The sequence below is a fragment of the Planctomicrobium aquicomposti genome (assembly GCF_051466325.1).
Classification (GTDB): Bacteria; Planctomycetota; Planctomycetia; order Planctomycetales; family Planctomycetaceae; genus Planctomicrobium.
In genome coordinates, this window is sequence record NZ_CP195792.1 from 519,043 (window position 1) to 576,713 (window position 57,671).

The window sequence follows — 57,671 nt, forward strand, 5'->3', positions numbered from 1 at the left end:
CAGTCGAATCTGTTCTTTGACCGACTCCATCCCGCCGACAGCGGCGAAGTCGATCTTCGGACGTTCAATCTCATGCTCGTCCGGATCGACGGGAGCCTCCCAGGCTGCGCGGGCGAGCCCATCCGCTTCGTCCGCTTCCTGAAAAACAGCCGGAGTCAGATCGACCCCCAGACGTTCGGCGAGGCTCGTATCGGCTGCTTCGGGCGACTGTTCCACACCGCGCCGATACATGCTGGCTCCCTTCGTCACGTCCCCGGTGTCGGCGAGGAGCCGTGCATAAAGGATGAAGACTCGCCCATCGGAAGGTGCCGCTTTGACCAGATCCTCGACGACCACGAGCGCGTGCGACGTTCGTCCCTGCTGGGCGTAGACCTCTGCCAGTCCCAGCTTCAGTTCCGCATTCTGGGGATGACTGGCGAGCGCGGACCGGTATTCGGTTTCCGCTTCCTGATAGCGGCCGAGACTGGCGAGTGTCGCCGCGAGATGCTGTCGCAGAGGAAGATTGTCGGGCGAGATTATGATGGCTGCCCGCAGTGCATTGACGGTTTCATTGCCGTTCATGTGACCCTCTTGAGATAAGCAATCGCAGCCCAGGCAGAAGGCCCTCAAGAGCGAGTCTAACCGATTTTATTCCGCGGGCCATCGATTGCTTCGGCAAACTTCCGTTTGACATTTGCGACTTCAATGCGTCAAACTTTTCGGGCTGCACGCGGTTCAGCGCGCGGTCGTTTATCGTTGATCCGGTGCTGCCGGATCTTCAGGGACTTGATTCTACACGCTATGGGTAGCAGAAGGGCTTGGAATGTTGCAGTTTGATCGGCGGCAGTTTCTGAAAACAGGTATGGCTCTGACGATCGGCGGCGGGTTGCCACTGACCCTGTGGAAGCCGCTCGCAGCCGCGCCGGCGGACCCGTACGCCGAGGCGGTCTTCGTTGACGGTGAACCCCCTCCCATCGCACACGGTGCGTCGACCATTGTGGTCCTGCCCGATACGCAGAAATATGAAAAATTCCCCGAGGGCTTTCTGTCGCAGACGGACTGGATCGCCCGCAACGCCAAGGATCGGAATATCGCCTGTGTGCTCCATCTGGGAGATATCACCGATAACAACCGGAAAGAGCAGTGGGAACTGGCGGTCAAGGCGATGGGGACGCTGGATGGGAAGGTCCCCTACTTCTTTGTGAACGGCAACCACGACTATAGTGAAGACGGCAACTGTGTCGATCGGACAACGCAGCTGAACACGTACTTCCCGGTTTCCAAGTTCTCCGGTTTGCCGACTTTCGGTGGGGTTTATGACAAAGAACCCGATCGCATGGAAAACAGTTATCACCTCTTTTCGGCCGGAGGTCGCGATTATCTGGTGCTCGCGCTGGAGTTCGGCCCCCGCAAGGACGTTGTCCGCTGGGCCAACGAGGTTGTTGCCAGGTACCCGCAGCGGGGAGTGATTCTGATCACTCACGCCTACATGTTTCATGACGACACCCGTTACGGCTGGGAACGGTACGGGACAAAGCAGCGCTGGAACCCCCATTCCTACGGAGTGGCCAAAGCCAGCGGCGACGATGTCTGCGACGGCGACGAGTTGTGGGACCAGCTGCTTTCGAAGCACGAAAACTTTCTGTTCACCCTGAACGGTCATGTTCTGGGGGATGGACTGGGACGACTCTCTTCGGTCACTCCGGGGGGGCGGGCGGTCGAACAGATGCTTGTGAACTTTCAACACCTTCCGAGCGGAGGAGATGGCTGGTTGCGGCTGATCGAAATCAGTCCCGATGGAAAGCAGGCCAAGGTGCTGGACTATTCACCTACCCGTCAGCAGCGGAATGAAAGCGCGCAGAACAAGTTCGAGTTCGAGCTCGCACCTGTTGGCGGCAAGTCGTAAGGGGAGGGGGCTTGATCCCCGGACGATCTCTGCTCTCATGGAGTGATGTCCCGCATCAGCCGAGATCATGTGCATCGTCCGGACGATCAGTCCTGTGTGGCGCTCCTGTTAATCGATGTGATTAATGATCTGGAGTTTCCGGAAGGGGAGCAGCTGTTGCGGTCGGCATTGCCGATGGCCAAACGCATTGCGGAGTTGAAACGCCGCGCCGTGGCCGCCGACGTCCCGGTGATTTACTGCAATGATAACTTCGGGCAGTGGCGATCGGATTTTCAGGCACAGGTGGATCACTGCCTGCATGATGGGGTGCGGGGTGAGCCGATCACAAAACAGCTCCAGCCGCAGTCCTCGGATTACTTCATTCTGAAGCCGAAACATTCCGGCTTTCATTGCACTCCTCTCAGTCTGCTGCTGGAATCGCTGCAGGCGGAGACGCTGGTGCTGACGGGGCTGGCAGGGAATATCTGTGTCCTGTTTACAGCGCACGATGCTTACATGAGAAACTTCCGGATTTATGTTCCGGCGGACTGCGTGGCATCGAATACTCCGGAAGAAAATGAGGCCGCCCTGCAGCAGATGCAGAAGATTGTGAAGGCGGATATCCGGAACTCGACGGAGATCGATTTCGACAAGCTGCTCTTGGGGTCCGAGCCGTCACGCTGAGGCTGTGTAATCGGGCTTTCAGTCCCCGCTGTCGGGTTCTGCCAGCCCATGCTTTCGCAGGCGCTTGCGGAGTGTCTCGCGATGCAGCCCCAGCAGATCAGCCGCCGCTTTTCGACTCCCACCGGCAGCTTCAAGTGCAGCGGTGAGAATCGGGGGTTCGAAAGCGTCGAGGAAACGCTCGTAGAGGGTGCTGCTGACGTCGGAGGGGTTCACGAGCGGCAACTGCTGATGGGCCCATGTTTTCAGCTGGGGAAGAATAGAGGCGGCATTGCCCATCCGGTCGTCGGGGCGAGGTGTCCCCGTCGCGGGGAAACAGTCCGGAGTAATCAGCCCCCCTCGGCAGACAATCGCTGCGTGCTGCACGGCACTTCGTAACTCCCGCACATTGCCGGGCCATGGACGGGATGTCAGGGCCTGCAGGGCTTCGCTGGAGAACTCCAGCTCCCGATCTCCGGAAGACTGCTTCAGAAAGCGTTCCGCCAGCGCCCGGATGTCTTCAGGTCGTTCACGTAATGGGGGAATGCGGATCTGGAAGACGCTGAGTCGATAATACAGGTCTTCCCGGAAGCGACCGACGCTGACCAAATCGGGGAGTGAACGGTGTGTGGCGGCGATCAGGCGAAACTGCGATGCCTCCGCCTCGTTACTGCCAACCGGCACGACTTTGCGGTCGTCCAGCACGCGGAGGAGTTTGACCTGCTGCAGCAGCGGAATATCACCAATTTCATCGAAGAAGGCCGTGCCTCCATCAGCTTCCACCAGCAGTCCCTGCCGGCTGCGCTCGGCTCCGGTAAACGCCCCTTTGACGTGGCCGAACAGTTCGCTTTCCAGCACCGTTTCGTTGAGGGCCGGAACGCAGATCGGCACAAACTTGCCTGCCTCGCGACCGCTGTAACGGTGAATCGCACGGGCGATCAATTCTTTGCCGACCCCGCTTTCCCCGGTGATCAGGACCGGCACGTCAAGTTGGGCCACGAGGGCCACCTGCCGGAAGACTTCCTGCATGCCGCGTGACACACCGACGATCTCACCAGTGGGTGACTCGGATTGTGCAGTCGGTGCCACCTTTGCTGTGCGGCTGGCGAGTGCCCGACTGACCAGCTGGACGGCGTCCTCCAGATCGAATGGCTTCGGCAGATAGTCGAACGCTCCTTCACCCAGGGCATCGACTGCCAGATCCAGACTTCCAAACGCTGTCATCAGCACGACGGGAGTCTGCCGCCGGGTTTCCCGCAGCTGCTTGAGTGCCGAGAGGCCATTCATTCCGGGCAGGCGATAGTCGAGCAGAATGGCGTCGGGCTCGAAGCGTTCGATCTCCGAGAGAGCAGATTCGGCAGTGGAGGCGATACAGACCTCGTGCCCCTGGTCACTGAGTGCCTGGTCAAAGGCCCAGCAGATGGCTGGTTCATCATCAATCACCAGAATGCGACTCATGACTTTTTCAGATCTTGCAAAGACTCGCCGGAGGGGGCCGACGCTTCGGGTCGCGGACTGTCATTCCGACAGGTCAGGCGAAACAGGGAATAACCCTGCCTTCGTTCGTACTCAATCTTTCCATGATGATCATCGGCCGCCTGCTTCACCAGTGCCAGCCCCAGTCCCATGCCGTCATGCTTCGTCGTGTAGAAAGGATCAAAGATCGCGGAGCGAATTTCCTCCGGCACTCCAGGACCATCGTCACTGACTTCGATGATCACCGCTTCCCCTGTGCGGCTGAGAATGAATTGGACGGTCCCACCGGTGCCGGTGGCCTCAATGCCGTTCAAACCGAGATTCAGAAGGGCAGCCCGCATCTGATCGGAATCTTCGACGACCGCACCTTCCGTACTGCCGCTTAACTGCAACCGGATCTGACGATGGTCACAGACCGGTCGGAGCAGCAGCAGCACCTCATTCGCCAATGAGTCGAGTACTCCCGGATTTCTCGGACGATGCTCATCGCGAATCAGCGCCACCAGCCCCCGGATCTGCTCTTCCGTCAAGGTCAACTGCCGCAGCGCGACGTCAAGGCTCTCGTCGTCGGGGAGGTGACAGCGGCGACGATGCAATTGCACAGCCAGGCGGGCTCCGGTTAACGCATTCCTCAGCTGGTGGGCGATCCCTCCAGCCAACTGGCGGACCAGATGACCCCGCTCGGTATTTCGGATCTGTTCGGCCATGCGGGTGAGGTCGAGGCTCATCCGATTGACGGAGGTCGTCAGATCACGCAGCTCGTCATCCCGCCGCGGCAACGGGATTTCTCCGAACTGGCCGGCGGCGACCTGCGCCACGTGTCGTTCGATCGCCTGGATTCGTTGTCCCATGCGCTGGGCGACGTAGATGACCGCCAGCGCAGTCAGCAGCAACGATGTTGAGCCGACCACAAAGGGGCGAAGCAGGGCGCTGCGGCGGTCCGCTTCCACTCGTTCCGCCGGAGAGAGAATCAGGATGAGCGAGGTGGGGGCATGCTGAAGGCGGGAGACTGACCGTACCAGAAATTGACGATCCTGCAGATCGACCAGTGGTGATTCGGGCCCGGCCGGCAAGGTCGGGATCTGCGCGAGCTGTTCGGCCAGGGCTGGCTCCGAAGTCGTGCTCAGAGTGCTGAACTCCAGTTGCCGGGAATCGTTGAGCATCACGAACTCGGCGCCGGAAAGTCCCCGCAGTTGCTCCAGAACCGGTTGGGTCAAGGGGAACTGCGCAGCCTGAATCGTTTGTGCCAGTTCATCGATCCGGCGTTGGACGTCCCGTTCGTGCAGGCGGAGCGACCACCATGCTGACAGCGACGACAGCCCCAGCACGACCGTCAGCTGAATGGCGATCAACGGCAGCAGGATCTGATTGCGAATCGGCCAGCGCATGAACAGTCATCGTGCAGGGGACCGGGGCGATAAAATCGACGGCTTGCCGAAACCTTCGTCGCCGGTGAGGGCACAAGTCTCAGGGCATCGGGCAGAGACGAAGGGGGTCAAGTCACGCACGGGCCGGTGAATTTCTTGTTGAAGTGCGGCCGAAACCGGGTTCCGCACAAAAACGGGAGAGGAACACTGCTCGTGGTATGCCAATTGCCTTTCTGCCCCGAGAAGGGTGAAATCCCCTCCATCGTGACGCAAAGCCCTGGCCGGGGCAACCAGTCGCAGCGATCTCCCAACACGTTGTGCGGACCCCGGCCATCTTCTTTATCTACGGGTTTGTGGACGATTGCCCGCCGCGGGCCCAATCCCCGTGGTGTCTGTTCAACGGCAGGGGAGAGGGCAGGGACTTTGCTTTTGAATGGCGCAGACTTCTGGCGATCGTGGGAGCCCCGGACGACCTTTCGGACCGGCCTGCGGAAGGAACAGTTGATCGTCTCTGCCGACGCTGACGTTCACGCCGACGGATCGAGAGCGGTCGCGGAAACGGGCTGGGGCTGCGGACTCGCCAATTGATTCCTCGTGCGAGCGGTTCTAGACTGGAGTCTGCGAATTCCCGCCTGGCCCCGGCCGGGAAGGGATCGTTTTCCACCTCGATTGAAGTAAGGGCCCGCTATGCGTCTGCGAACCTGCCAGTCTCTTGCGATTTGCTGGATGGTCTGCTGCTCGACCACCCTCTTGGCTCAGCAGGAGTCGCGGCATGAGGTGCTTCGCTCGGCAACGGATGGAACTCCGATTCATATCACCTATTACCCGGTGAATCCGACGGACACGGTGGCGGGGGCGAATGGTGCTCCGGTGGTGATTCTGCTCCATTCCCGGGATGAGCAGCGGCTCAACTGGGATAAAAGTTCGTCGAGTGGGGCGAATCCCCCGTTTCCCGAGAAGCTGGCCCAATCGGGCTACGCGGTCATCACTGTCGACCTGCGAAAGCATGGCGAGAGTGTCATTAAAGGACGCGAGGAACCGCCGGGACCGCTCGATTACGAACAGATGGTGCTCGGAGATCTGGTGGCGGTCAAGAAGTTCATTTACGACGAGCATCAGGCCCAGCGGCTGAACATGAACAAGATCGGGATTATCGGCGTAGGGATGAGCGTCCCGGTCGCGACCGCATTTGCCGAGTTCGACTGGAAGCAGGTTCCCTTCGACGATGCCCCGACTCCCGAGGGCCGTACGCCCCGGGGCCAGGATGTGCGGGCGCTGGTGCTGATTTCACCGGAAGCAAATGTTGCCAAAGTGAATGCGTCGAAGTCGCTGATCTATCTGCGCAATCCCAACTTCCGCATCGCCCTGATGATTGTGGCCGGATCTGGTGATTCTGCGAGTCAAAAGACTGCCGAGCAGTTGAACAAGGTTTTTACCGCCACGAACCGGGGGGCGACCCGAATTGAACTGCTGACTCCGGATTCCAAAGATCGCGGGATTGCCCTGATGCGGAAAGACTCTCGCTTTGCGTACTCACCGATCCTCAAATTCCTGGACACGAACCTGAAGGCTGTGGACAGTCCCTGGCGCGACCGGAAAAGTCGGTTGGAGGATTAAGCTGCCTGGCGGATGTCGCTTCGGTAACCGTGGTCGTTTTCCGGCGACAGTGACATTTTAGAGCGTCTTCCGTGCGGAGTGCCGCCTCTGATCCGGTTGGAGTGAAGGGATTGCGTCCGGGCGAGCCGAGCCCCGGAGGAAGGGGCTGGCGGACAGACCTGGCACGCTGCGGGTTGATGAAATCGGCCTCAGTGGTGCTCCTTCCCTGGCCAGGAGCATCAGCAGGAAGAGAGCAACGCGTTTTCGCATCACGGTTTTCGGATGGATATTCCCCCGTCCTTCTGAGAAAATCGATACAGTCGGGCAGATCGACCGGCGAGGAGCGCGGCGAATTCCGATGAACGAGAACATTTCAGGCTGTGGTGGCATGCTCCCGCGGCAATTTTCTATTGGAAATCTTTCCAACCCCTGAACGTTTTGTCGCCGGTCTCTGATGAGGTCAGCCGCCAGCACCCATGGCAGGCAGTGTGCGGCCCTTGAACGGAAAGTATTTGAGATGGGCAAGTCCTGTTACCCCTATCCTGCAGCGTTGATTTTCGGTGTGCCCGGCGCCGGGAAAGGGACCCAGGGAGACATCCTCACGAAGATTCCCGGATTCTTTCACCTCTCCAGCGGCATGATTTTCCGTAAACTCGATCCGCATACTCCGGAAGGGCGGACGGTGAAAGAATTTAGTGTGCGAGGGGAACTGGCTCCGGACGATGTCACGATCCGGGTGTTTCTGAACTGGCTGGAAGCCCACCGGGCTGTTGGTAACTTCCGTCCCCGCGAAGACTTGCTGCTGCTGGACGGAATTCCCCGGAACGTGCAGCAGTGTAAAATGCTCGAACCTTACATCGACGTGAAGGCGTTGCTGCATCTCGTATGCCACGACGAAGAAGCGATGATCGAGCGGATTCGTCGGCGGGCAGCGTTAGAAAATAGGATCGATGACGCCAGTGAGACGGTGACTCGTCGTCGCTTCGAGGTCTATCATCGTGAAACGGCTCCGGTGCTCAATTATTATTCGTCGACCGTTGTGCATGAAATTGAGTCGACGGGGATTCACGCAGAAGTTTTAATCGAGTGTCTGAAATATCTCGTTCCGGTGTTAAAGGAAAACTTTCCCCGAGTGAACTGCTGAGAGGGCTCTTCATCGGTTCACCGAGCTGAGGGGCTCGCTCTCCCTTGATCGGTGGCGCCTATGATTCTGATCCCTTATAACACCGATGCGCCGATCTATTATCGACCCTTCGGGACGATCGGACTGATCCTCGCCAATATCGCCGTTTATGTGCTCACGATTTGTCGCCCGGAGGCGTTCGATTCGTGGGCATTATTTTATGGTGAGGGCTTGACGCCCGTTGCGTGGGTGACTTCGAATTTTGTCCATGCGGACCTGTGGCACCTGGTGGGGAATATGGTGTTCCTGTGGGGCTTCGGGCTCATTGTTGAAGGCAAGGTGGGCTGGTTCCGCTTTCTGGTGATTTATCTGCTGATCGGGGCTGGTGAGTGCTTCACGGAGCAGTTGCTCTTTCTGAACGGCGAGGGAGCTTCGTTCGGCGCCTCGGCGATTATCTTCGGATTAATGGTGATCTCTCTGCTCTGGGCTCCCAAGAACGAACTGTCGATGATTTACCAGTTCCTCGTTTGGGCCGGCTCAGTGGATCTCTCCGTGGTGCTCTATTCGGGATTAATGCTGGCCTACTCCGCTGTGATCGTCTGTCTGACCTGGGACATTGGGAGTGAATTGCTGCACCTGTTTGGGGCGGCCATCGGACTGGCGATTGGTCTGGTGATGCTGCGCCGGAACTGGGTCGATTGCGAGGGCTGGGACCTGCTGTCGATCATGGCGGGAAAACCGCCGGGGACTCGGCAGGTGCAACCGGTCGTCCGTGCGAAGTCGCGCCGTAAAGTAAAACCGATTTCGGCTGAAGTCAGTGTGCCCAAGCTGGCGCCCGGCGCCCGATTCTCAGAACTTCTTCGCGCTGGCAAGTCGCGGGCAGCGCTGGCGGAACTGACGCAGATTCGGCACCTCCTCCCGCAGTGGAACCCGAGCGAGGATGAGCTTTTCACGCTGGCGCGCGGGCTGCGGAAGCTGAGGGAGTGGACCGGTGCCGTTCAGATTTATCGCGAACTCCTGCAACGGAAGCCGGGTCTGAGCCCTGCGCGGCTCGACGCTGCCGAGATCTTGGCGGTCGTGTTGAAGCGTCCGGCAGCCGCACGCAAGCTGCTCGTCGGATGCCGGGCAGAGGACCTGAATCAGAAGCAGGTCGACCGGCTGGGGGAGGTCGAGAAACGAATCCAGTTTCTGCTCGACAGTGGCGTCATTGAACTCGAAGCCAATTAGGGGAGTTTGACTTTGATTGCCCCGGCCTCGCCACGCGGATGTCTGGAATTCACCCATCAGGACGCTCGCTGCGCGGGCACTGGAAAGGGCGCCCTGCTCGAGAGCATTCCGGGATTGTTGAATCTCGCAACATAAGGAGCCGGACCTCGTGAATCTGTCTCATTTCTGCTGGTCGAAGTTGAGCTCCTGCAGATAGGCTGCGGCGGCGTCACACAGCACGTCCCGAAACATGCGTTCCGGATCGTTGAAGATAGCGATCGCAATTTTCTGATCGACTGCCCGCGTCGCGAGAAGATTCAGCAGCGGCTCCTCCGGTGTGTAGCGTTCCATATAGACGAGTCGATTTCCTTCCCCCTTCACGTGCAGCAGACGTTCGAAATACTGCAGGGCGAGACTTTGATCGCGGGCCAGGACGGCGCCCTGGACAGCGACCCGCAGCTGCTTCCATTCTGCGGGAGACAGCTCCTGCTTCCAGATCATCGTCTGACGATGGAGAGCATTGATCTGGCTGCGGGCCGCCGCTTCGAGATTCAGTTCGATCAAGGGGGTGAGGCTGCGCGTGTACGTCAATAGTTCCTTCTCGCTGACGGAATGCTGGGCCATCACTTTTTCCAGAAACAGCTGTGAGGCATGGAGCAGCCGTTGTTGCCGCTTGAGGGCATCTCCCTTCAGGCCAATCTCAGCCAGCTGCTGATGAACGTCGTCAAGCTGGCTGAGATAAGCCTGGACGGTTTGGCTCACTTCAGGAGACAGCGGAGCGCCGGTGTGCGCATCGAGCAGCATAAAGACTGCGACCGGGATGTGAGCGAAGGTTTTGTAGGTGTCAAACTCCGGCGTGCCGATTGATGCAGCGGTATGAATGCCGTTGTGGACCAGTATCAGCTGGCCGTCGCGCAGCAGGATGATGGGACCGCCGGTCTGCAGATCGTGTGCGTTAGCCGTCGCATGGGCTGTCATGAACGAGCGGTTCAGGTCGACCATGGCGGAGCGGGCGGCGTCGGTTGGTTCGCCTCCGCAGGCGTTGGCGGCAACACTCAGAAGCAAAACCCAGGTGATGGCGTGACGCTGCATGATCCTGACTCCTCAGGGGAACACAACCGCGGGAGGACTCCGTGAAATGCGAGGAATGCCTCGGGCTCCGGAGGGAGATGCTAGCATTCTTCGCCTCTGTCGGTGAGAGAAAAACCTCGCTCCGGGCCGACTTGTTTCTCGGGAACAATGCGGGGGAAGCCGGAATATTGCGGTGCCTTGATTTCAGGTGCAACCTCCAGTGCTTAGAGGACTTGTGGCAGAGAACCGGGATTCGTCTGGACAGGATCTGCCGAACGGGGTCAAATTCCGCCACAAATCATTCCTGGCGTGAGCATTTCGGAGCGGAATGCCCACGCGGAGAGATGTGTGCGTGGCCCCGCCGGGGAGGCACGTGCCGTCCGCCAGACGGGATGACCGCACGACTTCTGGAATCGCTCTCAACGTCACGGATCGACTGATGGACAGCTTTCACAGGCTTATCCCCTATATCTGGCCTTACCGGAAACGGCTGGTTCTCTCCACCGTGATCGGGGTGCTGATTGCCGTGCTGTGGGGAGCGAACATCACGGTCGCCTTTCCCATCGTCAAACTGTTGCTGGAAGGTCAGAACCTCCACGCTTATGTGGATCAGACCATTTCCGATGCGACCGCCAAGGAACAGGAACTGACCGAGCGTCTGCAGCGGATCGACTCCGAGCTGGAAGCGATGGATCGGGCCGGTATTGCCCATACGGACCCCAAGTACGTGAAAGAGCTGCGGGATCGGGCGGTCTGCAACGGCAAGATCACCGCGCAGCAGAACACACAGTCCCAGTTCGGCTGGCTGCGCGCCTATGTCATGCCGCTGGTGCCTCACAACGAATTCCAGGCGTTCTCGTGGCTGCTGGTGCTGGTGCTGGCTGCGACGGCGCTCAAAGGGGCTTTCATCTTCCTGCAGGATGTCCTGATCGGCTACGTGGCGGAATCCACCGTGATGGGACTCCGCAAGGATATGCTGCGACACACGCTCGAACTGGATTACCAGTCGTTGTCGCTGGAGGGGCCGAGTGCGTTGCTCTCGCGCTTCACCTATGATGCCGAACAGCTGTCGGAAGGGATTTCGATGCTGGGGGGCCGGCTGATTCGCGAGCCGCTCAAGTGCATCGCCTGTATGATCGGCGCGTTGATGGTGAACTGGCGGCTGACACTCCTCTCGCTGGTCTTTATCCCTTTGCTGGGGCTGTTTCTGGCCTACATGGGAAAGATGCTGAAGCGTGCCAGCCGTCGCATGATGGACAGCATGTCCCAGATCTATAAGGTGCTCGAAGAAACCTTCCACAGCCTCAAAGTGGTCGTTGGCTTCCACACCAGTGAACATCATCGTCGTCTGTTTGATGACCAGTACCGCAGCTACTTCAACAAGGCAATGCGGGTGGTGCGTGTCGACGGGGCGGCCAAGCCGCTGCTCGAACTCCTCGGGCTGCTGGCCATGTTCGTGGCACTGATCCCGGGCGCGTATCTCGTGCTGCAGGCGAAGACGGAAATCTGGGGGATTCGGCTGACAGCCGATCCGATGAGCGCTGCCGAGCTGGCATTGGTGTACGCGATGCTCGCGGGGATGCTCGATCCCTGCCGTCGGCTCTCTTCCGGGTTTTCCCGGTTGAAGAAATCAGCCGCCGCCATTGATCGCATCTTCCAGTTGATGGATCAGGAAAGCCTGATTACCGATCCTCCGGAATCGAAGCCGTTCCCGCGTCATGCCGAGTCCATCGAACTCCGCGATATTTCGTTCCGCTATGCCAGCCGTGACCCGCGCGCCCAGCGTGGTCTGGCGCTCGAGCATGTCGACCTCACGTTCCAGCATGGTGATGTGGTCGCCATCGTCGGCCAGAACGGCTGCGGCAAATCGACGCTGGTCAATCTGCTCCCCCGGTATTACGACCCGGATGCCGGTGAGATTCTCATCGATGGCCGCTCGCTGAAGGAGATTCCGCTCGCCGAGCTGCGCAAACAGGTCGGCATCGTGGGCCAGGAGACGATCCTGTTCGACGGCACGATTCTCGACAACGTGCGCTACGGTTCCGAGCACGCCACCCGTGAAGAGGTGATGGATGCCTGCCGCCAGGCCCACATCGACGGACTGCTCCAGTCCCTGCCCCAAGGGCTCGATACCCCCATTGGCGACAAAGGGAAGGACCTCTCCGGCGGGCAGCGTCAGCGCATCGCCCTGGCGCGGGTGATCCTCCGAAACCCCTCGATTCTGATTCTGGACGAGGCGACTTCCGCAGCCGATGCCGAGAGCGAAAACCTCATCCATCAGACCCTGAAGGGTTTTGTGAAAGGCCGGACCACGTTCCTGATCTCACACACAATTTCCCAGAGCCTGCTCGACTTCATCACCCGGATCGTGGTGATGGAACAGGGCCGGGTGGTGGCGATGGGGAACCATGACGAGCTGCTGCGGACCTGTCCGCTGTACCACCGTCTGTATACATCCCCGTCGCGCACCCTCAGCACCGTGAAAGCCCGCGCGGCCTGAAGGGATCTGTCCGCGGAAGAATCCCCGCCGACTGAAGCCGAGTAGGTGCACCTGTCAGCTGCGAAATTGCCCACGCGACGCGCGTCGGCGGCGCTACTTCTTGTCGGGATACTCGACGATCACCGTCGTCCGGATTCCGCCGCGGGGAGTGAAGGCGGCTTCAATCTTCATCCAGCGGGGCTGTGTGGCGGCGACCAGATCATCGAGGATGGTGTTCGTTACACGCTCGTAGAAGGCGCCGTGATTGCGGTATTGCTGCAGGTACAGCTTCAAGGATTTCAGCTCGAAGCAGAGCTGATCCGGGATATAGGAAATCGTCAGCGTACCAAAGTCGGGCTGGCCGGTTTTGGGGCACAGCGAGGTGAATTCGGGACAGACGGTATCAATGGTGTAGTTGCGGGCTGGAAACGGGTTCTCAAAGGTTTCCAGCAACTCGCGGGTCGGTTCTGACATCGCTCTGATCGGATCTTTACGCAATAAGTGGGTTCAGCAACGGTCCAGTCTTCTGGACACCGGGGAAATTGTAGCCGATCGCTCGCTGCTGCGCAGTCGGCTGCGGGAAGTTTCTGTGCCGCGTCAGGACAGGCCGCGCAAGATCGTTCCTGCTGCGTGCCCGAACTGCGGTTACTGCTTCGGGATTCTCTGCAGGGGGCTTCTTCGGGAGGGGAGGAGAAAGACCTTGGCCTTGAGGATCTGGGACGGGTCTTGTTCCGCTGCGGAGGGGGGCGGCAGGGTTCGGCCCAGCGGGGCGGCCTGCGTTTTCAGTGCTGCGTCCCCGTGAGAGGGGGACGATGGTCCTCTGAACTGGGAACCGGAAGCTCCAAAGCTCGAAATGCTGGGGGTCTCTCTCTCCTGAGAGGGGGGCGCGAACTTCTGCTGCTGTTGCTTCTGTTGCTCAAGGGCTCCCCGCTTGCGTTGCTGCACACGCTCGTCGGCGACGTTGAAGCTGAAATTCCGCTGCTGGCTGACCAGCGCGCCCGGAATCAATGACTGATCATCTGGGCTTGTTTCAGTGGCTCGGGACTGGGCCTGCAGGGCGGGGGGCAGGCCGGGATCGAGTTCGGCCAGAATGGGAGCTTCCGGAGAGAGCTGCGGCGGGTGGGCTTCGGGAACCTCCTCGACATACATCCGGGCGGCGAGAGCCGGAATCTGATGGAGGACGTCGGCCAGTTCGGCATTGGTCCCTTCCAGATCAATACAGACCGTCCGCATGGTCGAGGCGAAGGGCGCACCCCCGTCCAGCTCCGGACGGACCTCGTCCAACGAGCGCACCTGCTTCTGCTTCAACAGGACCTTGAGCTGATTGTAGGCCTCGTTGACATCGACAACCGTGAACTCCACCACGACGTCAGCGTCGACGACCCGAATGGAATTCCCGGGTTGGGGACGGTGCTCCAGTTCCATCAACTTGCGGACGATCTCCTGCCGGTTGAGTTCGATAATGGGAGCAGAATCGACAGCGACCGCCTCCGGAAGGGGCACAGCCGCCGGCTGCGCCATCATGGAAATTTCGGCATTCGGAATCGAGGAGGGGGGCAGGGTCGCAATCGTGCGGTCCGGCCCGGCCGGTTCTTCCCGGCGATTGACCAGCATGATGGTGAGGGTCAGCAGCAGTGCGGCGACGGTCAGCGAGCTCAGGCGGGTCCAGACCGCCCGTCGGGTCGGAGCCTGTCCTCCCGCCAGGGCCGATGCGGTCGAACTCACCTGCGACAGCTTGCCGAGCACCAGATCCCGCAATTCATTGGGAGCGGAGCAGCAGGGAAGACCCCGCAACGTCTGGCTCAGCTCGATCAGTTCTTCCATGCAGTCGCGATGCAGCGTGCAGTCCCGCAACAGACGTTCGGCTTCCGCGCGCTCTTCCGGACTCAACTCACCGTCGAGATAGGCGGATAACAGTTCTTCTGCAATCGGTTTGGACATGGCTGCTATGACTTCTGCTCGCGTTCGACGACGCGGGCCAATCGTTCCCGGAGAAGTTGCCGGGCACGATGGATGCGACTGCGGACCGTTCCGATGGGGCAATCCTGAATTTCCGCAATTTCCTCGTATCGAAGCCCCTCAATCTCCTTCAGAATTATTGCATCGCGATACTCGGGGCCTAGGGTCTCCAGCGCCAATCGGACCTGATGCTGGTGTTCTTCCACCTGCATCCGGTTGGCAGGATCGTTCGTCAGGCTGGGATCGGAGGGTTCGGCAGGGCGTTGACTGTGGTTGGAATTCAGCGACTGGCTCTTGTGCCCTTTGCGACGACGATTGGAAATCGCCGCGTTGTAGGCAATCCGAAACAGCCACGAATAGAACGAGGCCTCCTGGCGAAACGATCCCAGTTTCTCGTAGGCGAGCAGAAAAGCTTCCTGAGAAACATCGCGGGCGTCGTGCTGCGAACCGAGCAAATGGACAAGTGTTCCGTAGATGCGGTCCTGGTATTTCAGCACCAGCTCGCCGAAAGCGTTTCTGTTTCCGGCCAGGGTCGATTCGATCAGTCGTTGGTCGTCAGACTTCACGATCACCACATTGTGACGGGACGGGTCGGCTGAAAGTTCCCGGAAACCGCCTGTTTTCGGTTCCTCAGCCGGGGAAAGGGCCATTCTCTGCAGACTAACCGATGGGCGATCCGGTTGCGAGGTCGGCAGCGCCAGACGAGAGCGGCCCGCAGCGGGCCACTCCGCCCTCGTGCGGACTGCTTACAGCTCTCCGGACTTGGCCAGTTCGTGATACAGGTGCGGCACCTTGTGCTGATTCTTGAGCAGCCAGTCGATGGTCGGCTCGTTGTGCATCGCTTTGTGAATCGCCTTGGTGATCGCTTCCCGATGGTTCCGGAACAGCAGGTCGTGATCGATCTGCTCCTTCGTCACATCGGGATCGAGCCAGACCGCCACGATGATTCCCAGGTCGTTCGCCTTTTCCTTGGGAATGTCCCCCGCGCGGACGGCGTCGAGCACTCCGTGGGCGATGGCCGCCTGCACGGTTCCCATCAGAATGTTGGTATAGGCCGAGCTTTCCACCGTCACCTTGCTGACCATGATGGTGGCGGGCCGCACCTGCACATCGCAGTTCAGAATCGCAAAGACCTTGGAATGACCTTTGACTTGTGAACCGATCAGATTGGCCATCGCGAAGCCGACCGGTCCGTCGAGTTCCCCGATGATGACCTCCGGTTCCGCCGCGGCCCAGCCCGGTTCCATGCCGACGAGCGCTTCGCCTGTGCGGAGAACGATCCGTTCCGATTTTTTCGAGGCCCGACGCGTTGCCTTCTTCTTGGCCATCCTCTTGTTCCTGTAGTTCGCGACCGTCGTTGACGAAGACATGTCGCTGTTGATGTTCCCCGCAGTTCACGAGCATCCCGGCAGCTGCGGAGAACCGATCCGGCCCCGGGAGGTGGAGGGTGATCTTACTGCTTTGACTGCACCTCCGGCAGCGTCAGACCGGGGCGTTGCCTTGTGATCTGTTCCGTGCGCGACGGGAGGCACCACGGAGGAGGAAGTCGCCGTTAGTGACTGCTGGCTGTCGGACGGATGATGATCTCGTTGACGTCGACTTCATCCGGCTGCTCGATGGCATACGCGATTCCCCGGGCGATGGAATCGGCAGGCAGGATGTTCTTACGGAAAGCCTCGACGAAGGCCTTCGCTCCCGGTTCGGTGATGGTATTGGCCAGTTCCGAATCGGTCGCGCCGGGTGAAATCACAGTCACCCGCAGGTTGTTGACCTCCTGTCGCAAGCCTTCGGAAATCGCGAGGACGGCAAACTTCGTCGCGGAGTACACCGACGATGTCGGAAAAACGCGATGGCCAGCCACGGAGGACACGTTAATGACATGTCCGTGTCCCTGTTGCTGCAGCAGGGGAAGTGCAGCGGCGATGCCGTTCAGAACACCGCGGATGTTGACGTCGATCATGCGGTTCCACTCGTCGACTTTCAGCGAGTCGAGTCGTGACAGGGGCATCAGGCCTGCATTGTTAACCAGCACGTCGACTTTGCCGAACTTGGTGGCGGCAAACTCCACAAACGAACGGACACTCGCGAGGTCGGTGACATCCAGCTTCTGGGCGGCCGCCGTGTGGCCCTGTTCGCACAGCTCTTTGGTGATCGCGGCCAACCGGTCTTTGCGACGGGCGCCGAGAACCACGCGGGCTCCCCGCTCGGCCAGAAGTCGGGCGGTCGCCTCGCCGATGCCGCTGCTGGCCCCTGTGATCAAGACCACTTTGTCCCGGATTCTGGACATGAGAACAATCCTTAGCGAGAGATGGAGACAGCGAGTCCGCCGATCGTAAACGTTTCGACTCCGGATGCACCAGAAAGAATGCCGACTTTCTCTGAGGGCTATCAATTTTTAGAGCAGGTTGCCCTTCCAGTCTCCTCGCAGCAAGCGTCTCGTGGAGTAGAATGCCGACAACCGCGTGGCGAGGACGGCGCAATCAAAAAGTTAAAATGACCCACAGAAAAGTGAATGCGGGAAAGGCGTCGTCGCCCGTTGCGGATCAACTTCCAAGGCAGAAGTCCGTGAGAGAAATTCGTTCGGGAGTGGCGCTGCCGTGGGACTGATTTTGTGTGTGCGGGCAACGAATGGCATTGCGGGAGACATCTGCGGAGAGCATGATGTGTGCTCATCCAGGGGGAAGCTGACGATCCCGCGCCACCTCGGGTGCAGCAGTCGGTGGGAGAGGTTTTTGAATCTCGTCACCGCCAGCGCTCGGATCAGCCCTCTTCCCGGACTCTCGAGAGGATGGAGATGCCGATCGACTCCGCACTGGTTTCCCGATTAATGCAGCATGTCGATTGTCTGGCCGGTGTGATCGGGCCTCGGCATCTGGGAAAGCCCGCTGCGTTTCAGGCGGCTGCCGGATTTGTCGAGAAAGAACTGACAGCCGGCGGGTGGACGACCTCGCGGCAACGCTACCCCGCCTCGGGGCATGAAGTGGCCAACATCGTCGCGGAGCAGGGGGGAACGAGTCGTCCTCATGAGATCCTGGTTGTGGGGGCCCACTATGACACGGTCCCGACGACCCCCGGCGCCGATGACAACGCTTCGGCCGTGGCGGTGATGATCGAAGTGGCCCGACGGCTGAAGGAGATTCCGACCAGGCGAACCGTTCGGCTGATCGGCTTCGCCTGTGAAGAGCCGCCGCACTATCACCTGTCGGAAATGGGGAGCCAGTATTCCGCGCGACAAAGCCGCAGCGCCAAAGAAAAGATCGTGGGGATGCTGTCGTTGGAGATGCTCGGATTTTTCTCTTCGCTCCCCGGCAGCCAGCAGATTCCGAACTCGATCCCCCGACTGATTCGGCCCTGGATTTCGACGCGGGCCGACTTTGTGGCCGCTGTGGGAAATCTGCGGTCGTGGCGGCTGGCGTGGAAGTTTCGGCGCGGCTTCCGGAAGTCGACGAAACTGCCGCTGCTGACATTGGCCCTGCCGGAGAAGGTGGAAGAGATCCGGCGCTCCGACAACAGTTCGTTCTGGGATCAGGGGTTCCCGGCACTCATGGTGACCGATACCAGCTTCTTGCGGAATCCGCATTACCATCAGCCGAGCGACACCCCCGACACATTGAACTATGAGTGCATGGCCCAGGTCGTCGACGGTGTCCTGGGGGGAATTCTGCAAATCGCCGGGACAGCGCGCCGCAGGTGAATCGGCCCACCGGGGTCGACACCGACACCGTCAGGGCATTTTGTTTTTTGATCGACCCGTTCTTGTCGCGAGGAATTGAGCATTTCATCACACGAAACGCTGGCTGCGCGGCCCTGGCAAAAGCAACCTGCTCTAGAAAACGATCTTGCGGCCTTTGTGTTCCCGCAGTTGATGCAACCGGTCCCGCATCTGAATCGACAGCTGATCCCGATCGAAGATTCCCGCGCACTCGCAGGCCGATTTGCGGCAGACGTCCCGGATGGTCACCAGTTCTTCTCCCTGAAGGACCAGTGGAAAGTGTCCATTGGCGGTACTGAGAATCGCCACGACTTCGCTGTGGTGAAACAGATTTTCAGTCAGTGCGGCCTGGGGGAGTTTCCAGAGGTCTTCGATCCGTGGCTGAAACAGCGCCAGCTTGTCCCTGCCGGCAAACGGAGTGACCTGAAAGTTCATAGGGCGTGCCTCCTCAACGTGGACTGTCACGTCATCGGCAGGGGACGCCCATGCACCGCAATCCAAATTTCAATGCAGGAGGTTCCACTCGCAGTGAGAGTTATTACCGTTCCGACACTGCGAGCAGCTGAACTCCGTCCGGCTACAACGTCGCCTGCATCAAGAGTGACTGCGGACGGTTGATGGAGTGATGCCCGGCCGGAGCCGCCCCGGTCGGATCGCTCGAAAACTCCCGGGCGAGTCCTTCCAGTGTCAGGTCGGCAATCGAATCGACGATCTTGTCGGGGCAATAGGCATAGTCGTCGAGATCTTCGAACCGTGTTCCGCCGCTGAGGACGAGAATCGTTTTGTAGCCCATCTGCACGCCCCCCAGAATGTCGGTCGACATCGTATCGCCGATGACGATGGTCTGTTCGGTCGACAGCCCCAGCTGTTTGCGCGCTGAACGCAGCATGACGGGACTCGGCTTGCCGACACTGAAGGCCTTCACTCCCGCCGCTGCTTCCAGCATGGCGACGATCGCACCGCAGCCCGGCCGGGTTCCGGTCTGCGTGGGGCAACTGGGATCGAGGTTGGTGGCGACCAGTTTCGCTCCGCCGAGAATCATTTCCAGCGCTGCCTCCACCATCTCGAAGTTGAGCGTCCTTCCTTCGCCCACGACGACATAGTCCGCATCCTTGTCAACCAGAGAGTAGCCATGCTCATGCAGCGAGGTCATCAGTCCACTCTCACCGATGACGAAGGCGGTCCCATTCGGTTTCTGACGAGCCAAAAAACGGGCGGTTGCCATGGCACAGGTGAAAACGTGTTGATCTTCCACGTCAATTCCCATGCGCCGCAGCTTGGTGGCGACATCCCGACGGGTCCGCTGGCTGTTGTTCGTCAGAAACAGAAACGGAATGTTTTGTGAGCGAAGAGAGTGGATGAATTTCTCGGCGCCTGGAACCAGCTGGCTGCCACGATAGATCACGCCGTCCATATCAATCAGATAACCAAACATCGTCTTCCTGCTGTGTTCGTCCCTGAGCAAGTCATCCGCTCTGCCCGCAGCGTCTGTTCGAAGTGAAACTTTCTCGTGGCTTTGCAAGCCGGATGCCAACAACGCATGTCGACCCGTTCCGATGTGCGCAACGGTATTTCCCTTCTTTCGAACGAAACGATCCCACCTGGGGGGAAGAATCGGACGTGGCTTGCCTATCCGTCGTGCAGCTGAGCGGAAAGAACCGGCCCCGCAGTCTCCGGGAAAGAAGTACGGCTGTTCCCACTGGACTCGAGAAGGTTCCTGCCTGTTGAGCCGATGGGTCTCGACGCCTAAACTGGTTTGTCTCTGTTCTGTGTGCGAGTGTCCGTGCAGAGGGAGCGGGATGAGGAACGACTCACTTCCGCAAGGCGAAGCGAGTTAATCAAAAGTCAAATGTTCGAAGGTGACAGGTCGATGTCTGTACGATTGTGGCGGCTTTCGCTGGTGTTTGTGATGGGCGTGTGGGCGGGAAACCTGGCGGTGGCCGCCGAGCGTCAGACCGAGAACGCAGCTGCTCCACAGGAGCTGCACCTGTTTCTGCTGGTCGGACAGTCCAATATGGCAGGCCGGGGACATGTCAGCGAGGAAGACCGGGTGCCGCATCCCCGGGTGCTGATGTTGAACCGCGAAAAGCAATGGGTCCCGGCCGTCGATCCGATTCACTTTGACAAGCCGGCCGCGGGGACCGGCCTCGCAAAAACCTTCGCCATTGCCTATGCCGAAGCGCATCCGGGAGTGGTTGTCGGACTGATCCCCTGTGCCAAGGGGGGCTCGCCTATTTCGTATTGGAACCCCGGCGTCTGGCACGAACAGACAAAAAGCTATCCCTGGGATGAATGCCTGGAACGTGCCCGGTTTGCGCAGCAGTCCGGAACGTTGAAGGGCATCCTCTGGCATCAGGGGGAAGGAGATTCGGGACCGGGATCGTCGCAGGTCTATGCAGACCGTCTGAAAGATCTGGTTCATCGCCTGCGGGCAGAACTGAATGCGGAAGATGTCCCCTTTGTTCTGGGTGAGCTGGGGCGTTTCGAAGGACGACCCTGGGATGAATTCCGCACGAAGGTCAACGACATCATTCGCGACCTCCCCAATCAGGTTTCGAACTGTGCCTGCGCCAGTGCCGATGGACTCACCGCGAACAAGGATCTCGTCCACTTTGATGCGGAGTCTTGTCGCGAATTCGGTCGCCGCTACTACGCAGCGTATGAACAGCTGACCGGCAAGCCTGCTGTTGGTAAGTCAGTTCCGGCCGGGAAGAATTAGCCCCGATCCCGGGGAAGTGTGGCGGCGTTTGTGCGGAAAATCTTTGTAGAACGCTTGGTTTCCCGCCGCCAGGACGCCACACGTCAGTGAGATTCGCTCTTGAGTCTTGTGGCGTTTGATGGCCTCGTCCTCGCCACGCGGAAGTCAGCATTTGTTTCGACCAAATGCTGGCTGCGGGGGCAGGGGAGGAGCAACCTGCCCTACGAGCCGATGACAAGCGTTTCGGCTGGAAAGACCGGGCCTTCCACGCAAGTGCGGCGGTAATCCCAGTCATCGTCTCCCATACGGACCTTGGTGACGCAGCTGAAGCAGGCACCGAAGCCGCAGGCCATCGGGGTTTCGAGCGACAGCCAGCAGGGAACACTCGCTGCTGCGCACAGGCGTGCGACCGCATGCATCATCGGTTCAGGACCGCAGCAATAGACCCCGTCCGGCCGGTCGTCGCCGGTTTTGCTGAACAGGTCGCTCACCAGCTGGGTGACGAACCCGGCGCGGCCTTCTGTGCCGTCGTCGGTCGAAATCTGAATGTCCAGCCCTGACAGCGGACTGAAATCGCTGAGGTCCGCGCGGTGTTTCCGCGACTGCACGCCGTAACACAGCGTGACACGGCGGGGAGTCGGGTCGAGTCGCGAAGGCCCCGTGCCGTACTGCCGCAGACCGAGAGTCTCGCGGGCGACGGCCAGAAAGGGGGTGTACCCGATCCCGCCGCCGACACAGAGGAGGTGCTTCCCCTGAAATGCGGGGAAGCCGTTTCCGAGGGGGCCCCAACCCTCGACTACGGTTCCTGCCTCCCAGGTGCTGATCAGGGAAGTCACCTTTCCTACCACGTGGTAGGCGAATTCAAAGGCGACCGGGTTTCCGTTGTCTTCCAGAATGGTGTCGTACAGGGCGAAGGGGCGGCCCAGCAGCGGATCGGTCCCCTGAGTCGGACGGATCATGAAAAACTGCCCCGGGAGGAACTTGGCTGCGATTGCGGGTGCCCCGATTCGGACGGCATAGGTCCCCTCCGCCAGTTGCCGCTGAGAGAGGATGGGGGCACGAAACTGGCCGGCGTGCGGCATCAGGCCGCACAGTTCGGACGGGGAGTGAGACAGGGACACGGGCTGACATCCAGGCTATGGAGCGGGCAAAACGGGATCTGCCTCCGAGTGTACGCCAGTCCGGCCCGATTGCGAATCGAAACCGTCACCTCACCTGGTCGACGCAAGCAGGCGGAAACCCCGCCTTCGCCCGGCGAACCCCCCATCGGGGCTGCCGGTGACGGCTGAGGAGTGGCGCGGCCGGAAAAAGCGGGCCCGTTCGGTTTCTGAAAATCGGAAAACGTTATGCTTTTACGGGGAAAAAGGAGCGGGTCGGTTCGATTTGAGCGGGGGGAGAGATATGCTGCCGGACCGTGGGAACGCGGTCGAATCCCGCTGCTTGAAAGCATGTCTGCCCTCTGATACGGTCAGACCCCCACGAACTGCATTACTGCGTCCTGCGCGGATTTCTCAAAAGGCTGTTTGTATGTATCACGTTACGCTGATTCCTGGTGATGGTGTTGGTCCCGAAATCGCAGATGCGACCCGGAAATGTGTGGAAGCAACCGGGGTCAAGATTGACTGGGACGTTCAGGACTGCGGCATCGAAGTCATCCAGAAGGAAGGCAAAGTTCCGGATCGGGTGCTGGCCTCGATCAAGAAGAACGGCGTGGCCCTCAAGGCCCCGATCACCACTCCGATCGGAAAAGGCTTCCGGAGCGTCAATGTCTATCTGCGGCAGGAACTGAACCTGTTCGCCTGCGTCCGCCCCTGTAAGACCTATCCCGGCGTTCGCACCTATTTCGCCGATTCCAACGTCGACCTCGTGCTGGTGCGTGAGAACTCCGAAGACCTGTACGCCGGCGTCGAGTTTCAGGCAGGTGCCGAGAAGACGGCGCAGCTGATCCAGACCATCAATCAGTTTGCGACCGGCAAGAAGATCACTACCCGCGAAGACCGGACCGGAATCAGCATCAAGCCGATTTCCTATGAAGGAACTCGCCGCATTGTCGACTTCGCCTTCGACTACGCCGTGAAGAACCGCCGCAAGGCGATCACGTCGGTCTGTAAGGCGAACATCATGAAGTTCACCGACGGACTGTGGTACGACGAATCCCGTGCTGTGGCTCTCGTCTATGGTGCCAAGTTCGAATGGCCGGAACTCGCGGACGGCGTCTCCCCCGAGCCGGAACTCGTCGGCAAGGTCGCCGATACCAACGGCAAGATCGAGTACAACGAGCGGCTCATCGACAACATGTGCATGCAGCTGGTGCAGAAGCCGGAACTGTATGACGTGATCGTCACTTCCAACCTGTACGGCGACATCCTCAGCGACCTGTGCGCCGGACTGGTCGGCGGACTCGGTGTGGCGCCGGGTGCGAACATCGGAACCGAAGGGGCCATCTTCGAAGCGACTCACGGCAGTGCTCCGAAGTACAAGGGACAGAACAAGGTCAATCCGACCGCGCTGATTCTCTCCGCCAAGCTGATGCTCGAGCACCTCGGTGAACATGCCGCTGCGGAGAAGCTGGAACGGGCCGTGGCTGCCGTCATCGCCGAAGGGAAAGACGTGACCTACGACATGAAGGCCAATCGTAACGACCCGACCGCCGTCGGCACGCTGCAGATGGCTGAAGCGATCTGTCGCAAGATGGAATAGTCGAGAAGTCGGAATGCCACAAACGGCGGCCCTGTTCACGACAAGGCCGCCGTTTTTCTTTGGCGTGAGGGAGCTTTCCGTTCAGCCTGTCGTCGCCGGCCGTTACTCCGATCAGGGGAGAAACCGGGCCCGCTCCTCCGGCGTGGGGAGCCGACAGGCCTCATGCTTCCCGAACAGCCGATACCGCATCCGGGCAAACATCCGGTAACCGAAATCCCGCAGCGGAGCCGGGATCAGCCACAGCACCCCCGCGGGAATTCGCCAGACTCCCCCCAATTCCCTCAGCAGCTGCACCACAGCGGCCGACTTGCGGAACGTTCTGCCGTTGACCTCCACGACCACGCTCTCCACGTTTTCATAGTCGGCGGGGGCGAGACGGGCTCTGGCGGTTTCCCCCTGCAGGGGGGCGAAGCGCAGCGTTCCCCGGGTGTCGCGGGTCAGCAGAAAATTGACAAAATGATTGCAGAAGCCGCAGACTCCGTCGAAATAAACGACGACGCCCCGGGCATGGCCCGTGGGCGCCGTGGAGGGGGCTTCCGGAGTCGGGGATTCGTTCATGATCTTTCTCCCGGGGAGGGCCAGCTCCGACTTGCGGGAGTCGGTCTCCTCCTCTGAGGCGCAACCGCTGAATCTTGCCTCAATTCACTCCCCATTTCTGAATCGTCGGTGGAATTCCCTTTTGCAACACCGTTTCCGCAAGGTTACTGTAATTGGAAGCAAGGATGGGAAACATCCGTGCCGATGCATTCTCTGTCTCTGCTGACTGATTCGAATCGCATTCCTGACGGAGATGGAAATCGGGATTGTGCCCCCCACGGGAGTTCGTCCGTCGCGCAACGGATGACGCCGGGACTGTCGGGGCAACAATCTGTGTCGGTTTCCTCAGTTTCATGAGTTCATTCTCCCAGCTCTGCCGGCGATTGTTTCCCCGGGAGCAACTGCTCTCGCTGGGGGGCTCGTTTCTTGTGCACCTGACTTGTCTGGTTGTGCTGGCGGGACTTGCTCTCCCGATCGCCTCGGCCCGCGTCGATTCAACGGTGATTAATCACCTGATTGATACAACCGTTACTTCTGAGCTGGCAGCCTCCCTGGGAGGAGGCGACGCGGTGCTCTCCGTGAGTCCCTCCGAAGCTTCTGGGCCAGCAGGTCGAGAAGAGTCGTTCCTGGCCGCACTCGCCCTGGCAGAAGCCGACTCGTTGCCTTTCGCGGACACGACGCAGCCCCTGCTCGCCAGCCGGAGTGCGCTCGCCACGGGAGCACTGACCCAGAAAGTCGGTCCGGGAACCAGTCGCGGCAATGGACAGGGGACCGCCGATTTTGGGCGGGGAGACGGCAAAGAAGGGAACGGCTTCGGCAATGGAAGCGGCAGCGACTTTTTCGGCGTGAAAGGGGTGGGGAACAATGTCGTGTTTGTGGTCGATGCGTCGCGCAGCATGTACTACCCGCACCCGGGACCGGCGGTCAATCGCTTCGGACGTGTGAAGCTGGAGCTGCTGCGGACGATTTCACAGATGACCGAATCACAGCGGTTCTTCATTATTTTCTTCAACGATCAGCCGCTGCCCATGCCGGCCGAGCGGCTGATGGAAGCGACGCTCTCCTCCAAGAAGCGTTATCTGGAATGGATGGTGAATGTTCCCGCAGCCAAGGGAACCATCCCGGATGGTGCGCTGCTGCTGGCTCTGCGTCTGCGTCCGGATGTGATCTACTTTCTGACCGACGGAAATTTTGAGAAGCGGGTCGTCCGGTCGATCACGGAAGCGAATCTGGGGCGGGTCCCGATTCACACCATTGGCTTTGGCGATGACGTCGGGGAAGAGCATCTGCGGGAAATAGCCACGTTGAATTCCGGACGCTACAAATTCATCTCCGCGGAGGAGGAGCAGGCAGAGGCCGACGGGCCAGGCGAATCGAAATCACCTCCAGACCCGGGCCAGAAACGTGCCCGGTCGAAAGCAGTCGAGTCCCCCTGAACTGTTGAGCCCCATCAGGATTTCGTTGAGATGACGCACGAGAGTTTTCGCTGTTATCTGGTCAACAGGCAGAGTTCGGGATCCTGTTCCGCATCAATTGAAAAACGGAATCTTGATGACCTGGCCCCGGGTGACGTACTGGTGCGGGTGCACTATTCCTCTTTGAATTTCAAAGATGCTCTGGCAGCAACGGGTCAGTCTGGAATTGCCCGGCGATTTCCGCATGTTCCCGGAATCGATGCTGCGGGTGTCGTGGCGGCGAGCACCAACCCACGCTTCAAGCCGGGCGACCCGGTCTTCACGACGGGGCATGAACTGGGGGTTGAACGCTGGGGGGGCTGGGCGGAACTGGTCCGTGTCCCGGGAGAGTGGCTGCTCCCGCTGCCGACGGGACTGACTCTGGAAGAGACCATGATTCTCGGCACGGCGGGGTTCACCGCTGCGCAGTCGGTGCAGGCGCTGCTCCATCATGGGGTGAAACCTGAGAAGGGTAAAATTCTGGTGACAGGGGCCACCGGCGGGGTCGCGAGTCTGGCGATCATGATTCTCGCGCGGCTCGGCTTTCGAGTCGTGGCCCTGACCGGAAAACAAGAACAGCAGGGGTGGCTGGAATCGATCGGAGCAGCGGAGGTGGCGGGGCGGGAACTCCTGCAGACGAACGAACAGAAGCCACTCCTGGCGGCACGTTTCGCGGGGGCGATCGACACCATCGGAGGCCCGCCGCTGGCGTCGCTGCTCAAGATGGTTTCCCAGCGTGGCTGCGTCGCCTGCTGCGGACTGACTGCCGGAACAGAATTGCAGACGACCGTGTTTCCCTTCATTCTGCGTGGCGTGACGCTGGCCGGGATCGATTCGGTCTGGTGTCCGGATGAAGAACGGCCAGCATTGTGGCGGCATCTGGCCACCGACTGGAAACCAAAGCAGCTGCATGACGTCAAACGTCTGATCAGTCTGGAGCGAGTGGAAGCGGCCGTCCAGTCGATGCTGAGAGGGGATCACATGGGCCGTTCGATCATTGACCCCCGGCACTGAATGGGGGATGGTAATCGGAAGTGCCTTTGAAAGGGAGTCGCTTCCATGTCAGCTCTCTTCCGGCGAGTGATCGCCTTCCCGCTCCTGTTTCTGTCTGTGGCGTCGGTTCAGGCGCAGAACAACGGCAACAATAACGACAACACGTTCAGCGGCATCACGATTGATGCGGACGGCGTGTTGAAGACTCGCGCTCCGAAGCCGTTCAATGTCGCTGCGCAGAAGAAGCTGCAGCAGAAGTTTGTCAGCGAACAGCTCTCGCCGGAGATGATTCGTGCTGCCGCGCAGCGGGTCATCTCCCTCAAAGCCCTGGAACAGGCGGTGCTTACCGGGCTGGAGGCCGAGCCCTTTCCACTCGCGGTCCGCTACCTGTGCGGGCTTCAGCGGATTGACGCGGTGGTGTTTGATCCTGAGGGGCGGGACGTGTTGCTGGTCGGACCGGCAGAGGGGTTTGCTCCTGACGCGCAGGGTCGGATGCTGGGACTGACCAGTGGTCGGCCCCCCATGCAGCTCGACGATCTGGTCGTCGCTTTACGTGCCGCTTCGACGGGGGTGAGAACCGTCGGCTGCTCCATTGATCCGACACAGGAGAACATGGCCCGCCTGCAGCAGTTTTTGCGGTCGAACTCGACTCCCTCGGGAACGGGGACCATTCAGCGACGCTTCCGGACAATGGCCAATCTGCTCGGGCAGCAGCAGATCACGCTATGGGGTGTGCCGGAGGACTCGCATTTTGCGCTCGCGCTGGTCGATGCCGACTATCGCATGAAACGGATTTCGCTCGGACTGGATCCTTCAGGAGTGCCGGGGATCACGAGCCAACTCTCGCTGCGGAGGCCCCATGGCAACAGCCTGCAGCGCTGGTGGTTTGTCCCGATGTATGAGCCGATCGAAGTCAACTCGCAACAATCGGTTTATCGGCTGAAGGGGCCACGGGCCAGGCTGCTCGCGCAGGAGGAGTTAACCGATTCCAGCGGTCGACGGGTCGACGCCAGCACCACACGCGAGAGTACACAGGAGTTCGCCCGTCGTTTCTCGGAGCATCTTCCGGAACTGGCGGCGAAGTCTCCCCCCTTCGCGGAGCTGCAAAATCTGTATGACCTCTTCATGGCAGCAGCCATCATCCGGAAAGATCCGGGGGAGCATCTGCGGGGATGGGAAATGGCAACGCTGCTCTCAGATTCCCGGCTGCCGCTGGAACACTATCCCGTGCCGAAGCGCATCGGTTCCGAGTCCACCTACCGCATGGCTCACGACGGCCTGATCATTGGCCTGGTCGGCGGAGTGACGATGGACTCCGCTCCCGTGCTCAAGGAAACGACCGTAGTCCCGCAGCTTCCGGGCGAACGTTTCCGTGAGTCACTCCCCGCTCAGAGTTGGTGGGGGGACGCCGGATTGTGAGTGAGGGAAGACCTGATCGCGGAGTCGCCGCCTGTCCTCTTCACCGAAAGTCGAAACATGAACCGCATTGTTCAAGTGTCCGGATTGTGGTGCCTGCTGGCGACATGCCTGCAGGCTGCGGACGAGCCGGGCAAAATTAAAATTGTCCTGGTGGGGGACTCGACCGTCGCCAACCACACCAATAGCGATCCGAAGGTTCCTCCGCTGGCGGGTTGGGGACAGGTCTTCCATGCCTGCATGACCGATCAGGTGCAGATCGTCAATCTCGCGGCCAGCGGCCGCAGCTCGAAAAGCTACATCAAGGAGAATCGCTGGGACAAAGCACTGGCCGAAAAGCCTGACTATGTGCTGATTCAATTCGGGCACAATGACTGTCCCGGCAAAGGAAAGGGGACGACCGATCCCAACGGCGATTTTCGTGATTACATTCGCCAGTATATTCGTGACTCACGCGGGATCGGCGCCCGACCGATTCTCATTACCCCGGTGGCCCGCCGAACATTTCGCGATGGTGAGGTGACATCGACGCTGACACCTTACGCCGATGCCATGATCGCCATCGGTGAGGAAGAAAAGGTCCCCGTGGTCGATCTGCACGCTTCAAGCATGACCCTGTACAAGCAGCTGGGGGATTCCGGAAGCACCTATCTCAATTGCACTCCTCAGGACCGGACACATTTTTCACCGCCAGGGGCTTTGATCATCGCAGCCTTGGTGGCACATCGGCTTCCGGACGTTGAGCCGTCGCTGAAGCCCTATGTGATCAAGCAGGATGAGCCGGGCGTCTTCAGGGTGATCGGCAAGCCCGCTTCCAACTGAGTCGATACTCGCGGGCTGTTGAATCAGCGTCCGCCAGTTGTGGGTGGCAGCCGGGTGGCTTTGGGAGGAGCCCCCTGTTCCATGGCTCCCATCAGATCTTTGACCGCGGCGTCGAGCAGTCCGATGCGGGGTTGAATGACCGGAGAGGGATTCTGCACCGTGCCGGTCACCTGCACCCAGATCCAGTCGCGGCTGAGATAATTGATCAGCGGCTTCAGCAGCGGAGTCTGGTTGTTCGCCTTGGAATAGAAGTCGAAACGCAACTGGGATTGATTCGGACCGGCGTAGAAGACCTCTCCCTTGCCAACCAGTCCCAGCAGGTCACCCCACAGCTGAATCTTCGAGAAGTCGAATTTCCCGTCCCGGAGTGTGAACTCACCATCGGCATAGGTGAAGGCGGTATTCGAGGCACCGCGGAAGGTCGGCATCGCGAACATTTGCGCGAAGACCGGGAGCTCATAGAGGGCGGCCGGCATGATCTGCACCCAGCCGGTTCCCGATGTGGCGGTGCCGGAGTCCCCGCGGCCACTCGCTTCGACATGGGCGGCCACCTTCCCCATCACGGACCGGATCGGAGGGTTCTGCAGCGCTGCCCACTCGGCGAGTTCGACATTCGAAGCATTCAGCTCCAGCCGATAGACGGGCGGGAGGCTGCCAGCCGGCAGCACCACTTCGAGATCGAGCTGCACTCCCCCCCCATACAGTTCAGCCTTCATCGTCTTCTGGCGGTGGGGATTGTTCTCCTGATGGATGACGACATCCTTGGAGAACCGGGGCGTCCCGATCAGCACCCGGTCTCCCGAGATCTGCAGGGGACCTTCGACCCGCTGTAAGGGCTGTCCGAGAACGTTCAGGGAATCGAGCTCGACAAAGCCTTCCATCTGCACTTGTTTGCCGTTCCAGGAGCCGTTGAGCACTTCGAACCGACCGTTGATACCGGTCATTTCGATGCCCGGATTCATCGTGTTGTTCCGCAGTGTTGTCCGCGCGGCCCAGGCGGCGGTGATCGGCTGTTGATCATCCTTCCCCCGCCAGCCAATCACATCGAGTCGAAGTTGCAGCAACTCCAGGGAACTCCGCAGATCGATCGCCTTCAGGGCGTCGGTGATTTCGACCGGCAGCGCCCGCTTCAGATCATCATCGAGATTGAGTTTGGCGATGTTGAGGTTGTCGAAATGCAGTTGCCAGACTTTGGGATCACTCGCTGCCGGCAGATGCACAAAAGCACTGCCGGGTTGGACTCCCTTGATGTCGAAATACGTTTCTCCGTGCCAGCCATTCAGCGAGCGGATGTTGAGCCGGTTGTTCTCCCAGTCGAGCACTCCGACAATGTTCTCCCAGAGAAACGGGAAATGCTTCGGATGGAGTGCGCCGTCTTTCCACTGGATGTTCCGGACAGCGACCTGAGTTCCGGTCGCGTGACTCCAGTCGATTTCCAGCTGCTGGGCATCGGCAATCCCCCGGATGCCGAAGTCTTTCCAGATCGCCTCGAGTGGGGGACAGGCTTTGCTGGCGGCCCGTTCCAGATCGCTGTCGAGCGGAATGTGAGTGAGCGACAGATCGAGCATCAGCTGCCCGGGACCATCTTCCAGATCAAAGGCGCCCTGTCCGGTGAAGCGGGCCTCACCGTGACGACCCTGCAGACCGTCGAAGATCCAGGTGTCCCGGCTGGTTCCATCATAAACCAGATGGGCCTGCAGATCCGTGACTTCATACGGAAAGAGTGTGTAATTGAGCGTGCCGTTTTCGAGGTGGCCTTCGACAGACAGCTTGACCTTGTTCATTGTGCGCGGGCTGCGCTGCACCGTGACGACTGTGTTTTTTGCCATGCCGGTCAGGCGGAGCTGCTGCAGCGTCTCGCGGATCGCTTTCTGGTCGTCCCGTTGCAGCCCGGGAACCAGCACCGGTTCGATCGGTAATTGAGGGATATCGACTTTCACCAGGACCGTCGGGGCACCCTCTTCCAGTTGGATGACTCCGCCGAAGGTGATCGGATAGCCCGTGACCTCGGCCTGCATGTCGAGATGAAACGTCTTTCCTTCCTGACGCACATCTCCCCGAATATGTTCCACGGGAACCCGGAAGTAGTCACACACAGCGCGGCAATCGAGGGCTGAGAACTTCTGCAGCTTGACCTGCAGCGCTTCCCCCGGCTCCTGCTTCAGGCTCACATCCACTTCGAATGTACCCGAGGGATTGAGCATGTCGACGACACTCGCGATGTCCGGTGGCAGGCAACCGCGCATCCGCTGGTCGAGTTGCAGTTCTGTGGCCCGCAGCGCGAAGTTCGGCATCCAGCTTTGTTCCGTCCGCGCGAGTTTGCCGTCGACGAACAGCGTGCTGGCTCCGTTGGAGGCTTTCAGCTGCTGAATCTGAATCTGCCCCGGGGTGACATCGAAGTGGCCTTCGAGGTTGTACAGGGGAATCGGCAGCAGGGCGTCGGAGATTTTTCCGTTCTGGATATCGGCGGTCACATGGTAGGTGAAGGGCGCCGATTCGCTGCTCCGTTCCAGATGAAAGGTGACAGCGGCATCGGCCCGGATCAATTGGGAATCGGGTGCGTCACTGTTCGGCAGCGACATGTCGAGGGTTTCGGATGTCGAAGCGGTCCGGATGGGGACCGCCCGCTGCATCTGGGTCCGGAGTGCCAGATTGGTCGCCCGGACTTTGGCCAGTTCGTGTCGCAGCCGCGGGACAAACTGGCTGACCAGATCGAACAGCGGTTCACCCAGATGAAGTTCGTTTGCCTGTCCCGTCAGCCGCAGCTCTCCCTGCTCGTTGTCGACCAGTCCGGCCACGTGGACCGGGCCGACCCCTTCTGCTTTCAGATTCAGGTCCATCTGAAAACGCTGATGAGCTTCTGGATCAAGAACCAGGTTGATCTGGCTGCACTGGGCGGTCTGAAATTCTCCCCCCCGCTCGCTCTGCAGGCCGATTTCAACAGAGCCGTTTCGGAGCACGAAGCGTGGTGAGGCATCTTCCGGTGGGGGGATCACGCGGAAGGAACTCCAGTTCCAGACATTGTCCGCTGTGCGTGTGACAGTGATTGCGGGATTGTGCAGCGTCACTTCGCTAATGGTGATGCGATGGAAGTTTTGCAGGATCGGTCCATCGATTTCGATGACCGCACGGGGAATGTGCAGCAACTGCTGGCGGGTCCCCTTTGCGAGAAATCGCAACTGGTTGAACTGGAGATGTGTGGAGTCCGTGAATCCGACGGATTCGAACTCGATGTCGCTGTCCGGAAAGACCTTCGAGAGATGTTCGTGAGCTCCCTGTGCGATCAGGGCGTCCTTCGCGGACCAGCCACGGAATACCGCCGCCACGACGGCAACTGTGCCGACGATGAAGAGCAGCAGCATCCACTGCAGCGTCCCGCGGATTCCATCCCACGACATTGATCGACGACTCCATTCGAAGCACTCCGCTCGCGGCGACGCCATTTGCCTGCCGAGGAGTGCCCGCTTCAGGCTCCACTCAGAGCCGCGTTCCCGTACCCGGACGGGTCGGACTGCACAGCCACTTCAGCCCCGCGGCGGACAGGATCAGCAGGGGATACTCTGCCGGCAGCCGGTATCGCAGGGAACTGACGAAAAACAGATGCAACGCGGCGAAATACAGTATAGGACCGGCAAAAACCGCGATAGACCAAATCCCGGCCCGGCCACTCCAGATGGCACAGCCCGCCAGACAAAGCATCGGGATGTAAAATCCACCCACCAAAAGACTTATCCACAGACTCCCAAACTCTGACGCATTCGGCCACGGCTTCAGATAGCGCCACAGCTTCACAACCGCCAGTTCCGCGGTCCGTCGCGGATTTTCCCGGGCAAAGTCGATTGCCCGCTGTTTGTAATGCTGGTCGACGTCGAATTCGCTCATCTGCCGTCCCAGCCCTTCGCGATCGAAGAACCGCATGTCGCTGTCTCCCGTCGCCTCCGGATTGAGGCCATCGTACAGACTCGGACCCATCCAGAACGTGGTCAGTTTGAAATGTCCCGTGACCCGTTGATTGCGGATTCCCCAGGGGAGGAGCGCCAGCACCATCGAGCCAATGACCAGCCCCCCTGCCGCCGCTCCTGCCAGTCGACGTGGCGAGAACAGCGTCAGCAGCACAGCAAAAATCGGAGCCGCCATGATCCAGCTGGGACGCATATAACATCCTGCAGCGATGGCAATTCCGGTCAGAGCTGCCTGCAGGATGACCGGTCCGGGGCCCGCCCGGCGTTGCAGCAGATCGTACAGCCGCTGTCCGGCCATGAGCCCCAGCAGAAGCGTCACGGCAAAGCTGGTTTCACTCAACACAATGACGGAAAACATCACGAACACCGGGCAGATCGCCGTCAACGCGGCGGCGATGACTCCCACTTTTTCTCCGAATGCCTGTCGGCCGAGGAGAAACGCCAGCCAGCAGGCACTCGCCCCCAGAAGCGCCAAAACGAGACGGGCCGCAAACAGACTCTCCCCAAACAGACGTATGGAGAGTGCCAGGATCGCCGGAAACCCCGGCATCCGTAGTACAAACCTGGGAGGGGAGTAGATGGAAAAATCTTCCCCACGGGCGATCCGCTGGCCGAGTTCCCAGTAACCTTCGGCATCCCCCGGAATGAGAAAATCCCGGTGCCAGTGTGTCTCGAGCAGGTATTGCAGGCCGCAGGCAGCGAGCAGACGAAGTCCCAGTCCCACTCCCAGGATCAGCCAGAGCAGTCGACGGAGTCGGGGATCAACCGGAAGCAGCATGGAACTCGGATTCATGGACAACAAGGAATCCCGTGAAGGGAGGGCGGGTTTTCCCGGACTGTTCGAATGGGGATGATTGCACGATAATCGAAACCGCTTGTTCCCGTCACTGGACTCAATCAGACCGCTCATGCCCTCTGCCGAGAGTTACCTGAAACCGGAAGTCATCCGCAATGTGGCGCGGCTCGATCTGCGCGCCCGGTTCATTGTGGAGGGATTCCTCAGTGGTCTGCACGCTTCCCCGTTTCAGGGGTTCAGTGTCGAGTTCAGTGAGCATCGCCGCTATTCACAGGGGGACGATCCTCACGATATCGACTGGCTCGTTTATGCCAAGACGGATCGGTACTACGTCAAGAAGTATCAGGCCGAGACCAACATCACCGGTTATCTGCTGATGGATCTGTCGGAGAGCATGGCCTATACCTACCGTCAGGATCTGACCAAGTTCGAGTATTCGATCTGTCTGGCGGCTGCTCTGGCTTACATGATGGTGCACCAGCAGGACCCCGTCGGTCTGGTCACGTTTGATGAGCAGATCCGCAACAGTCTGCCCGCGCGCAGCCAGCGGACGCAGCTGGGACACATTCTCGCGCTGCTGGCCAAGGCGCAGCCGACCGGTCAGACGCAACTGGCGAAATGTCTGCGGCAGTTTGCCCCCATGATTCGTCATAAAGGGCTGCTCATGATCTTCTCGGATCTGCTGTGCGATCCCGAGCCGGTCATCGATTCTCTGCGAATGTTGCGCTACGCCGGTCACGACCTGATTCTGTTTCACGTTCTGGATGAAGCAGAAGTCAATTTTCCCTTCGACGGAATGTGCGAACTGCGGGATCCGGAATCGGGACAACTGATGACCGTCGACGCCGCCGGAATCCGCGCCGATTATCTCGATGCCATCAGCCAGTTGCGGGAGCGTTACAAGTCGGTCTGCCGCGCGAGCGGGATCGATTACGTCGAACTCGACACCAGCATGCGATTCGACAAAGCGCTGGTGCAGTACCTCTCGCAACGTCGCGCCCGCTTCTAGGATAGATTGCCCGTTCGAGTGCTCGCGGGGCCAGCGTTTCGAAGGGGGAAATGCTGATTTCCGCGCGGCGAAGAGGGATCTCTCAGAAGTCAAAATGCTCTTCGAGCAGGTTGGTTCTTCGACTCCCCCCAGCGGGGGGCCCGCCAGCGGGTCAGTCGCGAAGCGGATCAGGCATCCGTGGCTGCTGCTCACGAGAACGCTGCGACTCGGCAACTGAAGGAGGTCGATCGCAACGCCCCGCCGCTCCGGTGGATGCAGGGATCGACCCTGCGGTCGGTTTCACTGCCCGGAGAACCGAGGTCCGGTCGCGACGATTGCAGCGCCTGTGCGTGGTAGGCTCGAAGCGGACAAGCGGTTTATGCGATCTCGCTGTCAGAAGATTCACCGTCCCGTTCGGGGTGAGCGGGTCAGACCATTGTTACCGCCGAAGATCGACGATTTCATCTCAAGATTTTGCATTCAGGCGTGCGAGCGGTTCCTGGCGCGGTTAGCATCGAATCGGGCCCGGTCGCGGCGTCATCATTGCAGTTCGCATTTTCGTCAACTTCGGACTTCGAGCCATGTTGAAACTCAGGTTGGTCTGGCCCGCGCTCGCCCTTGTGTGTCTGGCCGTTTCTGCGGTCCAGGCCCAGCAGGGGATGCTTCCCAATGAAGCCGAGCTGAATCGACTCGGGTTGACCATGAGCTGGTGGGGACAATGTGTTCTCGACCCGCATCGCGACAAGCTGCAGTATCTGACGGTTGATGAACAGCTGGTTTACGGTCAGGCCAATTCCGGCATGATCACCGCCTTTCAGGGTGAGACCGGGCGGCAGCTCTGGGCGCAGATGCTGAGCAAGCCTGATCAGCAGTCCTTTCCGGTTTCGGCCAACGATGACCGAGCCCTGGTGTCGATCGGGATGAATGTCTTTTCGCTCGACAAGATCACAGGGGCTGTGCAGTGGGAACTGCGAGTTCCGGTGCACCCGTCCGCATCACCCGCGATTGACAATGACCGCGTGTACATCGGCGCGGTGGATGGCAGTGTGTATGTCTACGACCTGGCGAAGATTCGACGATTGTTTGTCGAAGGCAAATTGCCGCTCTGGACGGAGCGGGCCTTCGTCTGGAGGTTTAAGGCACCGAAGGAAATTGTGTCCACCCCGATTCCTCTGGGAAACGTGGTCTGCTTCGGAACCGAAACGGGTGCCGTCTATGGAATGACTGCTAAAGACAAAAAACTCCGCTACCAGTTCGAAACCGATGGCCAGATCCGGACCCCCATCGGATTCTCGAATCAGTCACTGTATGTTCCGGACCTCAATGCCCGGATGTATTGCCTCGACGCGTTGACCGGTCGGGTCCAGTGGATGTATTCCAGTGGAACTCCCATTCGTCAGCAGCCCCGGGTGATCGGCAAGCAGGTCTTTGTCATTCCTCACCGGGAAGGGATCACGTCGCTGTCGACGACCGTTGGGCAATCGCTGTGGCACAACCCTTCGATCACGCAATTTGTGGCGGCCAGCGACTCACGCATCTATGGCTCGGACATTGAAGGGAATCTGGTCATTCTGGATCGGGCGAGCGGGGCATTCATCGGCAGCCTGAATCTGCGACGCTACACCCTCCGGGTGAGTAATGATCGCACCGACCGCATTGTTCTGGGAACACCGACCGGAACAGTCATTGGTCTGCGGGAAATTGATTCCGATCTGCCAGTCTTCCATCTCTATCCGGAACGACGCCCCATTCTACCGCAGTTCACTCCTGAAGAGGGGGCTGCGGAGGGGGAAGCGGGATCGACGTAGCAATCGCCCTCTCTCATTGAAGGTCAGAAAATGAAAAAGGCCCCGGCAAGTTGCCAGGGCCTTTTTTGCTGAAGTGACGGAGAGCAATCTGTTCTAGTAGACCGGGAACGGCGGGACCGGCAGCAGTGTGCCATCGGGCATGGACTGCCATTGGAACGGATTGAAGTCCGAGTAGATCACGTTAAACAGGTTGTTGCCAATGTAGTTGCCGAAGGCATCTGGTGCAGACCCGTTCTCTTCGATCCGGAGGGTCGGCAGGCCAAAGCCGGGGAAGATTCCGATGCCCAGATCTCCCAGGTCGCGGGTTGCATCCCGCAGAACATCGGCGTCTGCGAAGGGAGGATTGGGCCGCTTGACGTTGGTTCCACCCCCCAGGGTCGGTCCGGTGTTTTCGTAGAAGACCTGGAAGTTCGTTCCCCCGACGTCGATCGATCCCCCGCGGTTGTTTTCAAACACAAGGTCGATACGAATCAGCGGGTCGGGGAGGACACTCACGTTGGGAGCTTCCGTCGCCACGAAGCCATCCATGTAGACGTCTGCACCATAGTTTCCAGACATCCGGTTTCCGGTGACCAGTGCTCTCACACCCCCAGCGATGTAGGGATTCGGAACAGAGGGAGTCGGGTAGACCACAGACTGGTCTTGAGTCGATGTTCCGACGCGGAGCACAAAGCCACCGATCGTCGTGTAGGGGTCTTCGCCATCCGAATCGGGCACCACGCCACCGTTGTTATCCACAATGTTGTTGGTGAAGACCAGGTCGGTGACAGGGGCTGCGAACTGAACGTTCTGGTTGTAGTTGATGAAAAAGGGAGCGAGGATGGCCGGTGGCGGATCGTTGCCTGCTTCGGTGACCGCCGGCCCATAGAAGTGTCCGTAGTTGAACATTTCGTGGTTGCTGTCGAAGTCTGCCAGCCAGGAGTCCGTCGTATATCCGGAGTTATAAATCCCTTGCTGCAATCCCTGACGGTTCAGGACTTGTTCATAGAACGGGGCATTGATCAGGTAAAAGCCTTCCCTGCTGTTGCCCGAAATGTAATTCTCGTTGAAGTTGTAGGTGGAGTAGGCTGATAACGCGGTCAGCAGGTTCGCTCCCCGACCGGCATTGTTGGTGATCCGGTTCTGGGCGGCGTTGAAGACCAGCGTGGATCCGGCCCCCGTCGTGATTTCGATCCCATCGCCGATCACACCGACCACGTTTCCACCCGCCTGGGAGACGGTATCCAGGCCGCTGTAGACGCCGTTGCCGTCGACGATGTTCTGGTTGAAGTTGAACACCGAGGAGGTGGAGAACGTCGTCGCATGGACGGCCAGACCGTTGTTACCGTTGAGCGAAATGTTGTTGTTCGTGATATCGATGAGTGTGGTGCGGGTTGTTCCCGTGACGGTCGAGAAGGCCTGGGTCTTATCCAGGTAGACATGGATCCCGTCGAGGGCGTTGCTGCTGATATCGTTGTTGTCGATCGTCAGCAGGACCGGTGAACCGCCGATCATATAGCCGCCGTTGTTGAACCCTTCGATGATCTCGGCAGGATTGTCCGGATCGATCATGTCCACCCGACCCAGGGCGATCCCGTGTCCGGCACGACTGTTGGCCGCGGTGCGGTCATCCGGATCGAGGTAGCCGTTGGCGGTAATAATGTTTTCGGACCAGTTTCCGAAGATCACCGCATTGCTGCCGACGGTGGAAGCGGACAGCAGACTGTCGCGAGTGGTGTAAGTCGAATCCCAGAACGAATGGCTGTTGGTGTAAGTCCGGGCTTCGATACCGCTCAGCCGGTTATTGCTGATGAGGTTATTGGTGATGTCAATTCCCTGCACCACGTCGTTGCCGGCCCGCATCTGGATCCCGCGGCCGCGACCGTCAAACGGATCCGCTGCGGTGCCATCGGACAGGAACCCGTTCCGGACAATCTGGTTGCCGCTGACTTCGAAGTTCAGCACGCTGGGGACGCCGTACAGAAGTCCACCGCCGCTGGCATCGATGGAGATCCCGTCACCCAGGTTGTTCTGGATGATGTTGCCGCCGATGCTCAGGTTGTCGATGGCCGCATTCTGCGTGCGATTGATCGTCACACCGTTGAGCTGGTTGTTGGCAATGATGTTGCCGGCATAGGGCAGGCCCGCATCGGTCCCGATAATCACACCGCCGAACAGTGGGTTGTCGATCGGGCTGCCGATCCCGGCCAGGTCCGCAATCGCTGTGTCGCCGCCCACCTGGATGTCAATGCCGGAACCGGCATTTCCTCGCGACACGTCGGTCAGGCTGCCGATCAGGTTCTCGGCAATAACGGCTTCCAGTCGCGAAGCGGTCGGAGTGACGTTGGTGGGATCGACGGGCGGAACGCCGACGTCGGTTTGTTCGCCCCGCATATGGATCGCGATTGCAGAACCATTGAATTCGGTTCCGGCGGAGTCATACGTCCGGATGAACTCGTTGCCGGTGATCAGCAGGCTGGCCTGCGCCCCTTCGCCGCCGATCGGGGTACCGGGAGTCGGAGGAACCACGTTGTTGGAGTTGTCAAAGACAAACCCGATGCCTGCTTCGGCGTTGGTGTCGAACAGGTTGTTCTGGATAGCCAGATCAATCGTTCCACCGCGGACTTCACCCCCGATACCGAAGGAGAGATTGGCGTTGTTCGTCGATCCCAGGAAGATGTTGTTGCGAACGACCCCGGTGATCGTCGCGTTGTCGACGTCGAAGACGATCCCCTCGGTACCGACCACGCTCCGGTCAAAGATCGTGTTTTCGATTGTCCCGAGATTCACAATCCCGCCGTTGCCGCTGACGCGAATGGTCGCTCCACGGTTCAGCTGGATGATGTTGTTATTGAACGAGGTGACACTGAAGGAACCGCCGTTCGAGGGGGCGTAGACGATGGCATCGCCCCCGGTGACGCCAGCTGGCAGCGGGTTGCCGTTGACCAATCCATTGTTGGTAATGGTGTTGCCGCTGATGGAGGAGAGGTTGACCACTCCGGCATCGGGAGCAATGGTGATGCCCGACTGGGCGTTGCGGCTGATCAGGTTGCCGTCGATGGCACCGTTCACCTCACCGCCGGCACCCGTGGTCAGGTAAACGCCGTTACCGCGAGCGGTGGTGGTGTTCCCCACGGTTTCGAGGCGGCCGTTGTCGCTGATGACGTTCCCGGAACCGATCGACCCGATGAAGGCGGTGACCGTGCTCCCGACGCCGTCGGCATTCACATAGAAGCCATTGTTGTCGTTGCCGATCATCGAGTTGTTGGCGAAGCCGAGATCGAGACGACCGTTTCCGTTGGCGTCCTCACCGGCGTCGAGGATGCCGTCGTTGTCCGCATCTTCGTTGTCGGTCAGGTTGACCGTCCCGCCGGTGAAGGAGAGCAGCTGCACGCCGTCACCGACATTGTTGTTGAACGAGTTGCTGAAGAACGCGTTCATTGTCAGATTGCCGTTGCTGCCGGCTGAGCCGACGAAGCCCGCGCCATCCGCATCCAGGTTGTTATTAAACTGGTTGCCGGTGAGGGCAGCTGTGACCAGCGAGCTGTTGTTGGCTTCCACCTTGACACCCGTGCCGTTCCCGGTGACGACATTGCTGAGAATCCCGGTCGGCGCGGTGGTGGAGGTGTAGTTGTTGGCGTTGATTTCAGCTCCGGCTCCGTTCGCCACGACATGCACGCCGTAGCCGCGGTCCAGCAGCAGGTCGCCGTCCTTGTCTTCGCCGCTGTTCAGCACGCCGTTTCCGTTGGTGTCTTCACCCCGGAAGCCGGTGATGGTGTTGTTGCTGATCAGCAGGTTCAGGAGGCCGTCGGTGTGTTCCAGGCTGATCCCGGCATTGGCTCCGAAGCCTGAACCGGTGATCGTGTTATTGCTGATGATGCCGTAGTTTTCGCTGGAGCTGCCGAAGATCGGCGAGGTATCGCTGGTGATGTGGATCCCGTGCACGACATTCCGCATGACGGTGTCGTGAATGTTGAAGCCGTCGATGTTGGCACCCGCGATGCCGCTGGCGGTGTTTCCGGCGTCGATCGTGAAGCCGCCGACTTCGTTCATGTTCGCCAGAGTGATGACGTCCATCCCGGCGGCAGCGCTGTTGGTCAGCAGCGGCAGAGCCCCGGAGGTTCCGGGCAGGGTGATCACCCCGACACTGGTGTTGATCGTCGGCCGTCCGCCGCTCGGCAGATCGCCGTCCCCGAACAGGGCCTGAGCATCGAGCAGTGAGATTGTCGTGTTCAGGTTGGTGTCAGACGCGTCGTTGCGACGGCGAACGTAAATCAGGTTGAAGTCGTCACGCACATCCGGCGCATTGGCCATGTAGGCGGCGACAGACGGGAACGGATTGGCGAACGATCCGTCCGGTGTGACACCGGGAGCCGGAATGTAGTTGGGGTCGATCACCGCGATGACAAAGTCGTCTCCGTTGGGAGCGGTCACCACGACATCCGACGTCGTGGACTGGCGGGCGACCGGCACACGGTAACGACGCAGCACGCTCTGGGTCAGGTAGGACGAGACCGGAGCACGGCGGAACCAGCGGGAAGGCATGCCGTCCGGCATGGTCAATTCGAAGTTCAGCGAGAAGTTGGACTTGAAGATGGAGTCATAGGTGTAGATCCCGTTCATCCAGAAGTCTTCGGTGATCTGTGCCTGGATGCGGCTGCTGAAACCGGCCGTGTCGTCGGCCCGGTCGGCACCGAGGTAGTAGGCCCCCAGACCAAGGTCAAAGCCGTAGCGTCCCAGCAGGGGGAGCGGCGTCGTGATTTCCGTATCGTAGGAGGCGTAGGCCTTTTCCTGGAAGTAGGTCCGCAGGACGGTGATCTGGTTGCCGACGAACTGGGTGGCTCCGTTGACGGCGCCGAAGTTCGTGGTGGTATCCCCGGTTGGAATCGAGAAGTTTCCACGCAGGCTGAAGTACTGTCCGATCGACTCGAAGCTGCCCCCGAGCTGATGGTATTCGGACATGTGTCCGGCATCGTAGTCCCACCAGAACGAAGCCCCGTAGACACGGTCTTCGTCCGGGACATAGAAACGACGTCCCAGACCCCAGCTGAATCCGCCACGGCCGTAGTCATCGATGTTCACGCGGGGATTGGTGAACCAGAGGGCTGAATCGCTCTCGATCGCCAACGGGACAAAGGCGTTCAGGCTGGTGTACCCCCCCTGAATCCCGTACTGGTCCATGTTGACCCGTCCGGCCCGCCACAAAATGCGGTCGAGCGGCGAGGTGTTGGCGAAGCCGACCCCGTCATCCATCGGGGCGGTCGCATTCGGGAACATCGGTGGGACAGACCCCAGATACTGTTCGGGGCTGGCCACATATTGCGACTGCTGCACGGTGGCAGGTGGAGCGGAGATGCTGCCGGAAGGGCTTCGGCCCATCCTGACCGTTGCGCCGTCATCGGCGACAATGACCGATCCTTCGGAATCGATCGATTCCGGGACGACTCCCGTATCCGGGAAGATCACCGCCTGTCCCCAGGCCGGCTCGGTCAGTCCGAGGCAAAGGGCCGCCATTTTCAGCCAACGCTTACGTGCGTATTTCATCGATTGCTCCAGCATCCTGCTGTCAATCACCCCAAGTGGTTCCCGTGACGATTCGTCGGGAAGGCCCTTCGAATGTCCCTCCGTACACCTTCTGCGCACAATTGGACTCTGCCGGTTGTGCCGATGATGACGGTTATCCTGATTGATCGGCGTGGCGTGGGATGGGAGTTAAAGCGATTTGGAGTCTGGGGAAGATTTGACGGTTATTTCGGTTTTTCTGGTTGCAGGGCTCTTTGTGCATCAAGCCTGTCTTGCCCGAATTGTCAGGCTGGAAGTCATTTTCCCTCCCGCTGTTCGTCTCAGTGCCAAAATCCTGCGAATCCCTGCCGAGTCGGCTCGCACCGCTTGCGGGAGGGGGGAAAGCGACCGTAAACTCAAGCCCAACTGGACCCACCACAGTCAAAACCACTGAGGAGTAACTGTCGATGAAGAGCTTTGCCGCCTGGATGACCGTTCTGAGCCTGACCGTTTGCACACTGGGTTGTGCGCCGAAGCCGGCTCCGGCTCCTGAAAAGCCCGCCGAAACCAAGACGGAAACGACCGAAACCAAGACCGAAACGCCTCCGGCAACCACCACTCCGGAAGCCGCTGGCAGCAAGGCCAAGTAATCGCGTCGCGGTCATACACAAAAAGCCCGGGCCAGTTTTCACTGGTTCGGGCTTTTTTTGTGGTCACCTCGGGCCAGTCTCAGACGCGGCCTACCGGCTGACACGTGGGCATTTCCTGCCGAACATCATGCTCACGCGCGGCGACCACATGGAGGGGAGGTCACTCTCGCCGGACCTCCGCGCGTGACCGGGCGATCTGAGCCAGAATGGGAGCGACCAGCGCTGTCCAGCCAGTCTGATGACTGGCGCCCAGTCCACGTCCGGAGTCGCCGTGGAAGTATTCGTAGAACAGCACAAGATTGTTCCAGTGAGGGTCATTCAGGAACCGCTCGTTCCGTGCATAGCTGGGCCGGTTCCCGACGCTGTCGACAAGAAACAGCCGCACCAGTCGGCGGCGGATTTCCTGAGCAACCTGTCCCAGATTGAGCAGATTGCCAGATCCGGTCGGGCACTCCACCTTCAAGGTGTCGCCGTAGAACTCGTGGTAGCGCTCCAAGGCTTCCACAATCAGATAGTTGAGCGGGAACCAGATCGGGCCCCGCCAGTTCGAGTTCCCCCCGAACATATTGGTTTCCGATTCCCCCGGCACATAACGGACGACCATCTCTTCCCCGTCGGCGTTGAATCGGAAGGGGTGGTCCTGGTGGTATTTGGACAGGGAACGAATCCCGTAGGGCGAAAGAAACTCCTGCTCATCCAGCAGGTAGGACAGCATCCGCTCCAGCCGCTGCCGGGTCGGGACCGCCAGCAGCCAGAGCCCTTTGGACTGCTCGTCCTCGCTCCGATCCATGAATGTCATGAACGATTCGAGATCCCGGCGATGCGTTCGCAGCCATTGCACCCGCTTGCGGAACTCGGGGAGCTGGTTAATGACCCGTTCATACAGGACATCGACCGTCAGTAGGGGAATCAGGCCGACAATCGAGCGGATGCGGACCGGCATGCTCCGCCCATCCACATAGATATGGTCGTAATAGAAACCGTCGGTTTCATCCCACAGCCCGGAGCCGTCGAGCGAGTTCATCGCTTCGGAAATTGAGATGTAATGCGCGAAGAATTTATACGCGGTGTCTGCGTAGGCGGGATTTCCGTCGGCCAGTTCCAGCGCGATGGAGAGCATGCTGGAGCAATAGTACGCCATCCAGGCGGTGCCGTCGGCCTGCTCCAGGTGACCACCGGTCGGCAGCGGCTTCGACCGGTCGAACACTCCAATGTTATCCAGCCCCAGAAACCCTCCGGTGAAAATGTGGCGGCCGCGAACGTCTTTGCGGTTCACCCACCAGGTAAAATTCAGCAGCAGTTTCTGAAAGACACGCGACAAAAAGACCCGATCCCGTTTTCCGGGCTCGCCGGTCTGCTGATAGGTTCGCCAGCAGGCCCAGGCATGCACCGGGGGATTGACGTCGCTGAAGTTCCATTCGTAGGCCGGAATCTGGCCGTTGGGGTGCATATACCACTCGCGCAGGAACATGATGAGCTGTTCCTTGGCGAACTCGATGTCGAGCTGGGCAAAGGGAATGACATGAAACGCCGAATCCCAGGCGGCGTACCAGGGGTATTCCCATTTGTCCGGCATGGAGATCACATCGCGATTGACGAGATGACCCCAGTCTGCGTTCCGCGGGGCGGGCGAGACTTTGTGATTGTAGGGGGGACGGGTCGTCTGCTTCAGCCAGTCGTCGATGGAGTAAAAATAGAACTGCTTGGTCCAGAACAGGCCGGCACTCGCCTGACGCATCACACGGCGTTCGTCGTTGGTCAGTCCGGATCCGCACTGCCGTTCGAAATACTCGTCCGTTTCCTGCAGACGTTTGGAAAAGATCTCCTGAAAGGATTCTCCGAAAGGATTCGTCAGCTGTTGGTCGGCGGGGGCCATTCGCAACTGCAGCTGCACCTCGGAGTGACCCGCCACCTGCAGCAGGTAATGTGCTGCGGCTTTTGTTCCCGACGGCTGGGGGTGGATGGCATGCTTGATGCCGTGCACCAGATAAAGGTGGAAGGCATCCTTGAATCCCCCCTTCTCGCCGCGAGGATGCGCTAGCCGGGCGGGATTGGTTTCGTTCTCGGTGAACAGCCAGTTCGGGGCGGGATCTTTGCCGTGGCGATTGGCCCAGATCCGGTAATTGCCGAGTGTGGCATGTTCGGCAAGCAAGCCGCCGTCTTCGACCTGCGTCAGTGAGGGCTTGGGGACATCGGCTTCGAGCGAATTCGGCTGAGACCAGGTATTGCGGAACCAGAAGGTCGGCAGCAGATGGAGCGTCGCGGCCTTGGGGCCCCGGTTGGCGATGGTGATCCGGATCAGCGTGTCTTCTGGGGCCGCCTTGCAGTATTCCACCGAGACATCGAAATATTTGTTGTCATCAAAGATTCCCGTGTCGGTCAGTTCGTACTCGGTTTGCAGCCGGGACCGTCGCAGGTTTTCCTCGACGAGCTTTTGATACGGAAATTCCGCCTGCGGATACTTATAGAGCCCACGCGCATAGGAATGTGTCGGCAGGGCATCGAGGTAGTAGTAGCACTCTTTGACGTCCTCGCCGTGGTTCCCTTCCGGACCACTCAGGCCGAACAGGCGCTCTTTCAGGATCGGGTCTTTGCCGTTCCAGAGGGAGATCGAAAAGCAGAGCCGGCACTGGCGGTCAGTCCAGCCGAGGATGCCATCCTCCCCCCACCGGTAGGCCCGCCACGTGGCCTGGTCATGCGTGAAGTGATGCCAGGGTTCACCGTCGTGAGAGTAGTCCTCGCGGACGGTGCCCCACTGCCGATCTCCCAGATAGGTTCCCCAACGCTTCCAGTTGGCTCCGTCGCCCCGCGTGGCTTCGGAGGCGAGTCGGAGATCTTCCGCGCCGGGCTGCATCGATTCAGACAAGCTTCCACCTCTTCAGAGCGGAGTTCAGGACTCCGGCAGGTCCAGACGAGCGCAGAGCAGGGTGCGGGCTGCCTCTCACTCTGCAGTTTCGTGAGTGGAGTCGGCGGGTGTTCCGTGGACACGTCTTCAGCACTGCGTGATGCAGGGGTGGAGGGGCGTGACGATGGAAACCATCAGCGATTCCGGCTGGAGTTTCTTCAATTCCGGGGACCGTCGCAAACCGCCATTTCAGAATTTGTGCCGCCCGGTGAAGAAATGGTCATGAAATCAAAGATTGCCGATCAGTACGGGTCAGGCTGGTGAGATTTCAATCAGCAAAAGTCCCGATTCTTCTGACAGTTTCCCGGCCGGGATTCCGATTGAGCATAATAATGCAGCATCTGACACGATCCGGGATCGGATTCACGTCTTCGCATGGGACCAGGGGGGAACAGCGGTGCTCTCCAGGTTCAATTGGATTCGGCGGCTGAATCGAAACGACAGGGCGGCTGTTGACCGATCCGTTGTGGTCGGTGTGTGAGTGTCGCAGGGCGTAGATATGGAACCGGACGACGGAAGTTCGTAGGCTCTGAGGCGCAAGGTCGCTCGGCCCGGTGAATCAGATCGCTAACTACCCGATTGAGTTCGAGGAAGGTCTGGAGACGTTGTCTGTCATGGAACTGCTCAAATTCTCACCGATTCTGAAGCGGGCCATCTGGGGAGGCCAGCAGTTGGAACAGGTCCTCAATAAAGCAGGCTCGGGGCAGACCGACATCGCTGAAAGCTGGGAACTTTCGGACGTCCCGGACAATGCGAGTCTGGTCAGTCACGGGAGCCTGGCGGGGATTTCTCTTCGCGATCTGATGATCCGCCAGCCACAGGCCCTGCTCGGGCGCCATGCTTCAGTGACCCGTTTTCCGCTGCTGGTCAAGTTTCTTGACGCCAATCGGCAATTGTCGGTGCAGGTGCACCCGGCCGACTCTCTCGACGGGAAAACCGGCGAAATTGTCTCCGGGAAAGCGGAAGCCTGGATTGTGCTGGCCTCGTCGCCGGACAGTTGCATGTATCTCGGGTTGCAGCCGGGCATCACGGCCGCGAAGCTGCGCACCGCCATTGAAGAGAATTGCTTCGAGCAGTGCCTGCACCGATATCATCCGCAGGTGGGAGATTGCATCTATCTGGCCCCCGGGACGGTTCACGCCCTGGGAGGGGGCTTGCTGATCGCAGAAATCCAGCAGACCTGCGACACCACGTACCGGTTACACGACTGGGGGCGACTCGATGCGCAAGGACGACCGCGTGAACTGCACCTCGAAGCCGGGTTAGCGGTGACAGACTATTCGGCCGGTCCAGTGCTTCCCGTTACTCCACGACCTCTTCCGGGAGGGGGTGAAGAGCTGGTGGTCTGTCCCTACTTCGTCATCCACCGTCATACCGGTCCGGCGGTCTTCGAACTGCCGCACGATGAGCGAATGCATATTCTGGTCGTTCTTGCCGGTCAGGTCCGCGCAGGCGGCATCGAGCTCGTGAAGGGTGAGACGCTGTTGCTGCCAGCGGCGCGCGAGAGCACCCGTGTGGAATGCAGTGAGGATGCCATACTGCTTGACTCGTTTCTGCCGGATGCGTTCGGGGCAGGCGACACCGGTCGATGCTGAAGCGGGATCTCTCTTCTTGGCTGCGCAGCGCAATCGGCCAAGAATTCAACTCGCGACACAGCGTGGCGCAGCCGGCCAGATCAACCGTTGGAACGCAACGGGAGGCTTGATCCCTCCCGGAATCTCCGACTACATGTCGTAGTACATCGCGAATTCCCAAGGGTGCGGGCGTTCGCGCAGAGCGTTGACTTCGTGAGTCTCCTTGTACCAGATCCACGTGTCGATCACGTCTTCCGTGAAGACGTCGCCGCGGAGCAGGAACTCGTGATCATCGCGCAGCGCCTGCAGGGCCTCGGCCAATGACGAGGGGACTTTGCGGTGCTCGGCCATCTCTTCCGGTGAGAGGTCGTAGATATCCTTGTCGAGCGGCGCTCCGGGATCGAGACGGTTCTGAATCCCGTCGAGTGCCGCCATCAGCACGGCGGACATGGCGAGATAAGGGTTGCAGGTCGGATCGGGGCAGCGGTACTCGAACCGCTTGGTGTCGACCGAAGAGGTGTGCACCGGAATCCGAATGGCAGCCGAGCGGTTGCGGAAACTGTAGGTCACATTCACTGGTGCATCGAAGCCTGGAACGGTCCGCTTGTAGCTGTTGGTCGTCGGGCAGCAGAAAGCGAACAACGCCGGGGTGTGCTTCAGGATCCCCGCCATCGCCGAGAGGGCGAGCTCGCTCAGTCCCCCGTAGCCGGAGCCGGCGAAGAGGGTGTGATCGTTCTTCCACAGCGAAAAATGCATATGCAGCCCGGAACCGTTGTCGTTCCAGAGCGGCTTGGCCATGAACGTTGTGGTCTTGCCATGACGCGCCGCCACATTGCGCGCCAGGTACTTGAACCGGAGCAGGTTGTCGGCCGCCATCAACAGCGGGCCGAACTTCAGGTCGACTTCGCACTGGCCGCCGGTGGCCACTTCGTGATGCTGCCCCCCCACTTCCACGCCGCAGGCCTGACAGGCGAGCATGATTTCGGTGCGGAGATCCTGAAGCGTGTCCGCGGGTGGCATCGGGAAATAGCCTTCCCGTCGGCGGATGCTGTGGCCCCGTCCCTCGCGACCACGGTTCCATTCTCCTTCGACGCTATCGATATGGTAATAGCCCTCGTGTTCGTTCTGGTCGTAGCGCACACTGTCGAAGACGAAGAACTCCGGCTCCACGCCGAAGTTGGCGGTGTCGGCGATGCCGGTGGACCGCATATAAGCTTCTGCCTTGCGGGCCACGTTGCGGGGATCGCGGGCGTAATCTTTGCGCGTGATCGGGTCCTGAATGTTGCAGGTCATCGCCAGAGTGGCCCGCATGAACGGATCAACCATGGCGGTTTCGGGCTGGGGGATCACGAGCATGTCGCTCTCGTTGATCGCCTGCCAGCCGCGAATGCTGGAGCCGTCGAAGGTGAGACCATCTTCGAAGCTCTGCTCTGTGAGTGTGTTGACCGGGATGGTGAAATGCTTTTGCGTCCCCGGAAAATCCATAAATCGCAGATCGACGGCCTGAATCTCCTTCTGCCGGCAGAGTGCCAGAACTTCCCGGGGGGTCATGCTAGGTTCCAAGTCAGAACGCGAAGGGGGACAGAACCGGGAACAACCCCTGCGAGGGACTCACCCGCAGCAGCCGCAAATGTCTCCCGGTGCGAGCCATTCCATTCTTACGCATCATCTCCGCCGCCGCCAGCGGATTTGATCAAGTCCTTGGCTTCGAGGAGTTTCTGCTTTAATTCCTCCAGCAATTCCGGATTCTCCTCCAGCAGCTGACGGGCTTTCTCTCGACCCTGGCCGAGCTTCTGGTCGCCATAAGTAAACCACGATCCGCTCTTCTGTACGATCCGGGCGGTCGTCGCCAGATCGAGAATGTCCCCTTCCAGGCTGATGCCGCGACTCCCCAGCATGTCAAATTCGGCCACGCGGAACGGGGGGGCGACCTTGTTTTTGACGATCTTCACCCGCATGCGGATGCCGATCGGCTCATCCCCTTCTTTCAGGGTGGCAATCCGGCGGACGTCGACCCGGCAGGAACTGTAGAACTTGAGTGCCCGGCCCCCGGGAGTCGTTTCCGGACTGCCGAACATCACGCCGATCTTCTCGCGGATCTGGTTGATGAAGATGACGGTCGTCTTGGCTTTGGCGATGACGCCGGTCAGTTTTCGCATCGCCTGGCTCATCATGCGGGCCTGCAGACCGACGTGCTTTTCCCCAATCTCCCCATCGAGTTCCGCCTTGGGAACCAGTGCGGCCACGGAGTCGACCACAATGACATCCACGGCATTCGATTTGATCAGCATTTCAGCGATCTGCAGCCCTTCTTCCCCATAGCTGGGCTGACTGACGAGCAGTTCTTCGAGATTGACCCCCAGTCGCTTGGCCCAGGCGGGGTCGAGCGCATGTTCCGCATCGATAAAGGCAGCGATTCCACCCGCCTTCTGGGCATTGGCGACGGCGTGGAGTGCCAATGTCGTCTTGCCGCTCGATTCCGGACCGAACAGCTCGATGATTCGCCCTCGGGGAAAGCCTGATCCGCCGAGTGCGAGATCCGCAGAGAGAGCTCCGGTCGAAATCCCGTCGACGGCAGCGGCCCCCGTGTCGGAGAGCTTCATAATCGAGCCCTCTCCGAACGCCTTGTGAATCTGCCCTAAAGCGTTTTGCAGGACGCCGTTGGATTCTTTTGATGCTGCTTCCGGTTTCCGCGGTGCCTTTGATTTCGCCATGTGTCACTCCTGACGCGTCACTCCTGACGCAATGTTGCCTGAAGCAATGTGGACAGTGTCGCAAGTGCAAACTCGCGGAGGTCATTTCTGATGAACAAGCGGGTCATCCGCGGCCGACCGGTTCTGAACGGAAAGAAAGAGTGGCTGCGGTTGAGTCATTATCCGATTGGATTTCCGATAGTGAACATCGGAACACAATCTTAGCGTCCCCCCTGTTTCTTGCAACACCATCTCCAGCTTGTTTTATTGCTACGACAGGCATTTCGGGGAAGAGTGTGAAGCAAACCCCGGGATGTGACGGTTGAGAGCGGTACCCGGCTCCGGTAGACTCGCACGCGCCAAATGTTCGCTCATGGCTGCGCTTTCCGCCAAGGACGCTGCTGAAAGTTCCGAACGCTTGCGGACCTGCCTGTGTCGTCGCACAGGCCAGCCGATTGACTGCAATCGGCGGATGGCTGTACCGCGGGAAACTCGAACATTTGCTGAGGGGATCTTTTCATGCGTCATATTCTGTCTGCACTGGTCATGAACCAGCCGGGTGTGCTGGCCCATATTTCCGGGATGCTGGCCTCGCGGGCGTTCAACATCGACAGCCTGGCCGTCGGGCAGACGGAGAACGTGGAGTTCTCCCGGATGACCTTTGTCGTCAATGGCAGCGATCGGGATCTGGATCAGGTGCGTAAGCAGCTGGAAAAGATTGTGACCGTGGTCAAGGTCATGGATTACAACGATGAAGAGCATGTGGAACGGGATCTGATGCTCATCAAGGTGCAGACGGAATCGACCCTGCATCGCAGCCAGATCAAAGAACTGGTGGACGTGTTCCGGGGCCGGATTGTCGATGTCAGCGCCGAGCACGTCATGATCGAAATTTCCGGCCAGGAGCGGAAGATCGAAGCCTTTATCGACGCCGTACGCCCCTTTGGCATTCTGGAAATGGCCCGCACCGGCCGGATTGCACTCTCCCGGAAGGCCACCATGTCCGCTGCGGTGGAAGTGGGCGATCCGACGCACTGCGCGGATTCCGGTCTGGTCAATCAGTCTCAGGCGTGAATTTCTCCCGGCACGCGGCGATGGTAGGTTGTCGCGCCGCTGATCCTTACAAGATTGAATCTTTACTAGCGAAAGCCCTCTGATGCCCGTCACGATTTATTACGACGATGATGCCGATCTGTCCCTGCTGAAGAACAAGACCATTGCCATTCTCGGCTATGGAAGCCAGGGGCATGCCCAGGCTCAGAACCTGCGTGACAGCGGCTGCAATGTGATCATCGGTCAGCGCAAGGGAAGCCCGAACTACGATCTGGCCGTCTCGCACGGTTTCGATCCGCTGCCCGCCGACGAAGCAGCCAAGGCTGGTGATCTGATCAACATCCTGCTGCCGGACGAAGTCCAGGCCGATGTCTACCGTGAAAGCGTTCTGCCGAATCTGAAGCCGGGCAACCTGCTGCTCTGCTCACACGGGTTCAACATTCACTTCGGTCAGATTACCCCGCCGAAGGGGGTCGATGCCGGTCTGGTTGCTCCGAAAGGCCCCGGCCATCTGGTTCGCAGCGAATACGTCAAGGGGGGCGGGGTGCCCGGCCTGATCGCCATGTACCCGGGTTCAAGCGATTCTTCGAAGCAACTCGCCCTGGCCTATGCCAAGGGGATTGGCTGCACGCGCGGCGGTGTGATCGAAACCACGTTCGCCGAAGAAACCGAAACCGACCTGTTCGGTGAACAGGCTGTGCTCTGCGGCGGTGTCAGCGCGCTGGTGAAGGCCGGATTTGAAACTCTCGTGGAAGCCGGCTATCAGCCCGAGATGGCTTACTTCGAGTGTATGCACGAACTGAAGCTGATCGTCGACCTGTTCTATCAGGGTGGTCTGAACTACATGCGTTACAGCGTGTCGAACACCGCTGAATACGGCGATTACTCGACCGGCCCGCGCATCATTACCGAAGAGACCAAGAAGGAAATGAAGAAGGTCCTGACCGAAATCCAGAACGGCGTCTTCGCCCGCAACTGGATTCTGGAAAACAAGGCGGGACAGGCGACCTTCAAGGCGACCCGTCGTCGTGAACGCGAGCACCTCCTGGAGAAGGTCGGTCGCGAACTCCGCAGCATGATGAGCTGGATCGACGCCAAGGAAGCGTGATTCCCGGTTCTCCGCTCCTTGCGGTCACTTTAAGTGAGATTTCAGACAGCCTCTTCTTTCGGGAAGGGGCTGTTTTTTTATTGCCGGGACGGTCGGATTGATGACAGGGTGTCGCGGGACCGATCCGTTCCGGCAGCCTCCCTCGCCTCCTGTGGACGATCCATTGAGGCATTGAAGTTCCCCGCATCCCCCGCTGCAAGTGGCTCTTCGGTCTGACAGGCAAGCGGACGGCCAGTGCCCAAATTGGTGTGCAGGCGATCAACGGTCAGGACGTCGGGTCTCGTGCGAGCCCTCGGCCGTACCATGCATTTCCGGAAAACCGGCTATTTCCCCCGCTCCTCAGCCCCCCGGAACCGTAAATCCTCTGTTGTCGTTGTTTCCGGCCTGTTGATTCTCGCTCCCGTTTGTTGGTCCCGCCTTTGAGATTTCGGGAAGCGGCATGTCTCTTGCATTCAAGTCCCCCCTGCATCCGGAACGACTGATTGAACTGGAGCACATTTCAAGAACCGGATTCGATTCGAAATTGACCGCTGTCGACCCGCCGCGAAGAATTGCGGCACGATGACACAAAGCGGCAGACAAGCGGATGAATCACATTGAAACTGTTCAGGATCTGAGACTTCGCTAACGGGGATTCGCACGGTTGGTTTTTTTGACTGACGGATATTGATCAACGCAGAAGATGCAGAGAAATGCGGGCGAATCCCCGCTGGCCTACCTCGTCTCAGACCATCGGGGAGGCACGAATGTCACAACTCAATATTGCTGTCTCTGAGCTGGAAGATCGTCCGGCACGGCCGTGGGTGAAGCACTATCCCAGCAATGTGCCGGCCCAGCTCAAATATCCTGAACAGCCGATCTGGTGGCTGCTCGAACGGGCAGCGGTCACGTGGCCGAAGCGGGCCGCCTGTATCTACTACGAACAGGTTCTGACCTACGAAGAAGCGTTTGTCGGGGCGCGTCGCATCGCTGCCTGGCTGCTCGCACAGGGGCTGCAGCCCGGTGAGCGGGTCGGCATTCTGCTTCCGAATACACCCGAATATTTGATGGCGTTAAACGGCATCTGGTTGGCCGGTGGAACAGCGGTGGCGCTCAGCCCGCTGTTCGTTCCGGAAGAGGCGGCCGCCTTTGTCCGCACAACACAATGCCGGATCGTGATCACGCTGGATGTCCTTTCGCCACTGGTCTGCCACGGTGAGCACGCGCCCGAAGTCGTCCTCTATTCATCGCTCGGAGACCGATTGAGTCGGCTGGAAGCGATGGGCTACGCGTGGGTGCGCCTGATGCGTCTCGGCTTCAAGGGGGTGGCCCCCAGCGGTCATGCCTACCGGCTGAACGACGTCATCGCTCAGGGGACCGGTCGCCGCAACGATCTGGCGTTTGAACCTGTCACTGTCGATCCCCACGACCGGGCTTATATTCTTCCGACAGGAGGAACCACCTCTGAGCCCAAAGCGGTTTCGCTCAGTCATGCGAATCTGCTGGCCAACGCGTGGCAGCTGGCACACTGGTCGGGAAATCGGCCGGGTGAAGAGACACTGCTGGCGGTGCTGCCGTTCTTTCACAGTTACGGCCTGTCTACCTGTCTGACGAATGGCACCGCGCTGGGGGCCACTCTGATCCTGCATCATCGTTTCCGGCCGGCGTCGGTTGTCCGTCTGATCCAGCGGCATCGGCCGACGGTCTTCCCGGCCGTGCCGGCGATGCTGGCTGCGTTGAATCCGTTGCTTGAGAAGAATCCGATTCCGGAAATGCGTTCGATCAAGGCGGTCATCTCGGGCGGAGCACCACTCCCCCGGTCGATCGCCGACAGGTTTGCCAACCTCACCGGAGCGGCGGTGGTGGAAGGCTATGGGTTGTCGGAAGCGAGCCCGGTGACCCACTCAGGTCCGCTCGACGGCACCGCGATTCCCGGCACCATCGGACTGCCGATGCCCGATACCGACGCCAAAATCGTCGACGTCGCCACCGGAACCGAGGAACTTCCCTATGGCGAAGTGGGTGAACTCGTCGTTCGCGGTCCGCAGGTAATGCAGGGTTACTGGAACAATCCGGAGCGAACTGCGCAGGTGATTCGCGATGGCTGGCTGTACACAGGTGATCTGGGGACGTGCGATGAACGGGGATACTTCCGCATTGTCGACCGGAAGAAGGACCTGATCATTACCTCGGGTTACAACGTGTATCCGGCCGACGTGGAAGAAGTGCTGCGAGGTTATCCCGGAATTCAAGACGTGGCGGTGGTTGGCGTTCCTGATGAAGCGAAAGGAGAAATCGTGAAGGCGATTGTCCGGATGAAATCGGGGCAGTCACTGAACCGACACGATCTGGAGGCCTTCTGCAAACAGCATCTGGCAGCCCAGAAGCGCCCCCGGATCATTGAGGAACGGACCGAAGACCTGCCGCGCAATTTTCTGGGCAAGGTGTTGCGTCGGGAGCTTCGGGGAGAGGAGAAGCCGCAGGTAAAGAACGGGAGCTGATTGCCCCCCCAGGTCTCCCGCAGTCTCTCTCCGATGAGAGGAGCCGGGAGCGTTGGGGACAGCCACGCTCCTTGAACGGAAAGACTCTCGCACCACTGCGAGGGTGGCGGCTTTTGTGATGGAGCTCACACCGAATCGTCAGTCGACGAGAGTCCTCGCTGGGAGAAACAACCGATGACAGTCACAACTAATGCGATGACAGAGTCCCGGAGACGACCTCTTTCGCCGATCATGGTGCTGGGAGGGGCGCGCACTCCGTTCATTAAGTCGTTCACATCCTTCGACAAATTGCAGGCGGACAAGCTGGGCGAACTGGCGTTGCGCGGGGCGCTCGCCAAAGTGAACCTGCCCGCCGGGGCTATTGAAGAAGTTGTCTTCGGGAACGTGGCGACCCCGGTGCACGCCGCCAATATCGCGCGGGTCATCGCGCTGGGAGCCGGTGTGCCGCAGAAGAGCCCCGCTCACACTGTGTGCCGGAACTGCGCTTCGGGAATGGAGTCGATCGTCAGTGCCTGGCAGGCAATGTCGGAAGGTCGCGCGAGTGTTGTCGCCGCCGGCGGTGTCGAGTCGATGTCGAATATCCCGTTCCAGTTCAATAAGGACTACCAGAACTGGATGATCGAGCTGAAAAAGAAAAAGACGGTTTGGGAACAGGTGGGACATCTCTCCAGCTTTCGACCGAACCTGTTGAAGCCGGTGGTGGCTTTGCAGGTGGGGCTCACCGATCCGACCTGCGGATTGAATATGGGAGAAACCGCCGAGATTCTGGCGGGGGAATTTCATGTCTCCCGCAATGCACAGGACGAGTTGGCGCTGGCGAGCCATCAGCGGACAGCCCTCGCCTGGGATCAGGGGTTTCTGGCGGGAGAAGTCGTCGATGTTGTTGCGGACGGCAAAACGTTCGTGAAGGATAATGGTTATCGTCCGCAACAGACCCTCGAAGCGCTCGCCAAGCTCAAACCGGTTTTCCGTAAAGACGGCAGCGTGACCGCCGGAAACAGCTCGCAGCTGACCGACGGGGCTTCCGCGCTGATCCTCGCTACGGAGGAAGCGGCCCAGCGGCTCGGCACCCGAGTCCTGGGGAAGATTCATTACTACACCGTCGTCGGGCTGGATCCGAAGCGGATGGGGCTGGGGCCCACATTTGCCATTGATCGGCTGCTGAAAGAGACCGGCAAACAGCTGACGGATTTCGATCTGTTCGAGATCAACGAGGCCTTTGCCGCACAGGTGCTTGCCTGTCTGGAAGCCTTGGACTCTGCAAACTTCTGCAAGTCGCTGCTCGGACGTGAAGAACCGTGGGGCCGCATTCCCCTGGACAAGCTGAATGTTCACGGTGGAGCGATTGCCCTGGGGCATCCTCTCGGTGCGTCGGGGAATCGTCTCGTGTTGACGCTGCTTCGTGCTCTGGAAGCGAAGGGACTGCGGCACGGACTGGCGGCGATGTGTATCGGTGGCGGACAGGGGATGGCGATGTGGGTCGAGAGAGTGAGCTGAGAGCGGATTGTGGAAGTCGTCCCGGCGGAAATTTCGGGCGGCCTTATTGACGAAAGTGGAGGCGCGGTTCAGCCATGAACGCAGAGACCAATTTTACAGTCACGACCGATCCACGCGGCGTGATGACTGCGGTGCTCGATGTTCCCCAGCGGCCTGTCAACGTCTTTGAAGACTCGGTGTTGCGGGAACTGGCAGACATTGTCGCGCGCGTCGAAGCGGCGGGCAAAGCCGGAGGAGTGGAACCTCCCGTGCGGATGCTCGTGATCCGGAGCGCGAAGCCCACCGGCTTTCTGGCGGGAGCCGATATTCATCGACTGCAGCACATCGACAGTAAAGGGGAAGCGGAATGGGTGCTGGAGCAGGGGCAGCAGTTGTTCTCCCGCATTGAACAGCTGGCAGTGCCGACGCTGGCGATCATCCACGGCGCTTGCATGGGCGGCGGACTGGAACTGGCGCTGGCCTGCCGGTATCGACTGGCGGTGAATGATAACGCCACGAAACTCGGCCTGCCGGAAGTCAAACTCGGACTGCTTCCGGGTTGGGGAGGGACGCAGCGGCTGCCGAAAAGGATCGGGCTGATGCAGGCCTTGCCCATGATCCTCGAAGGCAAAACCGTTTCCGCAGCCAAGGCCAAGAAAATCGGTCTGGTGGATGGACTGATTTCATCGATCACGGCCGAGTCTGAAATTGACGAGTTTATCAATCGCCATCTCGATGGAAGCGAAGTCCTTGCTCCGCCCGTCGGCTGGAAGGAGTGGCTGGTCAACGAGACTGGACTAGGACGCAAGTTTGCTCTCAAACAGGCCCGGTCGCAGACGGCGAAAGCGGCGCGGCAGTATCCCGCACTCTCCAAGATCATCGATTGTATTGAAGCGGGACTCTCCTCGACCAAGGTCTCGGATCTGGGCTTGCAGGCAGAACGGCAGGGATTTACAGAACTGCTGTTCGGCCCGGTGTCCCAGAATCTGATCGGACTGTTTCTGATGCAGGAGAAAGCCAAGAAAGGATCGACCTGGACAACCGGTGTGGAGGGGTCGCCGGTCAATTCCGTGGCGGTCATCGGCGCAGGCACAATGGGGGCTGGCATCGCGCAGCTTGCCGCCTCCCGTGGCTGCCGCGTGATCATGCAGGATGTGAAGCAGGAATTCGTCGACCGGGGAATGGCGACAGTGCGGAGTCTGTTCGCCAATGCGGTGAAGAAACAGGCTCTCTCACAACAGGAAATGGATGAGGCCATCGCCCGCATGGTGCCCCGGGTCGACTGGGGCGAGAGTGCGGGTGTCGATCTGATGATCGAAGCGGTGGTGGAGAAGCCGGAAATCAAACAGGCTGTGTTTCGGGCCGCCGACGGAGTCTTGCCCGCGGGGGCCGTGTTGGCCTCGAACACGTCGGCGCTGCCGGTTGACATCATGGCCGAGGCGACGCATCGTCCGGACAAAGTGGCCGGCCTGCACTTCTTTAATCCGGTGCACAAAATGCCGCTGGTGGAAGTGGTTCGTGCTCCCGGGACGAGTGACCAGACGATTGCCACGCTGGTCGGTGC

The 57,671-nt window shown here is 59.8% G+C and carries 41 protein-coding genes (2 of these 41 only partly in view); 22 read left to right on the top strand and 19 right to left on the bottom strand.

Annotated elements, in window-relative coordinates:
- On the bottom strand, positions 1-561 hold the beginning of the coding sequence (locus SH664x_RS01945; RefSeq protein WP_437204565.1) for an AAA family ATPase. Its footprint begins 792 nt before the window's first position; the window shows 561 of its 1,353 coding nt (coding positions 1-561); it begins with the start codon at positions 559-561; the stop codon falls past the left edge of the window.
- 241 nt (positions 562-802) lie between these two features.
- On the opposite strand from SH664x_RS01945, the gene SH664x_RS01950 reads away from it, so the two are divergent.
- Complete coding sequence (locus tag SH664x_RS01950) at positions 803-1,885, top strand: metallophosphoesterase (RefSeq protein WP_437204567.1); 1,083 nt, start codon at positions 803-805, stop codon at positions 1,883-1,885.
- A 45-nt stretch (positions 1,886-1,930) separates the two neighbouring features.
- Positions 1,931-2,548 carry a cysteine hydrolase family protein gene (locus tag SH664x_RS01955; RefSeq protein WP_437204569.1) on the top strand — a complete coding sequence of 206 codons (618 nt, stop codon included), beginning with the start codon at positions 1,931-1,933 and terminating at the stop codon, positions 2,546-2,548.
- 18 nt (positions 2,549-2,566) lie between these two features.
- Here the strand turns inward: SH664x_RS01955 and SH664x_RS01960 are convergent, their stop codons facing one another.
- Together SH664x_RS01960 and SH664x_RS01965 are read right to left on the bottom strand one after the other, a co-directional pair.
- Entirely contained in the window at positions 2,567-3,982 is a 1,416-nt protein-coding gene (locus SH664x_RS01960; RefSeq protein ID WP_437204571.1) for a sigma-54-dependent transcriptional regulator, read from the bottom strand.
- The gene (locus SH664x_RS01965) at positions 3,979-5,388 is read right to left on the bottom strand and encodes an ATP-binding protein (protein ID WP_437204573.1); all 1,410 of its coding nucleotides are present in this window, start codon (positions 5,386-5,388) and stop codon (positions 3,979-3,981) included. Before SH664x_RS01965 ends, SH664x_RS01960 begins: the two co-directional genes overlap by 4 nt.
- Positions 5,389-6,054: 666 nt before the next feature.
- Between SH664x_RS01965 and SH664x_RS01970 the strand changes: the two genes are divergently transcribed.
- From SH664x_RS01970 to SH664x_RS01980, 3 genes are all read left to right on the top strand, one after another.
- On the top strand, positions 6,055-6,984 hold the full coding sequence (locus SH664x_RS01970; RefSeq protein WP_437204575.1) for an alpha/beta hydrolase: 930 nt from the start codon (positions 6,055-6,057) through the stop codon (positions 6,982-6,984).
- Between the two features lie 496 nt (positions 6,985-7,480).
- Positions 7,481-8,107 carry an adenylate kinase family protein gene (locus SH664x_RS01975; protein ID WP_437204577.1) on the top strand — a complete coding sequence of 209 codons (627 nt, stop codon included), beginning with the start codon at positions 7,481-7,483 and terminating at the stop codon, positions 8,105-8,107.
- A gap of 60 nt (positions 8,108-8,167) precedes the next feature.
- A complete protein-coding gene (locus tag SH664x_RS01980) occupies positions 8,168-9,313 on the top strand; it encodes a rhomboid family intramembrane serine protease (protein WP_437204579.1) in 1,146 nt (381 codons plus the stop codon).
- Positions 9,314-9,472: 159 nt separating this feature from the next.
- Here the strand turns inward: SH664x_RS01980 and SH664x_RS01985 are convergent, their stop codons facing one another.
- Positions 9,473-10,384, bottom strand: a complete 912-nt coding sequence (locus SH664x_RS01985) for a hypothetical protein (RefSeq protein ID WP_437204581.1) — start codon at positions 10,382-10,384, stop codon at positions 9,473-9,475.
- Positions 10,385-10,802: 418 nt separating this feature from the next.
- On the opposite strand from SH664x_RS01985, the gene SH664x_RS01990 reads away from it, so the two are divergent.
- Positions 10,803-12,863: an ABC transporter ATP-binding protein gene (locus SH664x_RS01990; RefSeq protein ID WP_437204583.1), complete on the top strand. Its 2,061-nt coding sequence runs from the start codon at positions 10,803-10,805 to the stop codon at positions 12,861-12,863.
- A 93-nt stretch (positions 12,864-12,956) separates the two neighbouring features.
- On the opposite strand, the gene queF is transcribed toward SH664x_RS01990, so the two are convergent.
- The 5 genes from queF to SH664x_RS02015 all read right to left on the bottom strand — a co-directional run bounded on the left by queF (position 12,957) and on the right by SH664x_RS02015 (position 17,088).
- A complete protein-coding gene (gene queF / locus SH664x_RS01995; protein WP_437204585.1) occupies positions 12,957-13,316 on the bottom strand; it encodes a preQ(1) synthase in 360 nt (119 codons plus the stop codon).
- A gap of 171 nt (positions 13,317-13,487) precedes the next feature.
- A complete protein-coding gene (locus tag SH664x_RS02000) occupies positions 13,488-14,783 on the bottom strand; it encodes an anti-sigma factor family protein (RefSeq protein ID WP_437204587.1) in 1,296 nt (431 codons plus the stop codon).
- A gap of 5 nt (positions 14,784-14,788) precedes the next feature.
- A complete protein-coding gene (locus SH664x_RS02005; protein WP_437204589.1) occupies positions 14,789-15,367 on the bottom strand; it encodes a sigma-70 family RNA polymerase sigma factor in 579 nt (192 codons plus the stop codon).
- Positions 15,368-15,547: 180 nt separating this feature from the next.
- Complete coding sequence (gene fae / locus SH664x_RS02010; RefSeq protein WP_437204591.1) at positions 15,548-16,129, bottom strand: formaldehyde-activating enzyme; 582 nt, start codon at positions 16,127-16,129, stop codon at positions 15,548-15,550.
- Between the two features lie 224 nt (positions 16,130-16,353).
- Positions 16,354-17,088: an SDR family oxidoreductase gene (locus SH664x_RS02015; RefSeq protein WP_437204593.1), complete on the bottom strand. Its 735-nt coding sequence runs from the start codon at positions 17,086-17,088 to the stop codon at positions 16,354-16,356.
- 507 nt (positions 17,089-17,595) lie between these two features.
- Here SH664x_RS02015 and SH664x_RS02020 point away from each other — a divergent pair.
- Positions 17,596-18,495: a M28 family peptidase gene (locus SH664x_RS02020; RefSeq protein WP_437204595.1), complete on the top strand. Its 900-nt coding sequence runs from the start codon at positions 17,596-17,598 to the stop codon at positions 18,493-18,495.
- Positions 18,496-18,627: 132 nt separating this feature from the next.
- Here the strand turns inward: SH664x_RS02020 and SH664x_RS02025 are convergent, their stop codons facing one another.
- Both SH664x_RS02025 and SH664x_RS02030 read right to left on the bottom strand, forming a co-directional pair.
- The gene (locus tag SH664x_RS02025; protein ID WP_437204597.1) at positions 18,628-18,948 is read right to left on the bottom strand and encodes a hypothetical protein; all 321 of its coding nucleotides are present in this window, start codon (positions 18,946-18,948) and stop codon (positions 18,628-18,630) included.
- 142 nt (positions 18,949-19,090) lie between these two features.
- Positions 19,091-19,948: an HAD-IIA family hydrolase gene (locus SH664x_RS02030; RefSeq protein ID WP_437204599.1), complete on the bottom strand. Its 858-nt coding sequence runs from the start codon at positions 19,946-19,948 to the stop codon at positions 19,091-19,093.
- Between the two features lie 435 nt (positions 19,949-20,383).
- Here SH664x_RS02030 and SH664x_RS02035 point away from each other — a divergent pair, with 435 nt between their 5' ends.
- Complete coding sequence (locus SH664x_RS02035) at positions 20,384-21,232, top strand: sialate O-acetylesterase (protein ID WP_437204601.1); 849 nt, start codon at positions 20,384-20,386, stop codon at positions 21,230-21,232.
- Positions 21,233-21,432: 200 nt separating this feature from the next.
- On the opposite strand, the gene SH664x_RS02040 is transcribed toward SH664x_RS02035, so the two are convergent.
- Positions 21,433-22,332 carry a dihydroorotate dehydrogenase electron transfer subunit gene (locus SH664x_RS02040; protein WP_437204603.1) on the bottom strand — a complete coding sequence of 300 codons (900 nt, stop codon included), beginning with the start codon at positions 22,330-22,332 and terminating at the stop codon, positions 21,433-21,435.
- Positions 22,333-22,738: 406 nt separating this feature from the next.
- Here SH664x_RS02040 and SH664x_RS02045 point away from each other — a divergent pair, with 406 nt between their 5' ends.
- Positions 22,739-23,911, top strand: a complete 1,173-nt coding sequence (locus SH664x_RS02045; protein WP_437204605.1) for an isocitrate/isopropylmalate dehydrogenase family protein — start codon at positions 22,739-22,741, stop codon at positions 23,909-23,911.
- A 111-nt stretch (positions 23,912-24,022) separates the two neighbouring features.
- Here the strand turns inward: SH664x_RS02045 and SH664x_RS02050 are convergent, their stop codons facing one another.
- On the bottom strand, positions 24,023-24,469 hold the full coding sequence (locus tag SH664x_RS02050) for a thiol-disulfide oxidoreductase DCC family protein (RefSeq protein WP_437204607.1): 447 nt from the start codon (positions 24,467-24,469) through the stop codon (positions 24,023-24,025).
- A 332-nt stretch (positions 24,470-24,801) separates the two neighbouring features.
- Here SH664x_RS02050 and SH664x_RS02055 point away from each other — a divergent pair, with 332 nt between their 5' ends.
- From SH664x_RS02055 to SH664x_RS02070, 4 genes are read left to right on the top strand one after another with little or no spacing between them, the layout of a single operon-like run.
- On the top strand, positions 24,802-25,884 hold the full coding sequence (locus tag SH664x_RS02055; RefSeq protein WP_437204609.1) for a vWA domain-containing protein: 1,083 nt from the start codon (positions 24,802-24,804) through the stop codon (positions 25,882-25,884).
- A gap of 30 nt (positions 25,885-25,914) precedes the next feature.
- Positions 25,915-26,916: an acrylyl-CoA reductase family protein gene (locus SH664x_RS02060; RefSeq protein ID WP_437204611.1), complete on the top strand. Its 1,002-nt coding sequence runs from the start codon at positions 25,915-25,917 to the stop codon at positions 26,914-26,916.
- 45 nt (positions 26,917-26,961) lie between these two features.
- Positions 26,962-28,314, top strand: coding sequence for a DUF1598 domain-containing protein (locus SH664x_RS02065; RefSeq protein ID WP_437204613.1), 1,353 nt, complete (start codon positions 26,962-26,964; stop codon positions 28,312-28,314).
- Between the two features lie 57 nt (positions 28,315-28,371).
- The gene (locus SH664x_RS02070; RefSeq protein ID WP_437204615.1) at positions 28,372-29,133 is read left to right on the top strand and encodes a rhamnogalacturonan acetylesterase; all 762 of its coding nucleotides are present in this window, start codon (positions 28,372-28,374) and stop codon (positions 29,131-29,133) included.
- 23 nt (positions 29,134-29,156) lie between these two features.
- Here the strand turns inward: SH664x_RS02070 and SH664x_RS02075 are convergent, their stop codons facing one another.
- Together SH664x_RS02075 and SH664x_RS02080 are read right to left on the bottom strand one after the other, a co-directional pair.
- Positions 29,157-32,531 (bottom strand): hypothetical protein, encoded by a 3,375-nt coding sequence (locus SH664x_RS02075; RefSeq protein WP_437204617.1) that lies wholly within the window; start codon positions 32,529-32,531, stop codon positions 29,157-29,159.
- 79 nt (positions 32,532-32,610) lie between these two features.
- Positions 32,611-33,888 (bottom strand): ArnT family glycosyltransferase, encoded by a 1,278-nt coding sequence (locus SH664x_RS02080; RefSeq protein ID WP_437204619.1) that lies wholly within the window; start codon positions 33,886-33,888, stop codon positions 32,611-32,613.
- A 115-nt stretch (positions 33,889-34,003) separates the two neighbouring features.
- Between SH664x_RS02080 and SH664x_RS02085 the strand changes: the two genes are divergently transcribed.
- Both SH664x_RS02085 and SH664x_RS02090 read left to right on the top strand, forming a co-directional pair.
- Positions 34,004-34,900, top strand: coding sequence for a DUF58 domain-containing protein (locus tag SH664x_RS02085; RefSeq protein WP_437204621.1), 897 nt, complete (start codon positions 34,004-34,006; stop codon positions 34,898-34,900).
- Positions 34,901-35,460: 560 nt separating this feature from the next.
- Positions 35,461-36,687 (top strand): PQQ-binding-like beta-propeller repeat protein, encoded by a 1,227-nt coding sequence (locus SH664x_RS02090; protein ID WP_437204623.1) that lies wholly within the window; start codon positions 35,461-35,463, stop codon positions 36,685-36,687.
- 93 nt (positions 36,688-36,780) lie between these two features.
- Here SH664x_RS02090 and SH664x_RS02095 read toward each other — a convergent pair whose 3' ends face one another.
- Entirely contained in the window at positions 36,781-42,210 is a 5,430-nt protein-coding gene (locus SH664x_RS02095) for a beta strand repeat-containing protein (RefSeq protein ID WP_437204625.1), read from the bottom strand.
- Between the two features lie 425 nt (positions 42,211-42,635).
- Between SH664x_RS02095 and SH664x_RS02100 the strand changes: the two genes are divergently transcribed.
- Positions 42,636-42,818 carry a hypothetical protein gene (locus tag SH664x_RS02100; protein ID WP_437204627.1) on the top strand — a complete coding sequence of 61 codons (183 nt, stop codon included), beginning with the start codon at positions 42,636-42,638 and terminating at the stop codon, positions 42,816-42,818.
- A 160-nt stretch (positions 42,819-42,978) separates the two neighbouring features.
- On the opposite strand, the gene SH664x_RS02105 is transcribed toward SH664x_RS02100, so the two are convergent.
- On the bottom strand, positions 42,979-45,672 hold the full coding sequence (locus tag SH664x_RS02105) for an MGH1-like glycoside hydrolase domain-containing protein (RefSeq protein ID WP_437207172.1): 2,694 nt from the start codon (positions 45,670-45,672) through the stop codon (positions 42,979-42,981).
- A gap of 605 nt (positions 45,673-46,277) precedes the next feature.
- On the opposite strand from SH664x_RS02105, the gene SH664x_RS02110 reads away from it, so the two are divergent.
- Entirely contained in the window at positions 46,278-47,318 is a 1,041-nt protein-coding gene (locus SH664x_RS02110; RefSeq protein WP_437204629.1) for a type I phosphomannose isomerase catalytic subunit, read from the top strand.
- A 129-nt stretch (positions 47,319-47,447) separates the two neighbouring features.
- Here SH664x_RS02110 and glnA read toward each other — a convergent pair whose 3' ends face one another.
- Both glnA and recA read right to left on the bottom strand, forming a co-directional pair.
- Positions 47,448-48,848, bottom strand: coding sequence for a type I glutamate--ammonia ligase (gene glnA, locus SH664x_RS02115; protein WP_437204631.1), 1,401 nt, complete (start codon positions 48,846-48,848; stop codon positions 47,448-47,450).
- A gap of 107 nt (positions 48,849-48,955) precedes the next feature.
- Positions 48,956-50,011, bottom strand: coding sequence for a recombinase RecA (recA, locus tag SH664x_RS02120; RefSeq protein WP_437204633.1), 1,056 nt, complete (start codon positions 50,009-50,011; stop codon positions 48,956-48,958).
- Between the two features lie 498 nt (positions 50,012-50,509).
- Here recA and ilvN point away from each other — a divergent pair, with 498 nt between their 5' ends.
- The 5 genes from ilvN to SH664x_RS02145 all read left to right on the top strand — a co-directional run.
- Complete coding sequence (gene ilvN / locus SH664x_RS02125; RefSeq protein WP_437204635.1) at positions 50,510-51,064, top strand: acetolactate synthase small subunit; 555 nt, start codon at positions 50,510-50,512, stop codon at positions 51,062-51,064.
- An 82-nt stretch (positions 51,065-51,146) separates the two neighbouring features.
- On the top strand, positions 51,147-52,151 hold the full coding sequence (ilvC, locus tag SH664x_RS02130; RefSeq protein WP_437204637.1) for a ketol-acid reductoisomerase: 1,005 nt from the start codon (positions 51,147-51,149) through the stop codon (positions 52,149-52,151).
- 746 nt (positions 52,152-52,897) lie between these two features.
- Complete coding sequence (locus SH664x_RS02135) at positions 52,898-54,631, top strand: long-chain-fatty-acid--CoA ligase (protein ID WP_437204639.1); 1,734 nt, start codon at positions 52,898-52,900, stop codon at positions 54,629-54,631.
- Between the two features lie 174 nt (positions 54,632-54,805).
- A complete protein-coding gene (locus tag SH664x_RS02140) occupies positions 54,806-56,128 on the top strand; it encodes a thiolase family protein (RefSeq protein ID WP_437204641.1) in 1,323 nt (440 codons plus the stop codon).
- Between the two features lie 74 nt (positions 56,129-56,202).
- On the top strand, positions 56,203-57,671 hold the 5' portion of the coding sequence (locus tag SH664x_RS02145) for a 3-hydroxyacyl-CoA dehydrogenase NAD-binding domain-containing protein (protein ID WP_437204643.1). Its footprint extends 709 nt past the window's final position; the window shows 1,469 of its 2,178 coding nt (coding positions 1-1,469); it begins with the start codon at positions 56,203-56,205; its stop codon lies beyond the right edge, outside the window.

What these genes read in the sequence shown, in the direction of transcription:
- SH664x_RS02025 (WP_437204597.1), bottom strand. Translation starts at nt 18,948, where the DNA reads ATGAACTTTCAGGTCACTCCGTTTGCCGGCAGGGACAAGCTGGCGCTG.
- SH664x_RS02075 (WP_437204617.1), bottom strand. Translation starts at nt 32,531, where the DNA reads ATGTCGTGGGATGGAATCCGCGGGACGCTGCAGTGGATGCTGCTGCTC.
- SH664x_RS02000 (WP_437204587.1), bottom strand. Translation starts at nt 14,783, where the DNA reads ATGTCCAAACCGATTGCAGAAGAACTGTTATCCGCCTATCTCGACGGT.
- SH664x_RS01960 (WP_437204571.1), bottom strand. Translation starts at nt 3,982, where the DNA reads ATGAGTCGCATTCTGGTGATTGATGATGAACCAGCCATCTGCTGGGCC.
- ilvN (WP_437204635.1), top strand. Translation starts at nt 50,510, where the DNA reads ATGCGTCATATTCTGTCTGCACTGGTCATGAACCAGCCGGGTGTGCTG.
- SH664x_RS02140 (WP_437204641.1), top strand. Translation starts at nt 54,806, where the DNA reads ATGACAGTCACAACTAATGCGATGACAGAGTCCCGGAGACGACCTCTT.
- SH664x_RS01990 (WP_437204583.1), top strand. Translation starts at nt 10,803, where the DNA reads ATGGACAGCTTTCACAGGCTTATCCCCTATATCTGGCCTTACCGGAAA.
- SH664x_RS02065 (WP_437204613.1), top strand. Translation starts at nt 26,962, where the DNA reads ATGTCAGCTCTCTTCCGGCGAGTGATCGCCTTCCCGCTCCTGTTTCTG.
- SH664x_RS02035 (WP_437204601.1), top strand. Translation starts at nt 20,384, where the DNA reads ATGTCTGTACGATTGTGGCGGCTTTCGCTGGTGTTTGTGATGGGCGTG.
- SH664x_RS02090 (WP_437204623.1), top strand. Translation starts at nt 35,461, where the DNA reads ATGTTGAAACTCAGGTTGGTCTGGCCCGCGCTCGCCCTTGTGTGTCTG.
- SH664x_RS02050 (WP_437204607.1), bottom strand. Translation starts at nt 24,469, where the DNA reads ATGAACGAATCCCCGACTCCGGAAGCCCCCTCCACGGCGCCCACGGGC.
- SH664x_RS02085 (WP_437204621.1), top strand. Translation starts at nt 34,004, where the DNA reads ATGCCCTCTGCCGAGAGTTACCTGAAACCGGAAGTCATCCGCAATGTG.
- SH664x_RS02080 (WP_437204619.1), bottom strand. Translation starts at nt 33,888, where the DNA reads ATGAATCCGAGTTCCATGCTGCTTCCGGTTGATCCCCGACTCCGTCGA.
- SH664x_RS01985 (WP_437204581.1), bottom strand. Translation starts at nt 10,384, where the DNA reads ATGCAGCGTCACGCCATCACCTGGGTTTTGCTTCTGAGTGTTGCCGCC.
- glnA (WP_437204631.1), bottom strand. Translation starts at nt 48,848, where the DNA reads ATGACCCCCCGGGAAGTTCTGGCACTCTGCCGGCAGAAGGAGATTCAG.
- SH664x_RS02070 (WP_437204615.1), top strand. Translation starts at nt 28,372, where the DNA reads ATGAACCGCATTGTTCAAGTGTCCGGATTGTGGTGCCTGCTGGCGACA.
- recA (WP_437204633.1), bottom strand. Translation starts at nt 50,011, where the DNA reads ATGGCGAAATCAAAGGCACCGCGGAAACCGGAAGCAGCATCAAAAGAA.
- ilvC (WP_437204637.1), top strand. Translation starts at nt 51,147, where the DNA reads ATGCCCGTCACGATTTATTACGACGATGATGCCGATCTGTCCCTGCTG.
- SH664x_RS01955 (WP_437204569.1), top strand. Translation starts at nt 1,931, where the DNA reads ATGTCCCGCATCAGCCGAGATCATGTGCATCGTCCGGACGATCAGTCC.
- SH664x_RS01950 (WP_437204567.1), top strand. Translation starts at nt 803, where the DNA reads ATGTTGCAGTTTGATCGGCGGCAGTTTCTGAAAACAGGTATGGCTCTG.
- SH664x_RS01975 (WP_437204577.1), top strand. Translation starts at nt 7,481, where the DNA reads ATGGGCAAGTCCTGTTACCCCTATCCTGCAGCGTTGATTTTCGGTGTG.
- SH664x_RS02100 (WP_437204627.1), top strand. Translation starts at nt 42,636, where the DNA reads ATGAAGAGCTTTGCCGCCTGGATGACCGTTCTGAGCCTGACCGTTTGC.
- SH664x_RS02105 (WP_437207172.1), bottom strand. Translation starts at nt 45,672, where the DNA reads ATGCAGCCCGGCGCGGAAGATCTCCGACTCGCCTCCGAAGCCACGCGG.
- SH664x_RS02060 (WP_437204611.1), top strand. Translation starts at nt 25,915, where the DNA reads ATGACGCACGAGAGTTTTCGCTGTTATCTGGTCAACAGGCAGAGTTCG.
- SH664x_RS02135 (WP_437204639.1), top strand. Translation starts at nt 52,898, where the DNA reads ATGTCACAACTCAATATTGCTGTCTCTGAGCTGGAAGATCGTCCGGCA.
- queF (WP_437204585.1), bottom strand. Translation starts at nt 13,316, where the DNA reads ATGTCAGAACCGACCCGCGAGTTGCTGGAAACCTTTGAGAACCCGTTT.
- SH664x_RS02055 (WP_437204609.1), top strand. Translation starts at nt 24,802, where the DNA reads ATGAGTTCATTCTCCCAGCTCTGCCGGCGATTGTTTCCCCGGGAGCAA.
- SH664x_RS01965 (WP_437204573.1), bottom strand. Translation starts at nt 5,388, where the DNA reads ATGCGCTGGCCGATTCGCAATCAGATCCTGCTGCCGTTGATCGCCATT.
- SH664x_RS02045 (WP_437204605.1), top strand. Translation starts at nt 22,739, where the DNA reads ATGTATCACGTTACGCTGATTCCTGGTGATGGTGTTGGTCCCGAAATC.
- SH664x_RS02020 (WP_437204595.1), top strand. Translation starts at nt 17,596, where the DNA reads ATGCCGATCGACTCCGCACTGGTTTCCCGATTAATGCAGCATGTCGAT.
- SH664x_RS01980 (WP_437204579.1), top strand. Translation starts at nt 8,168, where the DNA reads ATGATTCTGATCCCTTATAACACCGATGCGCCGATCTATTATCGACCC.
- SH664x_RS02095 (WP_437204625.1), bottom strand. Translation starts at nt 42,210, where the DNA reads ATGAAATACGCACGTAAGCGTTGGCTGAAAATGGCGGCCCTTTGCCTC.
- fae (WP_437204591.1), bottom strand. Translation starts at nt 16,129, where the DNA reads ATGGCCAAGAAGAAGGCAACGCGTCGGGCCTCGAAAAAATCGGAACGG.
- SH664x_RS02015 (WP_437204593.1), bottom strand. Translation starts at nt 17,088, where the DNA reads ATGTCCAGAATCCGGGACAAAGTGGTCTTGATCACAGGGGCCAGCAGC.
- SH664x_RS01970 (WP_437204575.1), top strand. Translation starts at nt 6,055, where the DNA reads ATGCGTCTGCGAACCTGCCAGTCTCTTGCGATTTGCTGGATGGTCTGC.
- SH664x_RS02030 (WP_437204599.1), bottom strand. Translation starts at nt 19,948, where the DNA reads ATGTTTGGTTATCTGATTGATATGGACGGCGTGATCTATCGTGGCAGC.